This is a genomic window from Butyricicoccus sp. AM27-36 (assembly GCF_003480945.1).
GTDB lineage: Bacteria > Bacillota > Clostridia > Oscillospirales > Butyricicoccaceae > Agathobaculum > Agathobaculum butyriciproducens.
Genome location: NZ_QUJR01000010.1, coordinates 64,544 through 120,827 on the forward strand (window position 1 = coordinate 64,544; position 56,284 = coordinate 120,827).

Annotated in this window: 59 protein-coding genes and 3 tRNA genes (2 of these 62 cut by a window edge); 42 read left to right on the plus strand and 20 right to left on the minus strand. The window is 55.4% G+C overall.

The features are described from left to right. The 23 genes from murI to DW724_RS12985 form a co-directional block, all read left to right on the plus strand. Positions 1-77: the final stretch of a glutamate racemase gene (gene murI, locus DW724_RS12875; RefSeq protein WP_117752043.1), read on the plus strand. 721 nt of this gene lie to the left of the window's left edge; the window shows 77 of its 798 coding nt (coding positions 722-798); its start codon lies off the left edge, out of view; it ends in the stop codon at positions 75-77. A 30-nt stretch (positions 78-107) separates the two neighbouring features. Next, positions 108-551 (plus strand): DUF1934 domain-containing protein, encoded by a 444-nt coding sequence (locus tag DW724_RS12880; RefSeq protein WP_118361062.1) that lies wholly within the window; start codon positions 108-110, stop codon positions 549-551. Positions 552-591: 40 nt separating this feature from the next. Beyond that, entirely contained in the window at positions 592-2,289 is a 1,698-nt protein-coding gene (gene argS / locus DW724_RS12885) for an arginine--tRNA ligase (RefSeq protein WP_118761749.1), read from the plus strand. Between the two features lie 292 nt (positions 2,290-2,581). Continuing rightward, a complete protein-coding gene (locus DW724_RS12890; RefSeq protein ID WP_158580343.1) occupies positions 2,582-4,066 on the plus strand; it encodes a S41 family peptidase in 1,485 nt (494 codons plus the stop codon). Between the two features lie 54 nt (positions 4,067-4,120). Next, positions 4,121-5,152: a hypothetical protein gene (locus tag DW724_RS12895; protein WP_118361056.1), complete on the plus strand. Its 1,032-nt coding sequence runs from the start codon at positions 4,121-4,123 to the stop codon at positions 5,150-5,152. A 304-nt stretch (positions 5,153-5,456) separates the two neighbouring features. Continuing rightward, a complete protein-coding gene (gene prmA / locus DW724_RS12900; protein ID WP_118480925.1) occupies positions 5,457-6,419 on the plus strand; it encodes a 50S ribosomal protein L11 methyltransferase in 963 nt (320 codons plus the stop codon). Positions 6,420-6,497: 78 nt separating this feature from the next. Beyond that, positions 6,498-7,223 carry a 16S rRNA (uracil(1498)-N(3))-methyltransferase gene (locus DW724_RS12905; protein ID WP_118648203.1) on the plus strand — a complete coding sequence of 242 codons (726 nt, stop codon included), beginning with the start codon at positions 6,498-6,500 and terminating at the stop codon, positions 7,221-7,223. Positions 7,224-7,248: 25 nt separating this feature from the next. After that, complete coding sequence (locus DW724_RS12910) at positions 7,249-8,031, plus strand: hypothetical protein (protein ID WP_118761751.1); 783 nt, start codon at positions 7,249-7,251, stop codon at positions 8,029-8,031. A 92-nt stretch (positions 8,032-8,123) separates the two neighbouring features. Next, positions 8,124-8,900 (plus strand): transglutaminase domain-containing protein, encoded by a 777-nt coding sequence (locus DW724_RS12915; protein ID WP_118761752.1) that lies wholly within the window; start codon positions 8,124-8,126, stop codon positions 8,898-8,900. Between the two features lie 121 nt (positions 8,901-9,021). After that, a tRNA-Met gene (locus DW724_RS12920) sits at positions 9,022-9,098 on the plus strand. A 9-nt stretch (positions 9,099-9,107) separates the two neighbouring features. Beyond that, positions 9,108-9,182: transfer RNA gene (locus tag DW724_RS12925), tRNA-Glu, on the plus strand. 3 nt (positions 9,183-9,185) lie between these two features. Next, a tRNA-Val gene (locus DW724_RS12930) sits at positions 9,186-9,261 on the plus strand. 1,114 nt (positions 9,262-10,375) lie between these two features. After that, a complete protein-coding gene (yfmF, locus tag DW724_RS12935; protein ID WP_118761753.1) occupies positions 10,376-11,659 on the plus strand; it encodes an EF-P 5-aminopentanol modification-associated protein YfmF in 1,284 nt (427 codons plus the stop codon). Then, positions 11,656-12,918, plus strand: coding sequence for an EF-P 5-aminopentanol modification-associated protein YfmH (yfmH, locus tag DW724_RS12940; RefSeq protein ID WP_118761754.1), 1,263 nt, complete (start codon positions 11,656-11,658; stop codon positions 12,916-12,918). Before yfmF ends, yfmH begins: the two co-directional genes overlap by 4 nt. Positions 12,919-12,938: 20 nt before the next feature. After that, the gene (lgt, locus tag DW724_RS12945) at positions 12,939-13,772 is read left to right on the plus strand and encodes a prolipoprotein diacylglyceryl transferase (RefSeq protein ID WP_118761755.1); all 834 of its coding nucleotides are present in this window, start codon (positions 12,939-12,941) and stop codon (positions 13,770-13,772) included. Between the two features lie 27 nt (positions 13,773-13,799). Next, on the plus strand, positions 13,800-14,654 hold the full coding sequence (gene folD, locus DW724_RS12950) for a bifunctional methylenetetrahydrofolate dehydrogenase/methenyltetrahydrofolate cyclohydrolase FolD (protein WP_118761756.1): 855 nt from the start codon (positions 13,800-13,802) through the stop codon (positions 14,652-14,654). Between the two features lie 444 nt (positions 14,655-15,098). After that, positions 15,099-15,776, plus strand: coding sequence for a ribose-5-phosphate isomerase RpiA (rpiA, locus tag DW724_RS12955; protein WP_110436003.1), 678 nt, complete (start codon positions 15,099-15,101; stop codon positions 15,774-15,776). Positions 15,777-15,804: 28 nt separating this feature from the next. Further along, positions 15,805-16,701, plus strand: coding sequence for a hypothetical protein (locus DW724_RS12960; RefSeq protein ID WP_118761757.1), 897 nt, complete (start codon positions 15,805-15,807; stop codon positions 16,699-16,701). A 161-nt stretch (positions 16,702-16,862) separates the two neighbouring features. Next, positions 16,863-17,174: a 50S ribosomal protein L21 gene (gene rplU, locus DW724_RS12965; protein ID WP_117489775.1), complete on the plus strand. Its 312-nt coding sequence runs from the start codon at positions 16,863-16,865 to the stop codon at positions 17,172-17,174. Positions 17,175-17,178: 4 nt separating this feature from the next. Continuing rightward, positions 17,179-17,514, plus strand: coding sequence for a ribosomal-processing cysteine protease Prp (locus tag DW724_RS12970; protein ID WP_118761758.1), 336 nt, complete (start codon positions 17,179-17,181; stop codon positions 17,512-17,514). After that, on the plus strand, positions 17,501-17,779 hold the full coding sequence (rpmA, locus tag DW724_RS12975; protein WP_110436006.1) for a 50S ribosomal protein L27: 279 nt from the start codon (positions 17,501-17,503) through the stop codon (positions 17,777-17,779). The genes DW724_RS12970 and rpmA overlap by 14 nt, the downstream gene beginning before the upstream one ends. A 367-nt stretch (positions 17,780-18,146) precedes the next feature. Then, entirely contained in the window at positions 18,147-19,421 is a 1,275-nt protein-coding gene (obgE, locus tag DW724_RS12980) for a GTPase ObgE (protein ID WP_118761759.1), read from the plus strand. A gap of 181 nt (positions 19,422-19,602) precedes the next feature. Beyond that, on the plus strand, positions 19,603-20,508 hold the full coding sequence (locus DW724_RS12985; RefSeq protein ID WP_118761760.1) for a DMT family transporter: 906 nt from the start codon (positions 19,603-19,605) through the stop codon (positions 20,506-20,508). Between the two features lie 180 nt (positions 20,509-20,688). Here the strand turns inward: DW724_RS12985 and DW724_RS12990 are convergent, their stop codons facing one another. The 5 genes from DW724_RS12990 to DW724_RS16105 form a co-directional block, all read right to left on the minus strand. Continuing rightward, on the minus strand, positions 20,689-21,348 hold the full coding sequence (locus tag DW724_RS12990; RefSeq protein WP_118761761.1) for a DUF1847 domain-containing protein: 660 nt from the start codon (positions 21,346-21,348) through the stop codon (positions 20,689-20,691). Between the two features lie 27 nt (positions 21,349-21,375). Continuing rightward, on the minus strand, positions 21,376-22,557 hold the full coding sequence (locus tag DW724_RS12995; RefSeq protein ID WP_118761762.1) for an ABC transporter substrate-binding protein: 1,182 nt from the start codon (positions 22,555-22,557) through the stop codon (positions 21,376-21,378). A 71-nt stretch (positions 22,558-22,628) separates the two neighbouring features. Continuing rightward, a complete protein-coding gene (locus DW724_RS13000; protein WP_118761763.1) occupies positions 22,629-23,408 on the minus strand; it encodes an ABC transporter ATP-binding protein in 780 nt (259 codons plus the stop codon). Continuing rightward, positions 23,402-23,977 carry an ABC transporter permease gene (locus DW724_RS16100; RefSeq protein ID WP_243105754.1) on the minus strand — a complete coding sequence of 192 codons (576 nt, stop codon included), beginning with the start codon at positions 23,975-23,977 and terminating at the stop codon, positions 23,402-23,404. The genes DW724_RS13000 and DW724_RS16100 overlap by 7 nt, the downstream gene beginning before the upstream one ends. Next, entirely contained in the window at positions 23,935-24,339 is a 405-nt protein-coding gene (locus tag DW724_RS16105) for a hypothetical protein (RefSeq protein ID WP_243105755.1), read from the minus strand. The genes DW724_RS16100 and DW724_RS16105 overlap by 43 nt, the downstream gene beginning before the upstream one ends. A gap of 394 nt (positions 24,340-24,733) precedes the next feature. On the opposite strand from DW724_RS16105, the gene DW724_RS13010 reads away from it, so the two are divergent. From DW724_RS13010 to codB, 3 genes are all read left to right on the plus strand, one after another. Then, positions 24,734-25,741 (plus strand): ATPase P, encoded by a 1,008-nt coding sequence (locus DW724_RS13010; RefSeq protein ID WP_118761764.1) that lies wholly within the window; start codon positions 24,734-24,736, stop codon positions 25,739-25,741. Positions 25,742-25,961: 220 nt separating this feature from the next. Next, on the plus strand, positions 25,962-27,059 hold the full coding sequence (locus DW724_RS13015; RefSeq protein WP_227109084.1) for a hypothetical protein: 1,098 nt from the start codon (positions 25,962-25,964) through the stop codon (positions 27,057-27,059). 189 nt (positions 27,060-27,248) lie between these two features. Next, the gene (gene codB / locus DW724_RS13020; protein ID WP_118761765.1) at positions 27,249-28,484 is read left to right on the plus strand and encodes a cytosine permease; all 1,236 of its coding nucleotides are present in this window, start codon (positions 27,249-27,251) and stop codon (positions 28,482-28,484) included. Positions 28,485-28,736: 252 nt separating this feature from the next. On the opposite strand, the gene DW724_RS13025 is transcribed toward codB, so the two are convergent. The 8 genes from DW724_RS13025 to DW724_RS13060 all read right to left on the minus strand — a co-directional run bounded on the left by DW724_RS13025 (position 28,737) and on the right by DW724_RS13060 (position 36,206). Then, positions 28,737-28,937, minus strand: coding sequence for a hypothetical protein (locus tag DW724_RS13025; protein ID WP_118761766.1), 201 nt, complete (start codon positions 28,935-28,937; stop codon positions 28,737-28,739). A 15-nt stretch (positions 28,938-28,952) separates the two neighbouring features. Continuing rightward, the gene (locus DW724_RS13030; protein ID WP_118361021.1) at positions 28,953-29,471 is read right to left on the minus strand and encodes a nucleoside recognition domain-containing protein; all 519 of its coding nucleotides are present in this window, start codon (positions 29,469-29,471) and stop codon (positions 28,953-28,955) included. Positions 29,472-29,484: 13 nt separating this feature from the next. Continuing rightward, positions 29,485-30,129 carry a nucleoside recognition domain-containing protein gene (locus tag DW724_RS13035; protein WP_118480957.1) on the minus strand — a complete coding sequence of 215 codons (645 nt, stop codon included), beginning with the start codon at positions 30,127-30,129 and terminating at the stop codon, positions 29,485-29,487. A gap of 35 nt (positions 30,130-30,164) precedes the next feature. Next, positions 30,165-31,352, minus strand: a complete 1,188-nt coding sequence (locus DW724_RS13040; RefSeq protein WP_118761767.1) for a M20/M25/M40 family metallo-hydrolase — start codon at positions 31,350-31,352, stop codon at positions 30,165-30,167. Between the two features lie 46 nt (positions 31,353-31,398). Next, the gene (locus DW724_RS13045; RefSeq protein WP_118761768.1) at positions 31,399-32,565 is read right to left on the minus strand and encodes a hypothetical protein; all 1,167 of its coding nucleotides are present in this window, start codon (positions 32,563-32,565) and stop codon (positions 31,399-31,401) included. 284 nt (positions 32,566-32,849) lie between these two features. Beyond that, entirely contained in the window at positions 32,850-33,764 is a 915-nt protein-coding gene (locus DW724_RS13050; protein ID WP_118761769.1) for a LysR family transcriptional regulator, read from the minus strand. A gap of 209 nt (positions 33,765-33,973) precedes the next feature. Next, complete coding sequence (locus DW724_RS13055) at positions 33,974-35,140, minus strand: hypothetical protein (RefSeq protein WP_118761770.1); 1,167 nt, start codon at positions 35,138-35,140, stop codon at positions 33,974-33,976. 1 nt (position 35,141) lies between these two features. Continuing rightward, on the minus strand, positions 35,142-36,206 hold the full coding sequence (locus DW724_RS13060; RefSeq protein ID WP_158580345.1) for a helicase-related protein: 1,065 nt from the start codon (positions 36,204-36,206) through the stop codon (positions 35,142-35,144). A gap of 755 nt (positions 36,207-36,961) precedes the next feature. On the opposite strand from DW724_RS13060, the gene DW724_RS16320 reads away from it, so the two are divergent. The 6 genes from DW724_RS16320 to DW724_RS13090 all read left to right on the plus strand — a co-directional run bounded on the left by DW724_RS16320 (position 36,962) and on the right by DW724_RS13090 (position 41,269). After that, positions 36,962-37,114 carry a hypothetical protein gene (locus tag DW724_RS16320; RefSeq protein WP_158580347.1) on the plus strand — a complete coding sequence of 51 codons (153 nt, stop codon included), beginning with the start codon at positions 36,962-36,964 and terminating at the stop codon, positions 37,112-37,114. Between the two features lie 667 nt (positions 37,115-37,781). Further along, the gene (locus DW724_RS13065) at positions 37,782-38,552 is read left to right on the plus strand and encodes a TraX family protein (RefSeq protein WP_118761772.1); all 771 of its coding nucleotides are present in this window, start codon (positions 37,782-37,784) and stop codon (positions 38,550-38,552) included. Between the two features lie 220 nt (positions 38,553-38,772). Then, on the plus strand, positions 38,773-39,609 hold the full coding sequence (locus DW724_RS13070; protein ID WP_158580349.1) for a DegV family protein: 837 nt from the start codon (positions 38,773-38,775) through the stop codon (positions 39,607-39,609). 26 nt (positions 39,610-39,635) lie between these two features. Further along, positions 39,636-40,388 carry a hypothetical protein gene (locus DW724_RS15475; RefSeq protein WP_158580351.1) on the plus strand — a complete coding sequence of 251 codons (753 nt, stop codon included), beginning with the start codon at positions 39,636-39,638 and terminating at the stop codon, positions 40,386-40,388. A gap of 142 nt (positions 40,389-40,530) precedes the next feature. Then, the gene (locus DW724_RS13085) at positions 40,531-41,073 is read left to right on the plus strand and encodes a stage V sporulation T C-terminal domain-containing protein (protein WP_118761776.1); all 543 of its coding nucleotides are present in this window, start codon (positions 40,531-40,533) and stop codon (positions 41,071-41,073) included. A 16-nt stretch (positions 41,074-41,089) separates the two neighbouring features. Further along, on the plus strand, positions 41,090-41,269 hold the full coding sequence (locus tag DW724_RS13090; RefSeq protein WP_118761777.1) for a hypothetical protein: 180 nt from the start codon (positions 41,090-41,092) through the stop codon (positions 41,267-41,269). A 265-nt stretch (positions 41,270-41,534) separates the two neighbouring features. Here the strand turns inward: DW724_RS13090 and DW724_RS13095 are convergent, their stop codons facing one another. Next, positions 41,535-42,158 carry a peptidase C39 gene (locus DW724_RS13095; RefSeq protein ID WP_118761778.1) on the minus strand — a complete coding sequence of 208 codons (624 nt, stop codon included), beginning with the start codon at positions 42,156-42,158 and terminating at the stop codon, positions 41,535-41,537. A 158-nt stretch (positions 42,159-42,316) separates the two neighbouring features. On the opposite strand from DW724_RS13095, the gene DW724_RS13100 reads away from it, so the two are divergent. The 5 genes from DW724_RS13100 to DW724_RS16450 all read left to right on the plus strand — a co-directional run bounded on the left by DW724_RS13100 (position 42,317) and on the right by DW724_RS16450 (position 45,494). After that, entirely contained in the window at positions 42,317-42,973 is a 657-nt protein-coding gene (locus tag DW724_RS13100; RefSeq protein WP_202183532.1) for an ABC transporter ATP-binding protein, read from the plus strand. 84 nt (positions 42,974-43,057) lie between these two features. Further along, positions 43,058-43,546: a deoxycytidylate deaminase gene (locus DW724_RS13105; protein ID WP_110436051.1), complete on the plus strand. Its 489-nt coding sequence runs from the start codon at positions 43,058-43,060 to the stop codon at positions 43,544-43,546. 23 nt (positions 43,547-43,569) lie between these two features. Then, positions 43,570-44,208, plus strand: coding sequence for an aminoacyl-tRNA hydrolase (gene pth, locus DW724_RS13110; RefSeq protein WP_118761780.1), 639 nt, complete (start codon positions 43,570-43,572; stop codon positions 44,206-44,208). A gap of 13 nt (positions 44,209-44,221) precedes the next feature. Then, positions 44,222-44,638, plus strand: a complete 417-nt coding sequence (locus DW724_RS13115) for a flavodoxin (RefSeq protein ID WP_118761781.1) — start codon at positions 44,222-44,224, stop codon at positions 44,636-44,638. Positions 44,639-44,654: 16 nt separating this feature from the next. Beyond that, positions 44,655-45,494: a GIY-YIG nuclease family protein gene (locus DW724_RS16450; protein WP_158580353.1), complete on the plus strand. Its 840-nt coding sequence runs from the start codon at positions 44,655-44,657 to the stop codon at positions 45,492-45,494. A 98-nt stretch (positions 45,495-45,592) separates the two neighbouring features. On the opposite strand, the gene DW724_RS13125 is transcribed toward DW724_RS16450, so the two are convergent. The 4 genes from DW724_RS13125 to DW724_RS13140 form a co-directional block, all read right to left on the minus strand. Further along, entirely contained in the window at positions 45,593-45,814 is a 222-nt protein-coding gene (locus tag DW724_RS13125; RefSeq protein ID WP_118286113.1) for a hypothetical protein, read from the minus strand. A 1-nt stretch (position 45,815) separates the two neighbouring features. Beyond that, positions 45,816-46,052 carry a preprotein translocase subunit SecG gene (secG, locus tag DW724_RS13130; protein ID WP_110436055.1) on the minus strand — a complete coding sequence of 79 codons (237 nt, stop codon included), beginning with the start codon at positions 46,050-46,052 and terminating at the stop codon, positions 45,816-45,818. A 137-nt stretch (positions 46,053-46,189) separates the two neighbouring features. Beyond that, entirely contained in the window at positions 46,190-46,699 is a 510-nt protein-coding gene (locus DW724_RS13135; protein ID WP_118761782.1) for a hypothetical protein, read from the minus strand. Between the two features lie 15 nt (positions 46,700-46,714). Next, complete coding sequence (locus DW724_RS13140) at positions 46,715-47,635, minus strand: nucleotidyltransferase family protein (RefSeq protein ID WP_118761783.1); 921 nt, start codon at positions 47,633-47,635, stop codon at positions 46,715-46,717. Between the two features lie 283 nt (positions 47,636-47,918). On the opposite strand from DW724_RS13140, the gene pyk reads away from it, so the two are divergent. The 3 genes from pyk (at position 47,919) to DW724_RS13155 (ending at position 51,924) form a co-directional block, all read left to right on the plus strand. Beyond that, complete coding sequence (gene pyk, locus DW724_RS13145) at positions 47,919-49,370, plus strand: pyruvate kinase (RefSeq protein ID WP_118480980.1); 1,452 nt, start codon at positions 47,919-47,921, stop codon at positions 49,368-49,370. A gap of 4 nt (positions 49,371-49,374) precedes the next feature. Then, the gene (locus tag DW724_RS13150) at positions 49,375-50,553 is read left to right on the plus strand and encodes an LCP family protein (protein ID WP_118761784.1); all 1,179 of its coding nucleotides are present in this window, start codon (positions 49,375-49,377) and stop codon (positions 50,551-50,553) included. Positions 50,554-50,676: 123 nt separating this feature from the next. Further along, entirely contained in the window at positions 50,677-51,924 is a 1,248-nt protein-coding gene (locus DW724_RS13155; RefSeq protein WP_118761785.1) for a M16 family metallopeptidase, read from the plus strand. 1 nt (position 51,925) lies between these two features. On the opposite strand, the gene DW724_RS13160 is transcribed toward DW724_RS13155, so the two are convergent. After that, entirely contained in the window at positions 51,926-52,321 is a 396-nt protein-coding gene (locus DW724_RS13160) for a CBS domain-containing protein (RefSeq protein WP_118761786.1), read from the minus strand. Positions 52,322-52,630: 309 nt separating this feature from the next. Between DW724_RS13160 and DW724_RS13165 the strand changes: the two genes are divergently transcribed. Together DW724_RS13165 and DW724_RS13170 are read left to right on the plus strand one after the other, a co-directional pair. Next, positions 52,631-53,638: an ABC transporter substrate-binding protein gene (locus DW724_RS13165; RefSeq protein ID WP_118761787.1), complete on the plus strand. Its 1,008-nt coding sequence runs from the start codon at positions 52,631-52,633 to the stop codon at positions 53,636-53,638. Between the two features lie 470 nt (positions 53,639-54,108). Beyond that, the gene (locus tag DW724_RS13170) at positions 54,109-54,630 is read left to right on the plus strand and encodes a CarD family transcriptional regulator (protein ID WP_118761788.1); all 522 of its coding nucleotides are present in this window, start codon (positions 54,109-54,111) and stop codon (positions 54,628-54,630) included. A gap of 74 nt (positions 54,631-54,704) precedes the next feature. Here DW724_RS13170 and ppk1 read toward each other — a convergent pair whose 3' ends face one another. Continuing rightward, positions 54,705-56,284 carry the 3' portion of a polyphosphate kinase 1 gene (gene ppk1 / locus DW724_RS13175; RefSeq protein ID WP_118761789.1) on the minus strand. It continues 550 nt past the right edge of the window, so the window shows 1,580 of its 2,130 coding nt (coding positions 551-2,130); its start codon lies beyond the right edge, outside the window; the stop codon is at positions 54,705-54,707.

Here is a 56,284-nt window from a genome sequence, read left to right on the forward strand (position 1 = left end):
TTGACCAGCTCGCCGAGCTGTTTCTGCAGGAAAAAGTCGATGTCGGTGCGGAGCTTGTGGATATTTCCCGTTATTAAAGCTGTTTTACGGCTAAGGAGCATAGAAATATGAAGAAGGACGTTTGGCTGACGATTTCCTCCCAGCAGCAGTTTGCGGGCTGTGACGAGGAGAACATCGACCTGCAAACCGCTGCCACGCTGTACGAGCGCGGCGGAAAATATTACATCGCATACGAGGAAAGTGAACTGACCGGACTCGAAGGCACCAAGACCACCGTCAAACTGGACGGCAAAACGGTTGCCCTCATCCGCACGGGTACGTTTCCCTCGCATATGCTGTTCGCCGAGGACGAGCGCCATGTTGGTCTGTATCAGACGCCGGTCGGCAGCGAAATGGCTATCGCCACCCACACCTCGCGGGTGCACAACACCATCGGCGAGAACGGCGGACACCTTATCATCGACTACACGGTCGAGGTGGACAACTCTCTCATGGGAGAACACCACTTTGAGATGACGGTATCGACCAAACCGAACATTCAGGTCGTTTAACAAAGTAAAAATAAGAGATTTTAGATATAGGAGTGTACACATGAACGCATATGAGATCGCACGCGCCGAAGCAACCCGCGTTGTAGAAGCGGCGTACCGCAAGGCTGTAGCCGCAGGCGAGCTGCCTGAGGGCACCATTCCTCCGGTTGCAGTAGAGACCCCGAAGGATTCCTCCAACGGCGACTGGGCATCCACCTTTGCCATGCAGTGTGCAAAGCCGCTGCACATGGCGCCGCGCAAGATCGCGGAGAGCATCGTGGCAAACCTCGACCTCGAGGGCAGCTGCTTTGACACCGTGACCATTGCAGGCCCGGGCTTTATGAATTTCACGCTGAATCAGGGCTGGTACGAGCAGGCTGTCCGCGGCGTATTCGCTATGGGCGAGAATTACGGCCGTACCGAGAGCAAAAAGCCGGAAAAGGTCATGGTAGAGTTCGTTTCCGCCAACCCGACCGGCCCGATGCACATGGGCAACGCGCGCGGCGGTGTTCTGGGCGACTGCCTGTCCTCGGTTCTGGACTGGTCCGGCAACGACGTTACCCGTGAGTTCTATATCAACGATGCAGGCAATCAGGTAGACAAGTTCGCGCACTCTGTTGAGGGCCGCTATATCCAGGAGATCAAGGGCGAGGACGCCATCGAGTTTGACGCTTCCTGGTATCAGGGCGACGACATTAAGGCGCTGGCGCATGATCTGGTAGAGCAGTACGGCGACAGCCTGCTCGAAAAGACCCCGGAGGAGCGCTTCGCCGTTATCGAGGGTTACGGTCTGCCGACCAACATTGCCCGCATGGAGCGCGACCTCAAGCGTTACAAGATCAACTACGACGTATGGTTCCGCGAGTCCACTCTGCACGAGAGCGGCTACGTCAAGGAGACCATCGACATGCTGACCGCCAAGGGCGCAACCTACGAGACCGAGGACGGCGCACTGTGGCTCCGTTCGACCGACTTCGGCTGCGACAAGGACGACGTTCTGCGCCGAGCAAACGGTTTTTATACCTACTTTGCGGCGGATATTGCCTACCATCGCAACAAGTTTGAAAAGCGCGGATTCGACCGTGTTATCAACATCTGGGGTGCTGACCATCACGGTCATGTAAAGCGTCTGCAGTGCGCTCTGGATGCACTCGGACTGGACGGCTCGCACCGTCTGGAGATCGTGCTCATGCAGCTTGTCCGCATGATGCAGGGCGGCGAGGTTGTCCGCATGTCCAAGCGTACCGGCAAGAGCCTGACGCTGACCGACCTGCTCGACGAGATTCCGGTAGATGCAGCGCGTTTCTTCTTCAATTCCCGCGCGGCGGAGACCCAGATGGAGTTCGACCTTGACCTTGCTATCAAGCAGGATTCCGACAACCCGCTGTACTATGTGCAGTACGCGCACGCGCGTATCTGCTCCGTGCTCAGGAACGCACAGGAGAGCGGCATTGCGCTGCCGGATACCGGCAAGACCGACCTGTCCGTGCTGACCGGCGCAGATGAGCGTCAGCTCATCAAGCAGGTTGCTCTGCTGCCCGAGGAGATCGTGCAGTCCGCTGTCAGCCGCGATCCGTCGCGCCTCAACAAATACGCCGTTGCACTGGCGCAGCAGTTCCATCATTTCTACAATGCCTGCCGCATCAAGGATGCCGAGCCGGCTGTCCGTGATGCGCGTCTGACCCTGTGCCTGGCAGCAAAGCAGACCATTGAGAACGTGCTGAAACTCATCGGCGTAGACGCACCGGAATCCATGTGACAACGTATAGGGGACTTCAAAAGTCCCCTATATACGAAGTATGGTTCCGGAGAAACCATACTTCGATACCCGAATGACGCGCTCCAAGAGCGCTGGGTCGGGGTAACAAAACCCACGCACATGTCGCGGGTTTTGTTGCGGCGCATGCGCCGCTGATTGCAAGCCGCCGTGTAACGGCGGCCGTCTGCGGACGGGACCAATGGCTCGGTTTTTCGGTAAAAAACCTGCCATGCGGTTACGTTTTGCAAGCAAAACGGATTTTTTTGCCGCGCTGAGCGCGGAGGAGACCCACATGAAAAAATTAGCGAAAAGAATAGCGGCACTGGCGATGACGGCGGCGATGATGACCGCCTCCGCCGGTGCGATCACGCAGGACGGACAGAGCGAAACGTGGTTTGACGGCGTTTGGGCGCTCATTGATGCTTTCGGCCTCAAGGCAGAGCATGATCCGTACGTTCTGCAGAACTATATCAATAAATATCTGGAAAAGCATCCGGATGAGATGTATGACGTGCTCAACGACATTCTCTCGCTGCTCGATACGCATTCCATGTATCTGTCGAGCGAGGAGTATTCGCAGGGATTTTCGACGCTTGAGGGCTTTGTTGGCATCGGCGTCGGCCTGCAGGAGACAGAAAACGGCGTACAGATCGCTGAGGTCATGCGCTATTCAGCGGCGGAGGAAGCCGGTCTGCAGATTGGCGATCTCATCGTGAAAATCAACGGTGAGGACGCAACCAAGCTGAAAAATGCCGATGTAGCATCTAAGCTGCGCGGCGAGGAAGGTACGTCGGTCAAGCTGACCGTGCGCCGCTACGGACGGGACATTACCGTTACCTGTGAGCGCCGTCAGGTCAACCGCGTGTATGTTTCCAACAAGACGATGGCGGACGGTGTGGAGTACATCAAGGTCAGCGCCATCGGCTCGCAGAACGACTGGTCGGCGTTTTTGGAGGTTTGGGACAGCCTGCCGTCCAAGAACACCCGTGCGGTCATTCTCGACCTGCGCGGCAACGGCGGCGGCCTGATCGACGCGGCGCTCAAAATGGCCAATGTTATGACACCGGTCAAGGATGCAGAGCTTGCCGGCGTGCGCTACCGCGATGATATGGGCGGTCTGGAGCAGACCTATTCGGCCGGCAATGCGCTGCCGCTTAACAAGATTGTCGTTCTGGTGGACGGCGGCACGGCTTCCGCGGCGGAGCTGCTGGCAGGCAGCCTGCAGGATACCGGCTCGGCGACGCTCATCGGCAGCAAGACCTACGGCAAGGGACAGGGGCAGTTCCACATTGATCTGGTAAACGGCGACAAGCTGGTCATCACCACGCTGGAGCTCGAGCTGCCCAAGCAGGGCTGCTGGGAAGGTGTCGGCCTGACGCCGGATATCCAGTTGGAAAACCGCAAGGTTACGGTCAATACCAAGGATCTCAAACCGCTCGATACGAGCACAACCCTCCGTTTTGGCGACCGCTCGGACGCGGTTTACGCCATGACCGAGCGCCTGTCGCTGCTGGGACTGCTCACCGAAGCAACCGGCAGGTATGACGGCGACGTAGCGGACGCAGTAGCGTCCTTCCGGGCGGCTTACGATCTGCCTGCGGCGCTGTATGCGTCTCCGGAGATGCTGAGCGCACTGGACGAAGCGGTTACTGCGCTGAACGGCCAGACCTATCTGGTGGACGATCAGTTGCAGAGCGCACTTGAAATGTGCAGGCTGGCGGCGGCAAAACCGCAGCAGTATACCGTTAAGAGTGACGGCAGCTGGACGAAAAAGTAAACTTTATCAACTGAAATATGAATATTTTTCATCTTCTTAGGAGGAAGAACAACCTTGGATATTCCTTTATGTCAATCCGAGCATAAACCGCAGCTTTTGCTGAACGATCCGGCGGCAATTCCGCTGTATCATACTGCGCCTGAGCGGTTTGCAGGCGCGCTTGCACCGAATGCCGAATTGTGTGATGCATGGTCTGAAGAACTGGCGCCGCTGCCGGTCGGCCTGGCGCTCGAGTGCCCGCCCGAACCCGATGCGGAGCACTGCGAACGCCCGATCACCATGCACTATATTGAGCAGTGCAAGGATGCCTTTCGTCCGCTGCTGCACGACGATGCGGCGTTCTATTATCTGCATGGCGCGCCGACGTTTCCGGCACTGCGTGCCGCTGTGCTGGCTCTGGGCGATCTGTGCGGCCGAACGGTAATTGCGGAGCTGCAGGTGGAGGACGATGAAGGCAATCTGCCGGACGGCACGGATGTGCGGGCGGCTATCGGTGTGCTGCAGCGCATTGGCGTTACGACTGTGCTGATCAGCGCACACGATCCCGAATCGCTGACGCAGGCGCTCGAAATCGCGGCGCCGTATGCGCGGCTGTCGCTCGGCGTGTGCATGCACGCGGACTGGCTGTCTCAAACCACACTGTACAACACCGAGGTCATTGTGCCCGACAGTACGGAAGCATTTGTCGCAGCGCTGCGCGGCAATCAGGTGGCGTGCAAAACGCTGCCGCGCGATCACGATGATTTTATCTGTGCGCCGGACGGCAAGCACGCGCATTTTATCGCTCCGACCATCGACATTTCGGATGAGATCGAGTGCGGTCCGCATCTGGATGAGGATCTCATCGAAGCCGAGGATGATTCGGGTGCGTTCAAGCTGCTGCTCGAAACCGAAGAGGATGTTGTCACACTGGAGGAATCCCGCTATATGATCTCGCGTCCGCTGTGCCTGTGCGCGGAATCTGCCGACCTGCTGGAGCAGGGTCTGCGGGTTTTTCCGGGACTTGCACTGTATGACGGCACATGGGAGCAGGAAGACGCGGTCATTTCGTACTTTGAGACGAAATACGGCATGATCCGCTTATAGGGGACTTCAAAAGTCCCCTATATACGAAAGACGGTTCCGGAGAAACCGCCTTTCGATACCCGAATGACGTGCCCCAGGGGCACTGGGGCGGGGAAACAAAACCCACGCACATGTCGCGGGTTTTGTTGCGGCGCAATGCGCCGCGGATTGAATGCTGCCGCAGAGCGGCAGTCGCCTGCGGGCGGGACCAAAGACTCGGTTTTCTGGACGAAAACCGGTCTTGTAGTTGCAATTATGCAAGCAAATTGTTATTGAATACCGCGCGGAGCGCGGTTATCTGGATAGGAAAGGCAGGGTGGAACCTATGGACTGGAGAGAAGTTACGATCTACACGACGACCGAGGGCATCGGTCCGGTCGAGGCACTGCTCGAGGACAACGGCGTAGAAGGCTATGTGCTCGAGGATGCGGCGGATTTTGAAGAATTTCTCAAGGACACCGAAATATACTGGGACTATGTAGACGAGGATCTCGTGCGCGAGAAGCGCGCGCAGGAAACCTGTCTCAAAATCTATCTGCCGGACAGCGACGAGGGTGCAAAGCAGTACGCGGATATCCGTGCCGCGCTGGAAAACCTCAAGGCGCGCGATGAGGAGCACGCATGGGGCCGACTGTGTACCGAAACCGCGCTGACCCGTCAGGAGGACTGGGAGTGGGGATGGAAGCAGTATTTCAAACCGTTCCCGGTGGGACGCGGCTTTATGATCAAACCCTCGTGGGAGACGGTTGAGGACCCGCAGGGCCGCCGTATTCTTGAAATCGACCCGGCGTCGTCCTTCGGCACTGGCAGCCACGACACGACCCAGCTGTGCATGATGGCGCTCGAGGATGCGGTAAAGCCGGGTGACAAGCTGCTCGATATGGGCACTGGCTCGGGGATTCTGGCCATTGCGGCGGCTATGCTCGGTGCGGATGTGCAGACTATCGTCGATATCGACGAGAACTGCCTGAAAACTGCACACGAAAATGCGGAAAAGAACCATGTTGAGATCGGCAGGGGTCTGTGCGGCGACGCGCTGCGCGACCCGAAGCTCGCCGAGGACATCGGCGGCGGCTACGACGTGATCGTGGCGAACATCGTGGCTGATGTCATCATCGGCATGTCGCCCATGTTTGCGGATAAGCTGGTCAAGGGCGGTACGCTGATCTGCTCCGGCATCCTCAACGAGCGTGCCGAGGAGGTGCGCGCGGCGCTGGAAAAGAGCGGATTTACGATTCTTTCGCACGAGAAGAGCGATGACTGGAGCGCTTTTGCTGCGAAAAAGTGATTTATTTCAGGATTCACGGAATGTTCACTTGCCAAACGGCTGTTTTTTTGCTAAAATAGGAAAGGTTATTTGATTATTATGCCTCGATTTTTTGTCGATCAGCAGCCGCAGGACGGCGTGCTGACCCTTACCGGAGAAAACGCGCATCATGCGGGACGTGTTCTGCGTCTGCGTGTCGGCGAAGGTGTTACCCTGTGTGACGGTGCCGGAATGGATTTTGACTGCACGGTGGAAGCCGTGGAGAAGGAAGCCGTGACCTGCCGGGTCGTAAGCTGCCACGCGGCGGATACCGAACCGAAGCAGTCTATCACGCTGTTTATGGCGCTGCCCAAGGGCGACAAAATGGAATTTATCGTGCAGAAGGCGGTAGAGCTCGGCGTCAGCCGTATCGTGCCGTATCTGTCCAAGAATTGCGTTTCCCGACCGGATAAGACCGAAAAGAAGGTGGAACGCTGGCGTAAGATTGCTGCCGAGGCAGCAAAGCAGTGCGGCAGAGGACGTCTGCCGGAGGTGGCAGCCGTTGTACCGGTCGCTCAGGCAATCGCGCAGGCGGCGGAAAGCGAAACGGCACTGTTTTTCTACGAAAACGAGAAGCGGACCGGTCTGCACGATGCGCTTGCAGGCGGTGTCAGGGACACGGTTTCGCTGATGGTCGGGCCGGAGGGCGGCTTCGATCCGGCTGAAGCAAAGGCAGCCGTGGACGCGGGACTGCAGAGCGTTTCGCTCGGCACACGCATCCTGCGGTGTGAGACTGCGCCGATTGCGGCGCTTGCGGCCGTGCTCTATGCCGGCGGCAACATGTGAGAAGAAATAAAGGGAGTGTTAAACATTGGCAAAAAACAATGTGGGTAAAAAGCCAATTTCTCAGGAAGAGTATACCACCAACAAAGTGCTCGCGGTATTCAGTGTGTGCCTGCTCGGCGTACTGGTACTGATGATCCTCGAGCGTCTGCTGGGCTACAGCAACACCTGGAAGACCGGCGTGCTGGTAACGCGGGTGCTGCTCGGCGTGGGCATTGTCGGCGCAGCAGCCGGCATTATCATGCTGGGACAGGAGCATGCAGGCAAGCGCAGCAGCGTGCGCCGCATCGTGTGCGGACGCAATATGCTGATTGCAAGCGTCGTTGCCATCGTATTCCTGACCGCGATCAACTACTACGGCACCATGCCGATCAAGGCGATGTATGTTGTTCTGCCGGTTCTGGCAGTGTATTATCTGGTGTATCATTCTTATGCGCCGGAATTTTTCCTGATTGCAGTAGATACCGGTGTGGGTGTTGCGGCGATGCTGGTGATTCACCGTGCACTGGTTTCGGCTAACCATACGTGGATGTCCACCGTGGCGGTAGCAGGTATCGCGGTGCTGGCGCTGATCCAGATCGGTGTTACGGCTTCTCTGCGCCGCAAGAAGGGCAAGTTCACCTTCCGCGGCAGCAAGATCGACACCCGGTTCAGCAAGAACGCGTACCTGATGCTCACCATTACGCCGATCGTGATGGTAGCGCTGACGGCGGTCGTTGTACTTGCGGCAAGTCATGTCATGATCGCACTGGGTGCGGCAGCGGCATATCTGTTCATCACTGCGGTATATTACACCGTGAAGCTGATGTGATAATTGCATTTTTGTCGAAGCGCGGCGCGTTTTGACGGTTAGACAGCGGGCGGCGCAGCCGCCCGCTTTGTCATACCCGAAGGAGGGGACGTATGAGACGATTTTTCGGCTTTCTGCTGACCATGACTCTGCTTGGCGGCGGTGCATTCTGGCTGCCGTATCTGCAGGCGAAGCCGGTGGATAATGTCTATCAGGCGGCAGATCTGCTCCGGCAGGACGCGGAGAACGGCGGAAACGGCGTTGCCTTCCGCGAGGACAACGTGGACGCGGACGAGGTGTACCGGGCACTGGAGGCGCAGTATCCCTATGCATTCGCGCTGCACGCGGTAACACGGCCGAACAAGACCATTGAGCTGAACACTGAGGTTTCTCGGCAGGCGCGGCAGGAGCAGGCGTGGGAGTACGCCAGGGTTCTGGCGGCAGGCTCGGTATCGCAGACCATGACCGCAGAGGAGAAGCTGCGTGCGCTGCACGATACCCTCATCCGTCAGTGTGAGTACGATGTGGATACGGCAGAGGAGGACGTTCCGGACGGCTCGGCACCCGCTTTCGCGGCAGACGGCGCGCTGCTCGATCATAAGGCTGTGTGCGCCGGTTACGGCCGCGCGTATGAGATGCTGTGCAAGGCGGCAGGCATTCAGGTCATCTATGTCGCATCTGAGGAAATGAACCACGGCTGGAATGCTGTGCGGCTGGGCGGCACAACATATTACATCGACTGCACGTTTGACGACCCGATTCCGGACAGAGGCGAATATGTATCCGATCAGTATTTTATGCTCACCGGAGAAGAACTGGCGCAGACGCATACCTGGAATGAGGCGTTCTACGAGCAGCTTCTGGACAGTCTGGAACAGGGCGGGAAATAGCGGAAAAATCGGTTTCAAAACTTTTTCAAAAAAATTTGAAAAAAGGTGTTGACATTTACTCGATTATGGACTATACTAAACAAGTCGTCAGCGAGCGGGCGATAACAACGGAAAAGGATATGGCGGTATAGCTTAGTTGGCTAGAGCGTCCGGTTCATACCCGGAAGGTCATTGGTTCAAGTCCAATTACCGCTACCATTTTCCCTTGGCCCGTTGGTCAAGCGGTCAAGACACCGCCCTTTCACGGCGGTAACGGGGGTTCGATTCCCCCACGGGTCACCACTTGGAAGTTTAGCTCAGCTGGGAGAGCATCTGCCTTACAAGCAGAGGGTCAGCGGTTCGAGCCCGTTAACTTCCACCACGAAAACCACTCACGAAAGTGAGTGGTTTTTCTTTTTGTTTTTTAGGAGCACCGACTTTCCGGGGCGCGCGAGTTGCGTCGGCAATATGCCCTTTCCGGGCGGCAGTTTTTTTCAGCAACGGCTGAGCGGGGTACTCGAACTGCGTAAGCGTGTTCGTCCCTTTCCAGGCGGGAGGTTTTTCGCTGAGATTCAGCGAGGAGTTGCGCTCTGCGGAGCGCGGAGATTCGCCGCGCCCCGCGGCGGGGCAAGAGGGTAGACACCAAGGTTTCTACCCTCTTAACTCCCACTTCCTTTTGGGAGAGTCTGGCGCAGATTGCCGACATGTGACCGCTTCGAAAAGGGGAACGGCAGTCGGGTTACTCTTGCGTTTGTTTCGCAAAATATTCGCAGTTCACAGACAGCGTACTGCTACACATACGGTTTACTCTACGCAAGCGCGACATACCCGTGTCGCGCAAATCCTTGGCACGTTGTAACGCACGGCATCTGCGAATTTAGATGTCTGGTATAATTTATTCTCGTAGGTGCCGTGCGGTATAACGTGTTAAAGAGTCGCGCAACACGGGTATGTCGCGCCTGCGGAAATTTAACCGCCTGTGTAGCAGTAATGTATCTGACCCTGCGAACAGATTGCGAAAAACACGGAAGTAAAAATCCTCTGCCGTTCTCCGTTTCGGAGCGGTCACATGTCGGCAATCTGCGCCAGACTAACAAACAAGGGAAAGGCAGGAGTTCAAAGAGGAAGGGAAACCGTAGGTGTCCCTTCCTTTTTGCCCACCGCCGTGGGCACGGCGCTGTCCCAGCCGCGGGCGCGGCACGTTCCCGCCGTCCGCAGACGGCGAATCCCCCGCTGAGGTTCAGCGGAAAACTCTCAGTCCGGAAAGGGACGAACACGCTTGCGCAGTTCGAGTACCCCGCTCAGCCGGTGCTGAGAAATGCCGCCCGGATAGGGCGAACCGCCTGCGCGGTTCGTGCATCCTAGCGGGTCGGTGCCGGAATAGCCTGCGTTGCGGTTAAACCACCGCAACTTCACATAAACTACGTTTGCGTTACTCCCGCATATACGGTATAATATAACCCGTTAGACAAACTTTTCCGGAATCGAGGGAAATTATGCAACAAGTGACCCGAAAAACGCTGGGTGCGGGAATCAATCTCACCTGCGTGACCACACCGAAGTTTAAGCGGGCAGTGCTGCGCACGATGCTGGTGCTGCCGCTCGGCGGCGAGGATGCCGCGCTGCGCGCGTGTCTGCCGCAGGTTTTGCGCCGCGGCACGGCCAGGCTGAACGACATGCAGGCGTTCGGCACCGCGCTTGACGAGTTGTACGGTGCGCGTATCGAAGCCGCAGTACGCAAGGAGGGCGAGAACCTGTGCATTGGCTTTCTGTCCGACTGTATTGATGAGGCTTATGCACCGGGAGCCGACGGTCTGACCGCCGGTGTGATCGGTCTGCTGTGTGATCTGCTGTATGACCCGTATCTGCAGGACGGCCTGTTCTGTACCGCCTATGCAGAGGGGGAACGCGGCAATCTGATCGACCGCATTGCCGCGCTCAAAAACGATCCGCGTTCGTGGGCGCCGCGCCGGCTGAACGAGATCATGTGCGAAAACGAGGACTACGGCAAGTCCGCGCTCGGTACGATCGAGCAGGCGGAGCGCATTACGCCGGAAACGTTGTACGCGGCCTATCGCCGTGCGCTGAGTGAGGCGCAGGTGGAGCTGTTCTACTGCGGTACGATGATGCCGGATGAGGTGGAAGCGCACTTCATGGCAACGCCGCTGGCCCAGCCACGCGAGGGCACGCTGTATCAGCCGCACACGGTCGTGCAGGCGCGGCCTGTCGGTGATGTTCGTGAGGTCGTTGAGGATGCCGAGGTAACCCAGGGCAAGCTGTCGCTCGGCTTCCGTACCGGCGGTGCATCACTGACCGGCGGAGAACCGGCGGCGTACTGGATGTTCCAGACCATCTACGGCGGCTCGACAAGCGCGAAGCTGTTTCTCAACGTACGCGAGAAAAAGTCGCTGTGCTACTACGCAAGTGCGCAGTTTGTCGCCTCCAAGGGACTGATGATCGTGGGCTCCGGCATCGAGAACAGAAATTTCGAGGTCGCACGTGATGAAATCCTGCACCAGCTGGATTTGTGCCGCAAGGGCGAAATTACGGACGCAGAACTCGAAAGCGCACGCAAAACGCTGGTCAACGGCTGGCGCACCATGCTCGACGACCCGCTTACACTCGAGCGCTACTGGATGGGACAGGCGGCTGCAGGCACGCTCGTATCGCCCGAGGTGCGTATCGAGCAGGTGGCCGACATCACGCGCGAGCAGGTCATTGCCGCGGCACAGAGCACAGCGCTTGACACGGTATTCTTTATGAAGGGAGCGGCAAAATGACAAAGAATTATTCCGCTCTGCACGAGAGTATGCAGACCCGCACGCTGGCAAATGGTCTGCGCATCTGCTATCTGCCCAAGAAGGGTTTCAGCAAGACCTTCGCCATCTTGGCGACCGATTTCGGTTCGGTGGACGCATCGTTCACCTTTGAGGGCAAGCGGTATGACACACCGGCGGGCGTTGCGCACTTCCTTGAGCATAAGATGTTCGAGGATGAGGACGGCAATGCACTGCAGAAATTCGCCCGTACCGGTGCAAGTCCGAACGCCTTCACAAGCCACACCATGACGGCCTATCACTTTTCCTGCACCGACCGGTTTGAGGAGAATCTGAAGATTCTGCTTAAATTCGTGTTCACGCCGTACTTCACGGATGAAAACGTGGAGAAGGAACGCGGCATTATCAATCAGGAGATCCGTATGGTAGAGGACACACCCAATTGGGAGGTGTTCGTCGGCGCGTATGAGGGCCTGTACCGCAATCATCCGGTGCGTGTGTCCATTCCGGGCAGCGAGGAGAGCATTTCGCATATTACACCGGAGCTGCTGTACACCTGTCACCGTGCGTTTTACAGTCCGAAGAACATGGCGCTCGTGGTGTGCGGCACAGCGGACTTTGAGCAGGTATGCCGCATGGCAGAGGAGATTTCACCGCAGGACGCACCGGAGATCGGTCAGCGTCATTACGGCGAGCGCCGCGCGGAAGTCCATCAGCCGGTTGTGACGCGCAAAATGCAGGTGTCGCTGCCGCAGTGTATGGTCGGCTTTAAGGATGAGCCGGTTCCGGCCGGAGAAAGCCGTCTGCGCCGCAGTCTGATCGGTGATCTGGCGGTGCGTATTCTGTGCGGCGATACCTCTCCGCTGTATGCAAAGCTGTACGAAAAGCGGCTGCTCGGACGCGATTTTGATGTGGATTACTCGCTTATTCCGGATGGCGCATGCGCGATCCTCGGCGGCGAGAGCCGAGATCCTGCGGCCGTGCGCGAAGCACTCGAGCGGGAGACTGCACGGCTGGCGCAGGAGGGCATCGAGCCGAGGCTGTTCCGCCGCATGAAGAACGCGCTGTACGGCATGCGTTTGCGTATGCTGGATGTGCCCGATCTGTATGCACGGCAGGAGATCGCTTCTGTTTTTGCGGGCGAGCATTATCTGGATTTTGCCGGGCTGTTTGACACCATTCATGCGGAGGATGTGCAGGAAATGTTCCGCCGCTGGGCACAGCCGAACCGCTCGACCATGTCGGTGGTAGAGCCGAAGTAACGATAGAAAGAAGAAAGATCATGGAACACGCAATTTCATTTCCGGCGCTCGGCCTGAACCTTGACATCAACCGTGTCGCCGTCAATCTGTTCGGCAAGGATATTTACTGGTATGGCATTATTATCTGCCTGGGCTTTGTGCTGGCGGCGCTGTATGTCAATCGGCGGACGAAGGAGTTCGGCGTTACGTCGGACAATCTGATGGACTGCCTGATCATCTGTGTGCCGGTCGGCATCATCTGCGCCCGTATTTACTATGTGGCATTTGAATGGGGCTATTACAGCCAGCATCCGAATGAGATCATCGCCATCTGGAAGGGCGGCATCGCAATTTACGGTGCGGTCATCGGTGTTGTGATTGCACTGGCGGTGTACAGCAGAATGAAGAAACTGTCGTTTGCCAGCCTGTGCGATCTGGCGGCGTTCGGTCTGCTGATTGGTCAGTGCATCGGAAGATGGGGCAACTTTGTCAACGGTGAGGCACATGGCGGTGCAACCTCTCTGCCGTGGGGCATGAGCATTGACGGCGCCTCTCCGGTGCATCCGACCTTCCTGTATGAGTCGCTGTGGAATCTGGTGGGCTTTATTGCACTGCATTTCTACTCGAAGAAGCGCAAGTTTAAGGGCGAAATGGCGCTGCTGTATGTAGCGTGGTACGGTCTGGGCCGTGCGTGGATTGAGGGCCTGCGGACGGACAGCCTGTATCTCGGCCCGGTGCGCGTATCGCAGCTGCTGGCCGGTATAAGCTGCATTGCGGCGATTGCTGTGCTGGTACGGCAGTATAACCGCATCAAGGTCGAGAAGGCATTCTACGCGCCGGAGCAGGACAAGGCGGACGAGAAAAAAGGCGAATAACATTTCACGATAAAGGAGAACGACAATATGAGTGCAGTAAGAATGGACGGCAAGGCACTGTCCGCGAAGGTGCGCGGCAGTATTCTGGCAGAGACCGAAGAACTGAAAAAGCAGGGTGTAACGCCGGGTCTGGCGGTTATTATCGTCGGCAACGATCCGGCGAGCGAGATTTACGTCCGCAATAAGGAGCGCGCGTGTGAGCAGTGCGGTTTTTACAGCGAGAAGTATGCGCTGCCCGAGGAGACCACACAGGAGGAGCTGCTTGGTCTGATCGCGCAGCTCAACGAGAGCCCGGCAATTTCGGGCATCCTGTGCCAGATGCCGGTGCCGAAGCATATTTCCGAGCAGGCGGTCATCGACGCCATTGACCCGAAGAAGGACGTGGACGCGTTCCATCCGGTCAATGTCGGCAAGATCATGGTTGGCAATTTTGATTTCGTGCCGTGCACGCCCGCGGGTGTCATGGAGCTGCTCGACGAGTACAAGATCGACCCGAAGGGCAAGGAGTGCGTCGTAGTCGGCCGCTCGAATATCGTTGGCAAGCCGATGAGCATGCTGCTGCTGCACCGTCATGGTACGGTTACCATCTGCCACAGCCGCACGCAGGATCTTGCAGAGGTGTGCCGCCGTGCGGATATTCTGGTAGCCGCTGTCGGCAAGGCAGGCTTTATTACGTCGGATATGGTCAAGGAGGGCGCAGTGGTGATTGACGTTGGCATCAACCGCAACGCCGAGGGCAAGGTCTGCGGCGATGTGGCGCCGGAGGTTATGGAAAAGGCCTCTTACATGACGCCGGTTCCGGGCGGTGCCGGTCCGATGACCATCACCATGCTGATGAAGAATACGCTCAAGGCGGCAAAGCTGCAGAACGGCATCCGGTAAATAAAAAACGTCCGTATCCGGGTTGACAATCCGGGTGCGGGCGGGTATACTAAAGATAACGAAAGGTGCTGCCGGTAGACGGTCAGCCCCTAAAGAAAACGGAAGAAATAACCGCAATCATTGGGAGTGAGAGGCGGTTATTTCTTCTTTGGTCCTAAAATACGCTCAATAAGTACAAGTATCACTACAAGAATTACGAGATATTCCATAAAACCACCCCCTTTACAGGGGCAAGACTTAACCGCCTACCGCAGGCGCGGCAGCACCTTTCTTAACGACAAGTATAACAGAAATCGACTGCTTTTGCAATCCCACCAAATTTCGGCGGGATTGTTTTTATTTTGTAAATTAGAAAAGATTGACCTTTGTCCGGATTCATTCTATAATAAAGCTAATGAGTTAACCGCAACATACGGTTTATCACGTCAGGGGAGGACGAATATAATGGATATGAAGAAGCTTGCCGGCGATAAGGCGGCAGAGTATGTAAAGGACGGCATGGTTGTTGGTCTGGGCACTGGTTCCACTGCGTACCACATGGTAAATGCAGTAGGCGAGATGGTAAAGAACGGCCTGAAGATTCAGGCGATCCCGACCTCCAAGGCTACCGAGGCGCAGGCGCGTGAGCTGGGTATCCCGCTGCTGACCATCGACGAGCTGGATCATGTTGATCTGGCAATCGACGGCGTAGATGAGATCGACCCGCAGTTCAACGCCATCAAGGGCGGCGGCGGCGCGCTGTACCGCGAGAAGGTCGTTGCATCCATGGCGAAGGAAGTTATCTGGATCATGGACGAGTCCAAGTTGGTAGACAAGATCGGCGCTTTCCATCTGCCGGTTGAGATCGCACAGTACGGCTCCAAGCAGGCGATGGAGCGCATGGCAGCTTACGGCTGGAATCCGGTTCTGCGTGTACGCGACGGCAAGACCTTCGTTACCGATAACGGCAACTTCATCGCGGATCTGCACCTCGGCGCAGGCTTTGACATTCAGGACGTTTACTCCAAGCTGACCGGCATGCTCGGCGTGCTGGAGCATGGTCTGTTCCTCAACATGTGCAAGCGCATGATCGTCGGCCACTCCAACGGTGAGGTTCAGGTCATCGAAAATCCGTCCAAGTAAGCGCAGCTGAAAGGCAGGAGAATTAATGATGGATCAGAACGATCAGAACGACCGCTTCGACAGATTCGACCGCTTTGAGCCGGACTTCAGCCGGTTCGAAAGTGCCTCGGACCACAGTGAGCGCTCGAGCAGCCTCGACCGCAGTGAGCGTCCCGCACGCACAGGCAGACGTCAGCCGGCACGTCCGGTGCGTTCCGGCATGCGTATGGGCAAAGGCAAGCCGATGCGCAGAGCATCGGTCAAGCTGAATTACCGCATGGTGCTCTGCATTGCCGTGCTGGTACTGCTTTTGCTGACGATCATCTTCGGCGGACTGTTCAAGTCCCGCGGCAGTAAAATTGCGGACCTGAACTCGCAGATCGAAACACTGAATAAGGATAAGGACAATCTGTCCGCACAGATTGGTGCGCTGACGCAGGAGAATCAGACCCTGCAGAGCAGCATCACCGCAACGCTTCCTGCGGCTAAGACCGCAGAGACCAACAGCATCGTGGACCTGATCCCGATGCTGAACGACGGCGTTTATGTAGTACAGAGCACCGGCTCGCAGCTTCGCTACATCAGCGTTCCGAAGGGCTATCTGCAGGACAAGCTGGGCGAGTACCGCGATGACGCTTCCGGCTATGCTGCCTCCACCGGCGATGCACCGATCTGCCAGTACTATGTGCTGTTCACCGACCGCGTGATCGGTCTTGCAGAGGGCGACACCGGCTTTGTCAGCACCGACCGCAGCGCAACCGGCTCGACGAGCACGATTCCGTCCGGCTTCTATGACTTTGTTGCTTCGTTCTTCAATAACAGCAGCAATACCACGGCTTCCGGCAGAAGCTCGGATAACAGCTCTGACAGTTCGGGCGACAGCAGTGCGTCCGACAATTCGTCTGACAGCAGCGCTTCCTCCGCATCTGCGGATGCAAACGCATAATCTGCGGAAAAATTAAAAAAATCAGAGGCATGGACTTGACAGTTCGTGCCTCTTGTGATATGCTATTAAAAGCCGCATTGTGCATAGGCTTTTGTAAGTGTGTATCAAACGATGCACCGCCGTGCCAAGCGTGACTCTACAACGAAAGAGAGGGAAAACACATGTATGCCATTCTGAAAACTGGCGGCAAGCAGTACAAGGTATCCGAGGGCGACGTAATCTACGTTGAGAAGCTCGGCGTAGAGGACGGTGCTACCGTATCCTTTGACGAGGTTCTGGTAGTAGGCGAGGGTGATTCCATCACCGTAGGCGCTCCGTACGTTTCCGGCGCGGTTGTAACCGGCACGGTTGAGAAGACCGGCAAGGGCAAGAAGATCAACATCTTCAAGATGAAGCCGAAGAAGGGTTATCGCCGTCGTCAGGGTCATCGTCAGCCGTACACCAAGGTGACCATCGCGTCCATCAAGGCGTAAGACCGTGACCAAAGTCACTTTTTCGCTGCAGGAGGATAAAATCCTCGCGGTGGATATTCTCGGCCACGCAGGCTATGCGGAGGAAGGGGAAGACATCGTTTGCGCAGCGATCTCCAGTGCGGTTATGCTGACGCATGCGTTGCTGTATGATGTACAGCATATTCCGGTCGATACTCTCATCGAGGATGACGGAGCGCATATCCGCTTTACGCTGCCGAAAGGCAATGTAGAACGCGGACAGGATGCACTTTGTGCTCTGAAGCTGCATTTTTCCGAACTGGAACAAAACTATTCTGATTTCTTGAACGTAATGGAGGTGCAAGCAGATGCTGAAGATTAGCTTACAGTTTTTCGCTCATAAAAAGGGCGTTGGTTCGACCAAGAACGGTCGTGATTCCGAGTCCAAGCGACTGGGTGTAAAGCGTGCAGACGGTCAGACCGTACCGGCAGGCAACATCCTGGTTCGCCAGCGCGGCACCAAGATCCACCCGGGTGTGAATGTTGGCCGCGGTAAGGACGACACCCTGTTCGCAAAGGTTGAGGGCGTTGTTCGCTTCGAGCGTCTGGGTAAGGACCGCAAGCAGGTTTCCGTTTACCCGCAGTAATTATAGCGTTGCGTATAGGGGGCTTCAAAAGCCCCCTATATTCAAATTCCGGTTCCTTGCGAAACCGAAATTTGATACCCCAACGGCGCCGCACAATGCGGCTGGGTCGGGGTAACAAAACATCCGGCAAAGCTGGACGTTTTGTTGCGGCACGGAGTGCCGCGATTGGATGATTGCGCCGGAGGCGCAATTCGCCTGCGGGCGGGCCGATGACTCGGATTTCTGAATGAAATCCTGTCATGTGGTTGCAGTTTGCAAGCAAACTGGTATTTTATTGTCCCAGACGTTGTCTGGGATTTTATTGGTTATAGAGGGGAAAATAGTGCCGAAGACACTGTTTTCATCATGTGTAGAAAGGAGGACTACCATGTTTATTGATATTGCAAAAATCAAGATTGTATCCGGCAAGGGCGGTGACGGCAAGGTTGGTTTTCACCGCGAAAAGTATGTGGCGGCCGGCGGTCCGGACGGCGGCGACGGCGGCCGCGGCGGCTCGGTCATCTTCAAGGTGGACGACAATCTGTCCACGCTGCTCGATTTCCGTTACAAGAAAAAGTATGTTGCGGCTCCCGGTGAGCCGGGCGGCGGCAAGCGCTGCAAGGGCAAGGACGGTGCGGACCTGATCATTCGCGTACCGCGCGGCACGATCATCCGCGACCAGAAAACCGGTCAGGTAATGAAGGATATGTCCGACAGCGAGTCGTTTGTAGCAGCCAAGGGCGGCAACGGCGGCTGGGGCAACACGCATTTTGCAACGCCGACGCGTCAGGCGCCGCGTTTTGCCAAGCCGGGTCTGCCGGGTGTCGAGCGCGACATTATCCTCGAGCTCAAGCTGCTGGCCGATGTTGGTCTGGTCGGCTTCCCGAATGTCGGCAAGTCCACGCTGCTGAGCATGGTTTCTGCGGCGCGTCCGAAGATTGCAAACTACCACTTCACGACTCTGGTGCCGAACCTCGGCGTGGTTTCGGTCGGTGAGGAGCAGAACTTCGTCATGGCCGACATTCCGGGCATTATCGAGGGCGCAAGCGAGGGTGCAGGTCTGGGCCACGACTTCCTGCGGCACATTGACCGCTGTCGTCTGCTGCTGCATCTGGTTGACGCGGCAGGCAGCGAGGGCCGCGACCCGATCGACGACATTGAGAAGATCAACGCAGAGCTTGCCGGCTACAGCGAATTTCTGGCAGCGCGTCCGCAGATCATTGTTGCCAACAAGACCGACCTGCTGGGCGATAACCGTGAGCCGGTCGAGAAGATCCGCAAGTACGCAGAGGAGCGCGGCTTCCTGTTTGCGGAGCTGTCCGCGGCGACCAATCAGGGCGTCAAGGAGCTGATGAACCTGACGTGGCATGAGCTGCAGCAGCTGCCGCCGGTATTCATCTACGAGCCGGAGTTCGTCGAGGTCGAGGAGAAGGCCGCAACCGAGAACGACTGGACCATCGAGCGCGACGGCGACGCATACGTTGTCACCGGTGCATGGGTGGACAAGATTATGGGCTCGGTCAACATCGACGACTATGAATCCCGCCAGTATATGGATCGTATGCTCCAGTCTGCAGGCATTTACGCCAAGCTGGAGGAAATGGGCATCGAGGAGGGCGCTCCGGTCGTGATCGGAGAGTTCGAGTTCGAGTACGTTTACTAAACTGGGTGAAAGAGGACCTTTGGGTCCTCTTTTTTTCATATCGTGCGGTTGATTCAGAGTGAAGAGAACGTGCGGGAGTAGCATAATGCAATATCACTAAAAATTCATATCATCCTATGTTCAATCTGCCAAAGTAGTGCTATAATAAAAGCATAATGCACAAAAGGGGAGTTGACAAACTGTGCAACAACAAAAGAACGATAAAACAACCTGCCTGTTGCTTGCGCTGACCACGATTTTATGGGGCAGCCTGTACACGGCAAGCAAGGTACTGCTCGATGTGATTCAGCCGTTCACGCTGCTGTGCCTGCGCTACATCATCGCGGCCATCGCCATGACCATCCTGCAGCGCCTGCGTAAACCCGACCCGAACGGCAAGCCGCGCAGGATCAAGGGCGGCGACTGGAAATACGTTATCATGTTCGGTCTGGGCGGCTATGTGCTGTCCATCGGTCTGCAGCAGTACGGCACCAAGCTGGCGGGAGCATCGCTGGCATCGCTCATCAACTGCATGAACCCGATCGCCATCTGCTTCTTTGCGGTGCTGCTGCTGCATGAGCGCATGACGATGAAGAAGGTCGTCTGCATTGTCAGCGCGGTTGCCGGTGCGGTCTGCATCGTCGGCGGAGACGCCGGCGGCGGTCATATCCTCGGCATAGCGCTTTCACTCGGTTCGGTGCTGACGTGGAGTGCGTTGAGCGTGTTCATGCGCTCATTCTCGCAGAAGTATGATGCGCTGACCGTCACGACTTACGGTATTTACGTTGCCGCTATCGGCACGCTGCCGCTGATGCTCCGCGAGATCATCACCCACCCGGAGATGGACTTCCTGCACGCGAAGTACATCCTTGTGCTGCTTTATGTGGCGATTTTCTGCACGACCATTCCGCATTCGCTGTGGAATTACTGTCTCTCCCGTGCAGAGGCGAGCACCTGTTCTCTGTTTTACCCGATTCAGCCGCTCACCTCGATGGTGCTCGGTGTCCTTCTGCTGAACGAGCACATGACGGTCGGCTTTATTGCCGGTGCGGTGCTTATCGTGTTCGGTGTGCTGTATTCAACGCTCGGCAAAGAGAAAAACAGATGAGACGCCTCGGCTATGCCCGATGTTACGGTTAAGCTGAAAAATCCTCCTGTCTTCAGAAAGAAGGCAGGAGGATTTTTGCAATCATTCAAAACGGCGAAAGAGAGATGATGATGAAGCTCAAAGGGTAAAAACGCAGGGATGCAGTTCGGACGGTGTCGGATTGCAGCCGGTTTGCTGAATTTACAATCCCAAATCCTTAAACCGCGAATACATGGACTGTGCGCCGTACAGTGCCGCCACCGGATTGTGCTGCAGTACCCGGTCCTTGACGATCATAACCGTTGTCGGAACCTTACTGTGGCGCAGAAACAGGGTATCATGTCCGACACACAGACCGATCACGATGTTAAAATCGCAGCCATGTGCGGCAAGCGTCTTGGCCTGCATGATCGGGTTGCACATGGACTCGTGTCCGCAGCCGCCGTTGAGCTTTTTCTCGTTCGGCACGCCAATCTCGGTCTTGTCTTGTGCACCGACCTTGCAGCCGACCGTGAAATATTCGATGCCCTTTGCCTTGAGAATACGGGCGAAGATAGAGGCCTCCCGCATCAGACCAACGCAGGACGCGATGCCGATCTTTTTGTAGCCCATGCGCTTGATGAACTCGATGGTTTCCTCAACACGGGTCAGGCGGCCGTAAAACTCGCCTTCAATGCACGCGGAGGTGCGTGCAATCAGACCCTGTTCCGGGTCGTTGCGGTAGATTTCAAGTGTTTCCTCGAGCAGTGCCTTATCTACGTTCGTCGTCAGGCAGAACGGCGGGTACTGCTCCTCGCTGGCCGAACGGCAGCCGAGTCTGCTGCAGTCCGAGCAGCTGTGTGTGCATTTCAGTTCCGACATAATCCTTTCCTCCTTGTAAGCCCGATGTTATGCCTTGGTGTTCTGTGCCGGCTTGGTCGCAGCACCGCCACCGCAGCAGTCCCCCTCCTCGGCTGCTGCTGCCGGCTGGAAGCTGGCAGAGGCGCCCTTTGCGGATTCGGTGGCGGTATCGGTGGAAGTGTCGCTCTCCGGTGCATCCGGAACATCATCGAAGAAGATATATGCATTGTCTGCGAACTTGGTCGCGTCGGTGCCTTCCTTGAGGATACCGATTTCGGTCAGCTGCTCTGCACCCAGCTTGAGTGCGTCGTAGCCGCCCTGAACGGAGGGCTTGTAGTTGTAGGTTTCGAGGATGGCAGCGAGCAGGTCTGCATCGCCGGCGGTGTACTTCTTATCAACGATGATCTTCGCGGTTTTCTCCGGATGCTCCTCTACCCACTGTGCGCCCTTCTGTACGGCACGGGTAAATGCTGCAGCAGCTTCCGGATTTTCCTCAGCCAGCTTGCTTGTTACGAAAGCATCACAGCAGTATTCGTCCTTGTAGGTGGGATCGGTAGCGGTGTCGATGAGTGCGGTCAGGCCATACTGCTCCTGAGCAACAGCGGCCTGCGGGTCACCGAGCACGATGGCGTCAACAGCCTTGTTCTGCAGCGCCTGTGCAAGGTCGTTGCGGGAGAATACGGTGAACGTTACTTCGCTGCTGCCATCGGAAATGTCGATGCCCTCAGCATTGAGAGAACGCTTGGTGATGAGCGTACCTGCATCTGCCAGACCCGGAACGCCAATGTTCTTGCCCTTGAGGTCAGCGACCGCCTTAATGTCGGAATCGCCCGGGACGAGCAGCTTCTGGCAGCCGGTGTGTACGCCGGTGGTGAACTTGATGGGCAGGCCGTTCTCGATGGGCTGAAGCATTTTGCCGAGCAGCTCCATGCCGACATCGACTTGATCTGCGCCGATGGCTTCGCCAACGTGAGCCGCATCGACCGTTACCTGCTCGAGTTCAATGTTTTCATCCGCGAAGTAACCGTTCTCGATCGCCATGTAGATCGGCGCGCCGCAGAGATTGCCGTGGTAGGCAAAACGCAGGTGGGTTGCGCCGGAATCGGCGGAATCTGCTGCCGCAGAAGCGTCCGAATTGCTGCTCGAGCCGCCGCAGGCGGTAAGCGAGAGTGTCAGTGCAGCTGCGAGAAGTCCGCTTGCCGCTCGAAATAAAATACCGTTCTTTTTCATGGTTTTCTGTCCTTTCAAGGAAAATATATAATAAAAGTAATAATAATGAACGCATGTTCTTTAATGCGATTTTAAATATAGTAGTTAGGCTCTTTGATTGTGCCGCCGTAATGGAGCTGACGAAGGATCTCCGCACGGTAGTGAAGAAAATCCTCCGAGCTGCGTGCTCTTGGGCGGGCCAACTTGATATCCAACGTGCCGGTGATGCGTCCCGGTCGGGGTGTCATAACGACCACCTTATCCGAAAGATACACGGCCTCATCCACATCATGCGTTACCATGATGGCGGTCATGCCGGTTTCCTTCCAGATGCGCAGGATCTCGTCCTGCATGTTCATGCGGGTGAAGGCATCGAGTGCACCGAGCGGCTCATCGAGCAGGAGCACCTTGGGCTTGCCAACGAGTGCTCTTGCGAGAGAGGCGCGCTGGCACATACCGCCGGAAAGCTGGTGCGGATACGAATGCTCGAAGCCCCTGAGGCCAACCATCTCGATAAATTCGTCTACGCGGTCCTTTTCCTGCTTGTAGATGCCGCGGGCGCGCAGGCCGAACGCGATGTTATCGTAAATCGACAGCCATGGGAACAGCGTGTGCTCCTGGAACATGAAGCCGCGGTCTGCACCGGGGGCGTTGATATGTGTGCTGTCTAGCGTCAGGCTGCCGTCGTCCATCGGAATCAGACCGGAGATAAGGCGCAGGAGCGTACTCTTGCCGCAGCCGGACGGTCCGATGAGCGACACGAACGAACCGGCGGGAATATCGAGCGAAACATTGTCGAGAGCGGTAATACGCTCTCCTGTGGGATTGACAAAATGCTTGGATACACCCGAAATCGAAATACTTCCTACCATTTGATAACTCCTTTCTGCCATGCGAGCACGCGGTCGCGGAATTTGAACAGCAGCGTGATGAGAATGAAGAAGGTGACTGCAATGATGATCAGTCCGGCATATACGTTGGCATATGCCATCATTTCCTTCTGCCAGTTGATGTACCAGCCGATGCCGTACTTGGCGCCGAGCATTTCGGCGGTGACCAGCGTGATGAACGACGAGCAGGTGCCGTTGAACAGGCCGAGGAACATATGCGGCATAGCCGCCGGAATGCCGACCTTGGCAATGCGGTAGAAGCTGCCCGCGCCAAGCGTCGAGGAGACCTCAAAGTACGAGTTGGGGATGGAAGCGATGCCGCTGCTGGTGAGCACGGTAGTCGGGAACCACACAGCCAGCGCAATCAGAAAGGCACTGGCGGAAACCGCAGTCGGGAATGCGATGAGCACGAGCGGGATCCACGCGGTGGATGGGATCGGGCCGAGCACGCGGACGAGCGGCTGTACCCAGTAGGCGAAGGTCTTGTTGAAGCCGATACCAATGCCGGTCAGCATGCCGACGATTGCACCGCCGAGCCAGCCGAAGAACACGAGTATGCAAGGCAGGTCGCGAGGAACGCACTGTCCTCGACGAGAACGTCGAACACGCGGTCGAGCGAGGGAAAGTACAGCACCGGCAGAATCGCAAACTTGGCGGTCAGCAGGTTGAGGATGTTCAGCACCAGAACCGCTCCTGCATAGAACAGTGCGCTGTACGACAGCTTATCGCGCACCTTGGTGTTGCCGAGCGATATCAGCAGGGCAATCACATACACGGCCAGTCCGATGAGCAGCGCCCATGTAAAATAGGGATGTTCTGCGGCAGGATGCTGCGCGGAATCCGGCAGCAGAATATCGCAGGCGAGCGCCAGCAGAATGGAGAGAACTGGCAGTGATTTGACAAAATGCTTCACAAGGGAGAACTCCTTTCGATAAAAAAGGCAGAAGACGTATGCCTTCCGCCAGGATGGTATATGCGCGTTATTCGCACATTCGCCAGGTCACAAGGGAACGCATACACGAGCAGCGGTGCATACACATACAGCAGCGATTCATACAGTACATTCGGCTCATGACAGGTTCTCCTTTCAATTCATATAAATCCTATCGGGTTTCGGTAGTTGGAAGTATAGACTTGAATAACATATTGTCAATAGGAATACTATGATTTTGGATAGTGTGCCAAAATCGGTTTGTCTGAAAGAGAGAATTTGTCGGTTTTCATAAAGAACCGATGCAGCAGGATTTCTTATGGGATCGGGTGGCTGAATCTATGCTTTTGTGTTACAATATTTACAGGTGATGAATATGATTTTTAAACCGCGTCCGCTCAGCAGAACCATGCTCGATGACGCTTCGCTCGTCCGCGATAAGCAGCACTGCCGCCGGATCGGTCCGTGCGGTGTTGGCCGCCGGGCATTATATTTGAACAGTTATTTTATTGACCGGCATTATTATGTGCCGTTTTCCGCCATTACGCGGGCATTTAAGTTTATAGAAGAAGGCACCGGCGGTGTCCGAGGTGTGCTTGCAGGCAGAGCCTGTCTGCTTGTGGAGTACGATAATGGTCTGCAGCAAGTGTGCTGTTTCAAGTACGAGGATCAGATCGACGAGCTGCTGCGCGTGCTGCACAAGATGCATCCGGAGATTCCGTGCGTCAGCGAGGAAGAGGAGGCAGAACTCGAGGTCGAGTGCGAGCGCCGGAGGGCGGAAGAACGCCGACGACCGCCGCTCAGCATCCGCGCCGAGCGGGAGATTGAGGAGCTGGAGAATGCGATCGCGTATCTCGAGCGCAAGCCTGAGCTGTACAAGCGGCTCAGTCGTGCAGCTAAACGGCGGCGCAACTACCAGAGCAGGAGTGCAGGATATCGGTGGGCGGCTGCAGCGATCATGGTGCTCGGGACGGCGGCGCTGATTTACGGCGTAGTGTCGCTCGTGTGCCGCGGGTTCTCCGGCGGATACCTGCTGCTGTGCTTGCTGGCGGCAGCTTTCCTGTTTGGCGGATGGCGCCTGCTGCCGACGGCACGCAACAACAATGCGGCTGTTCTGCGCGGGGATAAGCAGGCGCGGGCACAGATGCAGAACTATATTGATCGGTTTCCGGCATTTCCGCTGCCCGCACGGTACGCGCACCCGATCGTGCTGCGCCGCATGCAGCAGGCCATTGCGGAAGGACATGCGCTGAACGTCATGGAGGCGCTCGAGGTCGTCAAGGCCGACCTGCAGACCATGAATGCGGATATGCAGGTCTCGCAGGAGGAATACGCCGAGATTTCTACGATCAAGCCGCTGTTTCTGAATGCGGATTATAAGTAAGAAATCCGGCCTGAGGCTTGCAAAGCTGTTGACAACAGTATGGTTTCTCCCGTATAATAAATTCAGTAAAATGAAGTCGAAAAAGAGGGGATGGACGGATATGCTGTGTAAAAACAGAACATGCGGCGTTCCGTTGAATCCAATAGGAAAACGATGAAAACCAAGGACCTTCTGCCAGCAAGAATGGCAGTCGGTCCCTTTTTTTAGGGAGGAAACTGATATGATCGAAAATTGGAATGACGTCCATATCGTACCGGAATTCAGCGATCAGGGTGTGGACTGCTACCGTCTGGCGGGCGGCAGCTTTGTCAATGAATACTACATCGTCTCGGAGGCAGAGACCCGCAAGCTGATGAACCATCCGGAGGTTGTCGGCTACGAGGTGTATGCGTCGCTCGTGACGGCTACCTCGCAGATGATGTACTACCTCAAGGAGCAGAAAAAGATCACTTCGGCGAACATTCTGTCCATTCTGCGCGGCGCACTCAACTACCCGCTCGAGGAAAGCTGCTACAAGGAGCATATCCGCGTGCATGACATCAGTTTTATGTCCAGTGAGCGCGTGTTTGGCGAGAATGATGAGATGTCACTCGATATCAAATACTGCAAGCTGACCATGGTGCCCAACAGCACGCTGATGATCGGCGATATCATCGCCTCGGGCGAGACGCTTGTGCAGTGCCTGCGCTATGTCACCGACTATTACCGCAAGCAAGGCGCCAAGCTGCGCAACATTCTGCTGTTTACCATCGGCGGTACCCAGGGCATTGAGATTCTCGAAAAGCTGACTAAAGAAATCCGCACCTACTGGCCGGACTTTGAGGGCTTCATCACCGTGTACTACGAGGGCGTTTTCAGCTGCTACGAGGAAGGCGACAAGGGCGTTTCCGGCATAAACCGTGCGCTCATCGACTTTTACTGGAAGGGCGGCATTGTGGCGCCGGAGTTCCGCCGTCAGACGCTTTCCATGCAGAATCCGCTGTTTGAGAAGTGCACGATCTACGATGGCGGTGCACGCCGTTACGAAATCCACGAGCACATTGAAGAGGTGCTGGAATTCTGGAACGGCATTCTCGCACGTGCCGACAAGATCGACAAGCAGGCGCTGCTGGAGGAAAAACTGGGTCATGCGCTGCCGATTTCCTATGAGGACTGGCTGAAGGACTGCCACTATGAAAAGCTGGACGCAAAGCTGACGCGCTGGCTGTATCAGCAGGAGCGCGGCTTTGTCGAGAGCCTGAAGGACGTAACGCTGGAGGAGATCGCGCATCAGCGCATTGACGAGTTCACCACGACGCTCAAAAAGTACATTCTTTAATAAATAAGGCAACACCACACAATGAAAGCTGCGGCGCTTTGCGGAAATTTTATACCCTGCTGTCGTTACGATTTCACGGTAATACAGCAAGTATTACCGCAAAGCCGCGCCTAATCAGGATGCAAAATTTGCTCGCAAATCGCTCTTGTTCAATTATGCGGTATTGCCACAAAAAGGGGATAAGAATCTATGAAAAATGACAACACATCGGTCGATATCGACTTTGCGGAAGCGGCTGTGCCGCATTATGCGCGCCGCGGCATCGTAACTATGTTCATGATCATGCTGGGTTTCACCTTCTTCTCGGCCAGCATGTGGGTCGGCAAGGAGCTGGCGGACGGACTGGATTTCAGCGGCTTTATCATCTCCATGATCATCGGCGGCCTGATCCTGAGCCTGTACACCGGTCTGCTCGGTTATGTCGGCGCGGAAACCGGCATGAGCCTTGACCTGCTGGCACGCAAAGCCTTCGGTGTAAAAGGCTCGTACCTGCCGAGCGCGATGATCTCGTTTACGCAGATCGGCTGGTTCGGCGTCGGTATCGCCATGTTTGCCATTCCGGTTGCAAATGAGCTGCTCGGCGGCAGCACAGCGGCTGAATGGGTGCTCGTTATCATTGCGGGTGTGTGCATGACGGCCTCGGCGTATTTCGGCATCAAATCGCTGACGCTCATCAGCTATATTGCGGTTCCGCTGGTTGCAATCCTGGGTACGGTTGCCATGGTGATGGCGGTTAAACAGGGCAACGGTACGCTGATTGATCAGTTTGCCAAGTCCAGCGGTACGCTGACCGTTGTCGGCGGCGCCGGTCTGGTTATCGGCTCGTTTGTCTCCGGCGGCACGGCAACGCCGAATTTCTCCCGCTTTGCCCGGAACGGCAAGGTTGGTGCGATCACGACCGTTATCGCGTTCTTTATCGGCAACTCGCTGATGTTTTTCTTCGGCGGTATTTCGTCGGTCTACGTCGGCGGCAATGACATTTTTGAGGTTATGATCAACCTCGGCCTGTTCTATCTGGCGATTCTGGTCCTCGGTCTCAACATCTGGACCACGAACGATAATGCACTGTACTCGGCGGGTCTGGGTCTGGCGAACATTTTCGGCCAGAGAAAGAAGCCGATGGTGCTGGTTTCCGGTATTATCGGCACCGTGCTTGCGGTCTGGCTGTACTGGAATTTCACCGGCTGGCTGAATATCCTCAACTGTACGCTGCCGCCGGTCGGCATCATTCTGGTGATGAGCTTCTTCATGGACCGTGAAAAGTACAAGGACGTTGAAGTGACCGAAAACGTCAACTGGTTTGCAGTTTTCGGCGTTGTGCTGGGCGCTGTGGTGGCAAATCTGGTCCCGTGGGGGATCGCATCCATCAACGGCATGATCGTTGCCGCTGTGTGCTATCTGGTCGGCAGCAAGGCGAAAAAGTAAGCAGAATCAAAAAAATCCTCGGTTTAACCCAAGGTCAGCCGAACTTGCTGACCTTGCGGTTTGATCGGGGATTTTTTATTTTTGCAAATGCCTCGTTCAGCATGGTCTCAGTACCGGACGGTCTGAAATCGTGTAGCTGACCAGATCGCTGCTGTGCAAAATGGGGGAGAAACAGAAAAGGCCTGACAGCGCAGGCCTTTTCCAAAAGAGGGGTGAATTCGGGCGGTTGGGGTATCAGGAACGCCCGAAGGATCAGTTCTGATTTTTCTCGTCGTGCCGCTTGACCACGCGGATGCCGATCGTCAGCAGCACGGCGGAAATGATGGCTGTGGTGAGGACAAAGCCGACCTGCAAGGTAAACAGAAACCGATCGGCCAGCATGACCGTGCAGATCAGCACGCTGCCGAGCGCTTCGAGCTGAAGGCCGCGCCGACGCGATAACTTAGAAAGCATATGCTCGGCCTCCTTTTACTGAACGCCCATTGCCGCCAGAATGACGCGCATGATGACAAGGCTGATAGCCGCGTCAAGCAGGCAGACGGCGATGAGCAGCGGATGCCACTTCTTGTTCGTGTCGGTTACGAGCACGATGCGCGCATAGTGTCCGATGAGCGTGCCCATCAGGATACATGCCGGGAGCATCATGGAGGCCTGACCGAGCGTCAGAGCGCCTGCCTCATACATGGAAGCGGCGGTCGCACAGCCGGAGGCCTTGGCGAAGAACGCCGAGATCAGAACCGCGAAAGCCTCGCCCGGCAGACCGAACAGTCCCATGACCGGCGACATGACCGTGCCGAGAATGTCCATCAGACCGGTCTCCTTCAGAATGTACACCAGTACATAGCCGAGGATCATCGCAGGGGTGATATTTTCAATGCCGACCTTGAAGCCCTTTGCGCAGCCCTTGAGGAAGGTATCTACGATTGAAGGTTTCTTTGCCTTTGCGGGTGCGGCCGCAGCCGCTGTATTGGTTGCCTGATTGCTCATTTCCGTTACCTCCTTATGCCTTGCCGCGCTTTGCACGCAGAATCAGGCGGACGATGTTTGCGCCGATCAGCTTGCAGACGAACATGATGACGATGCACGGACCGAGTGCCACCGGGCAGATCGCCACGAGCGGTGCGCCGCCGGTGATGGTGTTGTTGATGCACGCCGAGCCTGCGTACTGATACGCTACGAAAATCGTGCGCTCGTCGTCCGTAATCTCGCCGTCCTCGTACAGCTCACGGGTCATGACGGCCGCAACGTCCGAACCGGTAAAGCTCGAGATGAATGCGATGCCGCACTTGCCCGGGATGCCGAGCAGCGGACGGAGCAGGGGACGAAACAGGATATCCGACGCCTTGAATGCGCCGAGCTGCTCGAATACACCGAGCAGGCCGCAGAAGAACATGACCGCCGGAATCAGATTGAAGCCTGCCATGAAGCCGTCTTTCGCGCCGGTGCCGCCCTTGCCGATGAGGTTCGCGCCTGTGTCGCCGATCTGTCCGAACGAGCCTGCCAGATTAGTAAAGTCAAGCACCTTGATCGGTCCTTCCGCCGTGCGGAACGCACCGGAGAGCACGAGAATGAGGACGATCAGTGCCAGCCATGCGCCGATACCGATCTTTTCCTTGTTTTCTGCCTGTTTCTCTTTGTTTGCCATGAGTTTATACCTCCTTATCCCTTTTGCGCCGCCGCTTATTCGGCAGCCTTTGCAAAATCGTCGTTCAGCGTATACGCTGCGCACGCCGCAAGCACGCTGCGCTGAAACAGCGATTCTACTTCCGCATATTCGTTCGGGGTGTGATTGCCCTCGCCGCGCACGCCCATGCCGCATACCGTCGGCACGCCGCACGCTACCGTGATGCCGGAGTCCGACAGACCGCCGACCTGGAAGCAGTCGATCTCACCGAAGCCGCAGTCCTGCGCGGTGCGCTGCAAATGACGGAACAGCGCCATCACGCCATCGGTTGTGTCCATGCACTGCATGACGCGGCTCAGATCGAGCTCCGCCGTAGTATCCGGCACTGAATTATGCTCGGTCGCGCGGTGCAGAATTTCAAAAATCTCATCGCGCACCTCTGCATTCGGGAAACGGATGCCGATGCGCACCTCGCACGAGTCGGGGATGGTGTTCTCACCGATGCCGCCGTCCACCATGCCGCAGTTCATCAGCCTGCCGCGCATGATGTCGTTTTGCGACTCGATCTCGACGATCTTGTGCGCTGCCTCGAGCACCGCCGAGCGGCCCTTCTCCGGCGCAATGCCCGAGTGGGATGCTCTGCCGTGAATCTTGATGCTGACCGGGCCGCCGCCCTTGCGGCCGACCACGAAGCGGTTGTCCATGTAGCCGGTCTCGAAGTTGAACGCCGCGAGCGCGCCTGCCGCCTCTTCTGCGAAGATCTCCTTCGCGTCCGAACGCATATGCAGGTTTTCCTCGTCGCTTGCGAAGATGAACTTGATCGGGCGTTCCTTCCAGTCCACGCTGTCAAGCGCCTTGACCGTGTACAGTGCCATGACCAGACCGGCCTTCATATCCAGCACGCCGGGGCCGTGCGCCATGCCGTTCTCGTCTACGCGGAACGGATTTTCCTTCGCCGCGCCCTCCTTGAACACGGTGTCCATGTGGCCGATGAGCAGAAGCGGCGCTTTAGAGCTGCCGGGGTTCCATTCGCCGATGAGCATGTCACCGGAGTTCTGAATGGCGCGGACACGGGTGTGGATGCCGGCGTTCTCCATCTCGCGGCGCAGGATGCTGCAAACCGCGTTCACGCCGTCGATTTGCGTCGTGCCGCTCTCCGTGTTCACCAGCTCGCGCCAAAGATTCAGCATCGGCTGTCGGTTCTCGTCGATGTACTGGCGGATCTGCGTGTAAATTTGCTCCATTTTCGTATACCTCCTCTATTGAAAGCCCGTTGTGCCGGGGCTCAGTTCACAGCATCTTCACCGCCGCGCCTGCAATGAGTACGGACACGATGGTAACGGTGACGAAGCCTGCCGTCAGCATTTTCGGCAGCAGGAAATTCAAAATCGCTTTCTTTTCCTTCTCGTTTCGTCCGAACGCCTCGGAGACCTCCTGCGGAATGAGCATGGTGGTCGGGAAGCCGAACGTGCAGCTGATGCCGTAGGCCGCCGCAAGGCTGACCGGTATGTGCAGCAGCTTAGCGCACAGCAGCGCGGCCGCCATGGTTCCGAAAACGCCGCAGGCCGCTGCGGTCAGCAGCGCAGGCAGAACGGACAGCACCTGATTCGGCGTGGTCTGCGCCAGATTGGAAAAGATCAGAATGGTGACGAAAAACGTGATCAGGCTGGAGGCCTGCGTTTTTCCGAGGATGTTTTTATCGAGGAAACCCAGTGCGAAGAACACCGCGCCCATGATAAGGCACATGACGAAGTAGTGAACCGCACCGCCGGTCAGCTTGGACGCATAGTATGCGATGACCGCAACGACTGCCAGCTTGGCGAAATACATCGAAGGACGCTCGCAGCATTTCGGCAGATGCAGCGGACCGTGATGCGTCGCGTCGTTTTCCTCCTGTAAAGTGCTGTACTGCTCCACGAGCACCGCGTCATCGCGGATGAGCTTTGCGGTGCGCCGCAGCAGAAGGGACGCGATCGGTACGCCGATGAACTTCTGCGTCACGTAAAGCACGATGCAGAACGTCGCCGCCGTCGTGAGGTTCATCTCCTTGAGCGTGCTCGTCATGATGAGCGTTGCCGCGCTGCCGCCTGCGAAGATCGGTGCACCGGCGATCGCCATCTCGCTGCCAATGAACGGTCGTCCAATCAGTACGATTGCTGCAACTGCGCCGCACACGCCGCACAGCGCGGTGACGACTACCTTCCACTGCCGACGCAGCTCCGCGAAGTCGATCGTCGTGCCGAGCGACACGATGAGCAGACCGGCAATGATGTTGCCGAACCCGGTGATCTGCGCATCGTCGATCAGTGTGCGCGGCAGGATGCCGCTCCAGAAGCCTGCAAGCAGCAGGATTGCAATGCTGAGCACCGTGGAGAATATTGCTTTGGTCTTCTGCGCAATCAGATCGCTGACTGCGTAGATGCAGAATAGAATCGCAAGTGCGCTGATCGGTGTCATAAGCCTCATTCCTTTCTGTGGCTATACCGTATCATAAATTTGTTATGCCTGTCCAAATCATAAAAGTTATAGTGACGTTATAACCGAAACGGAATAGTATTCCTGTACAGTTTCACGCCCGCTTTTCATGAAAAACAGACAAAAGAATAGGCGCTGTGACTAAATCACAGCGCCCTTGCTTTGACACTATTCAGTATATCATTCTGCAGTTTTTTGTCCATTCTGCTTTTGTTATAACCCAGTCATAACAAAACGGAATATCCCGTTATAACCCTCGAAACGTCTTATTTCGCTTTTTTCGGGTAAAGCTCCTCCAGCATCTTCACAAATGCCTGTGCTTCTGTGCTCAGCATTTCTCGGCTGCGCTGAATCCAGCCTACATTGATCTGTACTTGACAGTTTCGGATTGGAATGGTGCGGATGCCGTACTCCGCGAAGTCCGGCGCGCTCAGTCCCGGACCGAGGCGAACCACATCGGTCGAGCGCAGCAGCGACAGGATGGCCGCGCTGTCGTTGACGTAAACAACACGCTTGAACTGCTCGAGACGCACGCCGTCGATCTCCAGATAAAAGCTCAGATTGGAGAAATAATCGTCCGGAAGGCGGACGAACGGATGGGGCAGGAGCTGCTCCATCGTCACCTCAGACGCATGATACAGCGGATGGTTCGGACCGAGGTTTGCGTACCAGGTGTCCGTGCCCAGCGCGTGGAATTGAATGTTTTTGAACTTCAGCATGTGCTTGAGCTCCTTCACCTGCACGTTGTTGCTCATCACAAAGCCAATCTCTGCTTCGCCGTGCTCCACGCTCTCGATCACCTGCTGCAGACGGTTTTCCACCAGCTTGAGCGCCACGCGGTTATCGTGGTAATCGTTGTAGAACTTCGCCATCAGACGCCCCATTGTGATGATTGGATAGGAGGCAATAGACAGCACCGGTGCGTGTTCTTTCTCCGATAAGCCCTGAATGAGCTCCATCTGGTTAATGATCGTGCGCGCGTACTGGTAGAGCTTTTTTCCCTCGTCAGTCAGCACGACACCCTTGTTCGTGCGGTTGAAAATACGCACCTTGAGCTCGTTTTCCAGATTGCTGATGGCCTTGCTCAGGTTCGGCTGCGTGACGAACAGCTTCTCCGCGGCCTTGTTGATGCTGCCCTGCTCCGCAATGGCGACAAAGTAGGTAAGCTGCTGAATTTGCATAACTCTTTTCCTCTTTTGCTTGTAGTATCTTCAGTATAGCATATTCGGGCGGAAAATGTCAGATGATCTTGAGGAGGGAATACCGCGGAAATGGACGAAAACCATTTGAATATTCTCGGCGTGCGCGATAGTGGCAGCTATGTGTTATAAAAGGTTAGGCAGCAGTCTTGCTCCCGGCGCCGCGCGCACACACTTCCTGCGAGACTACATCATGGGCCGTATTTGACACCTTTATGTTTGCACGTAGGCATGATGAAAAGTAATCGAAACTGCTTGCGAGGGAGGCGATTTTGCACGCATATAGGTGTGATATTGACTGTAATGAACCTCGTGCATTCCATACCATACAGAAATATATTTCGGCATTTACGCAAATAGCATAAAAATATAACTAAATTCGGTAGCAGCATATACATCTCACGAGGGGAAACGTAAAATGAACAGTACGGAGCGGAAGAGAATTTGCTATTTTTCTGCTCCTTGTAAATGAAGTTATGCAGCTTGCAGAACTTAACTTTCTGGAAGCCATAGCTGCCGCATTGGTCTTGTTCCGGTGGAATTTTGTACTTTTCGGAATAGCGTTGTAATTCTTTATATGAGTGAATGGTTTTCTCCGACTCATTTATCACGGTTTTCAGGATTTCCTTGTTGCTGCCATTAACCTGCTCAGACAGGCCGCGCTTGAACTTCGCTCCCGAGCGGGACACCTCGAACCGAAGCATCGGCGCGTCATACTGTTCCAGCAAGTCCTCCTCCATCAGCTGAAATGTCTTGTCATAGACCGTCAATGTGGTCGTCTTGCAGCAAATACGCCACGAATGCACGTTCTTTTCCTTGTGATTGGGGAATTCTTTGCCGAATGTACACAGCTTGTACTGCTTCATGTACGGACTGCGGCGAATGACACGCAACGCCTCGTCAACCCAGTCCTGCGAGTTGGGGAAGTAGTCCAGACAGCAGTCAATGCGCGAAAGTGTCAGCTGCTCAAAATTGCAGTTCAGACCGATTTTATGCAGCAGCTTGGTCATTTCCTTGTCGAGCGAGTTGAGCTGTTTTTCTTCCGCGTGGAATACCTCCTTGGGTGAATATTTTCCGTGCAGCAAAGTGTGCGGATTGAGTCGGAAACGGATAGAACAGGTGATATTTTTGCTTGTTTTGTTCTTGCTGCGCTTCTGCTTGTACAGATAAAGTATAACACCATGACCGCAGTACGAGGTACAGATATACTTCTCGATGCCTTTGTCAGAATGATATGTCGCGTCCGGGTAGAGTTTGCCGAAATTCAGGCTTTTCAGGTGCTGAAACACCTTGTTAAAGCTCTTTTTGGACAGCCTGTGGAATAATTCAATCGTATGGATACCATAACGAAAATCCATTTCACACACCGCCTTTCGCAAAACAGCCGATGACTGCGTCGTGCAGATCGTCCGCTGATTCACAGATTGCATACAGTTCATTGACGGCTTCCGCTGCACGGTCGTCCGTGTCAGAGATAATATCAAGGTTCATCTGAAAGTCGGCGTCATTCCAGAGCAGCAGTGCCTTTGCGCGTTTTCCGTCGCGCCCGGCCCGGCCTGCCATCTGGTAGAATGACGCGACGCTGAACGGCAGTTGAGAGACAATAATCAGGCGGATATCCGAAATATTCACGCCCATGCCAAAGGCGGAAGTTGCAATCATGATATGTGCCTCACCGGAACGAAAGCGCGCTTCCTGTTCGGCTCGGTCGGAGAGTCTGCTGTGGCAGAGAGCAATCTCGGAAGCCGAAATATCGCAATCCCCAATCAGAAAGTCACGCATATCTTCCACATCGCAGACGCGGGTGCAGTAGATAACGATTTTCCCTTTGCTATCGTATTTCTGAATCGCTTTTCTGACTTTCGCATAACGAGCGGCATCATTTTTCACAAAAGATTTCTTGAGGGACAGATTAGAACGTTTGAGCTTGCCGATATGTATAACCGGATTTTTCATATGCAGACTTTTCACGATATATGAAATATCATCCGGCATAACAGTTGCGCTGAAAGCAGCAACGACAACCGTGTGTACGCTATTATTCTGAATTGCCTTCCAGAGACGAGGATCACTCAGCCGCTCCGGCGCAACAAAGAGTGCCTGGAGTTTACGATGCGTCAGCCGTTCGATAACGGTGGTATTCTCCCGGTTTCCGCTGTACAGACAGCCCGCTCGGATTTTACTGTCCTCGCAACGCTGCACCAGATCGCGCATGAGCGCAACCGTCGGGAGAATACCAATCAGCAGACCATTTGGGTGCAGGGTAATCATTGAGAGAAAGCAGATCGACTTGCCCTCGGAGGTTCGTGCTAAACCAAGTACATCTCTACCATCGGATAAGTCTGTGATTACCTTCTTCTGAAACGGCTTGAGTCTCGAGATACCAAAGGTATTACATATCATCTTTTCCTGTTTGTTCGTCATAATCTTCACTCCAAAACATAGAATTTTCATTCAAAACTGAAATTTTGAAATTTCGTCTGAACTGCCTTTATTCCATTGTTGAGATTGAAGTAGAATTATAATTTCACAGGAAAAACATGATGTATAATAATAGCGAAAGACATTGTACTATGTATTTTTTTCATTCCATCCTCTTACCCAGCTTCAGCATGCTGATACCGAACTGCTCCGACGCTGTCAATGCCATCTGCAACGGCGCTTGCAATTTTTGTTAAAACTATTTGTCTAACTTTTTGGGCACTTCAACGTGCAGTACGGTGTCCGAACGAAGTCGAATACATCGCCTTCTGCAACGCGGGCAGAAGCACAGTGCAACCGCGACCGCGATCACGATGTTTGGAAGCGAGGTCATCAGCTTAGATAGGTTTGTCGGTTCTCGGTTTGCACCGATTTTTTGATTATTACGCACATTTCTTTTATTATAAATTATGCGTCATTAACTACTCATTTTACCTATCGTACAAAATATATTTAGGTTTTTACATATAATATACAAGAAATTCTCGCCATCCTTGTTAATTCGTGCCATGATAACAGATGTGGTCTGTACCTTGCAAAAGATGTAAATTTCGAGGCACGATCTCTGTGAAGCAGGCAGGCTGCACGCTAAACAATCCTATCCGCTTGCAGCAGGCCGGAAAACGCAGCTTGATCAGGTGCATTTTATTGGGGCGGCTGTAAATTGGAAGCGAAACCAGAGAAGGAGAGAATGTTTCGTGAAAACCAATCCAACCATGCAGGCAGAGGCGGTTCTGCCTACACGACCTGTTTCTAAAAACGGAAAAATCAATATTCTGACACGCCTGGCTTACGGCGGCGGTGACGTAGCGTGCAACGTTGTCTACGGCATGATCGGTGACGTCGTCTAGTTTGGCCAGTGGAAGCACCATATCCGTCAGGAGAGCTTCATCTTCGCAGTCGGTTCGGTCGGCACCAAACTGGGCACCGGCATCGCACAGGCCAGCATTGCAGGCATTATGAGTCTGTGCGGCTATATTTCCTCGACCGGCAGCACTGTTGTGCAGTCGCAGTCCGCAATCAGCTCGACAAAAAGTATCCCGCTATCATGAAAGAACTTGCAGAGCGCGAAGCGCGCGGCGAGCTGTAACTTTCTGATCTTCATATGCCCTCAACCGTTCCCGGCATGGCTGCAATGCTGTGCCGGGAATCTGTATTTCCGGCTTTTCCCGCCCTGCCCGCACCGGTCGGCAGGGCGTTTTTCGCCTGTGCGCCGTGTCCGCCTCGCGGATATTCACAAAAAGTTTATCGCTGCGGCATTGCGGCTGTCCGCTCTTCTGTATATAATAAATGCAGAGCACATTCCTGTGTCACCCCTCGCGATTACCGAACGATTTAGGGCAATACCGTATAATTAGATAAGAGCGATTTGCGAGCAAATTTTGTGCTCTGATAAGGCGCGGTTTTGCAGCAATACTTTCGTATTGCAAGAAATCGCAACGCAATCAGGGTGAAAAATTTCGGCAAAGCGCCGCAGCTTTAATTGTGCGGTGTTGCCTTAGATAAAGGAGTACCCGTATGTCAACCAACAACCTGTCCTCTCCCGCCTCCGGCCGTTTTTCCCTCAGCGCCGCGGTACTTCACATTCTCGCCATGGTGCTGATGCTGATGGATCATCTCTGGGCGACCCTCCTGCCCGCGCAGGACTGGCTGACGTGTGCCGGACGGCTGGCCTTTCCCATCTTCGCATTCATGGCGGTGGAAGGATATTTTCACACCCACAGCTTCCGGAAATACGCTCTGCGGCTTGCGCTGTTTGCCGTGCTCTCCGAAGTGCCGTTCGACCTGATGTACGGCGGAACCTGGTTTTATCCGGTGCACCAGAACGTGATCTGGACGCTGCTGCTCGGTCTTCTGGGCATTCATCTGATGGAAACCGTGCGCAAAAAGCAGAAAACATGGCTGTATCTGCTCACCGCCCTGCTTGTTGTGCTGATCGGCACAGTGCTGGGCACTCTGAGCATGGTGGACTACTACGGCACCGGCGTGCTGACGATATTTATCTTCTACTTCTTCCGCGGACGGAAGTGGTGGTGTCTGGCAGGGCAGCTTCTCGCCCTCTACTGGGTCAATGTGCAGCTGCTGGGCGGTCTGCTGTATCCCGTCCATATATTCGGCATGGAATTTGAGATCTGTCAGCAGGGGCTTGCACTTCTGGCGCTCATCCCCATCTGGCTGTACCGCGGACGGCAGGGTTATCACAGCAAGCCGTTCCAGTATGCCTGCTATGCCTTTTATCCCGTACATATGCTGATCCTTGTGCTGATCCTGCAATATCTGACCCGCTGACGGCCATACCGGCATCTGCAAACATCTGTAAAACTTTTTATTTATCAAATGCGCGTTCTGTTATATAATGAATACAACATTATGCATTTTCTGTTTTATGAAGGAAAGTGTGCAGGACAGGCCGGCTGCCGTGTGCGGTGCAGATCGACCGACTGCAAGAGAGAGCGCTTTCCCCACGATAACACTGAAAATTTTCGGTAAGAGAGAAAGGAAAAACCATATGAACTGGAACATTATTACGGATTCAAGCTGTGATCTGCTCCCTTCCACCAGTCCGGACGGAAGGATCCGGCTGGCCAGTGTGCCGTTTACCATCCGCATCGGGGAGCGGGATTTTGTTGATGACGAGCATCTGGATACGATGGAAATGCTCTACGCCATGGAGCAGGAACACTCGGCCGGCCACACCTCCTGCCCCACGCCGGACGCATGGCTGGCACAGTTTGAACAGGCGGACTGCGCGATCGCGATCACCATTTCCTCGCAGCTGTCCGGCAGTATGAACAGCGCTCTTGCGGCAAGAGATATGGCGCTGGAGAAAAATCCGGATAAAAAGATCGTCATTCTGGACTCCTTATCCACCGGACCGGAGGTTCTGCTCTGCGTAAAGGAGATCGAGCGCCTGATTCGTCAGGGCCTTTCCTTTGACGATATTGCGGCGCACGCCAGAGGTTTTCTGCAGAAAACCAAAATCCTCTTTGCGCTCTCCTCGTTTGACAACCTGATCAAGAACGGACGCATCCACCGTCTGACGGGTATGCTCGCCAAGGCTCTCGGCATCTGGGGCATCGGCAGCGGCAGCGATGAGGGAAAGATCGCCTTTGAAAGCAAGGCGCGCGGTGCAAAAAAGGTCGTGCAGACGCTGGTCAGCACCATGAAGGAGCACGGATTCATCGGCGGAAATGTCGCGATCAGCCATTGTGATAATCTCGCACTGGCTCAGACGCTGAAAAACAGCATTCTGGATATCTGGGAAAATACCAGCATCGAGATTCTGCCGACCCGCGGGCTCTGCAGCTACTACGCCGAGCGCGGCGGATTGATCGTCAGCTACTGATTTCAACAAACAAAGGGCGAAACCGCATGGTTTCGCCCTTTTTCTGTTCGATTGATTGTTTTCCGCTCACAGCATCTGCATATCCACCGCACTGCACGCCGCAAGGAACTTCGGAGGCAGCTCAGCGAGCAGATCCTGCAGCAGCGCATCCAGATTCTCTCACGGCCCACCATGGCCAGCCATGCCTTGAGCGACTCGATCTTCTTGGACGGCACGGATTTGATAATGTGCAAAAACCCAGTTTCTTTCTATCATGCTTTTGCATATTCTCATCGTCAGCACATCATTTTCCATCATTATGTATTAACTCCATCCATTTCTTTTCGTTTATTGTATCCGTTCTTGCATTGATTTCCAGTATTCAAATCGGTAGAAAACAGTACGAACTCAGCAAATGGCAGGCAGAGGCGCAGAACAAGGTGGAGCTGTATTTGCTGACGCAGCCGATTACGCTGAAAAGTGCCGACGGTATACAGCCAGATCAAAGTGCGCCTGCAATTTATATCCGAAATGTGGGCGGCAATGTGATTTATCTGGAACGGTATCTCTTTAACGGCAGAGAGTACCCATTGGGAAAAGAGGTTTTGCAGCCGATGTCTGTATGCGAGGGCTATCGCTATATTTATTTGCCGACAGATGGAACGACTCATGTTTCGCTGCAAATATATTTCGAGGACTGCAGAAAAAACAGTGGACGACAAAGGGGGTTGCGGATTGGGAAGACGGTATTTGGAAGATTACATATCAGCCGTGCGTCCGCTGTGCAGAGCAGCTGCTAACGCGAAAGAAACAGATCTGCAAACCATAATTTTCATGAATAGGAACACATTGTGCATACGGTTTTTCTACATGAATTGCACGGTTTCAGTAAATACTACCACTATCGCAGCAGAAATACCGAAAATGGGAGGCGGAATTGCTATGAAAGCAACCGGAATCGTGCGCCGGATCGACGATCTCGGCCGCGTTGTTATTCCGAAGGAGATCAGAAGAACGCTTAGGATTCGAGAGGGCGACCCGTTAGAAATCTATACCGACCGCGACGGCGAAGTGATTTTCAAGAAATACTCCCCGATGGGAGAGATGGGCGCGGTATCCGCCGAGCTGGCGGAGGCTATGGCGCGTACAGCGGGCATGAGCTGTGCCATCTGCGACAGGGATGCGGTGATTGCGGCAGCGGGCGGTGCGAAAAAGGATATTCTGGAGCGGAGTATTTCATCCGAGCTGGAGCAGCTGATGGAACGCCGCGAATGTTACGAACGCGGTGTGGACGAGCAGCCGGAGGTGCTTATCTCCTCTCAGGACGGCTGCGCGGTGGTTGCGGCGGCGCCAATCATCACAGACGGCGATGTCAGCGGCTGTGTCGCGTTTGTCAGCGAAAAAGAGGACGAAAAGGCGGATGAGGTGCTGCTCAAGCTGTGTCAGTCGGCGGCGCAGTTTTTGTCCAAACGCATTGCAGTGTGAAAGGAGCGTTCTCTATATGCACAGGCACGATCACAAAGAGCGTGAGCCAAAGGCCTTCCCGCAGTACGACGATGCGGCGCATATTGACTCGGCAGCAGTGGCCGAGCTGCCGCCGTGGGAGCAGACACGCGAGCCGAAAGGCGATCCCAAAGCAACGGCCTACACGGAGAAATACTGCGAGGAGCAGCAGAGATGAAAACGGCGGAGGCTGTCATGAAACTACAGCTTCGCCGACAAGCGGGAACGGGTCGTGGGCCGTTCCAAAGTTGTCCGAAAGTTCCCATACGGTAACTTTCTCTCTATAGAAGTCAAAAAAGTCAGGTACACACCCTGACTTTTTTGGCATTTGCAAGCAAATGCTATTTAACGCGCGCTGTCGCGCGGATTATTTGAAATGGCAGGGATATAACTTTTTATAGACTGAAACGGCGGAACGATACAAATCGTTCCGCTGTTTGGCGTTAAATCATGTATTCAATGGTATTCTCTGCCGTCAGGCGCGTCTGGTCATTAAACAGGAGAATGGCTTCGCGGGTGTCGATCTCGCCAAGCGCGTAAACCTCGTGGGTCTCACGCTCGAAGCAGGGGCAAGGAACGAGCCGGTTGTATTCGCACGGGTGGTCGTACACCATCTGCACGCCGTCCGTATCGAGCGGCTGATCAAGATAATACGGGTCGAACACGCGCACCATGTCGTTTTCATCAATGCCGGTGAGCGTCACATAGTGCTCTCCGTCGAAATGCAGGCGCACCACGGCAGCGCCGCCGCAGCGGAGTGCATCGCGCAGACGGCTGTTCTGCCCGAAATTCACCGCCGGACCGGACAGATACTGCGTGGAGATGTGCAGGCGGCCGATCTTGCCAAAGCCGCTCAGCCAGTTGCTGAGGAACATCATCGCCGCACAGGAGGTGCCGCTTTTGCCGCTTACGCCGTCCAAGCCGTAGCAGTCCAGACAGTACAGCATGATGTTGCGGACAGCCTCCGGCGGGATATCCTCGCGCTCAAACAGGAATGCGAGCGCGTTGAGCATGGAGGTTGGACCGCAGTCATATTCGGAAAGCTGGTAGCGCAGCGGATTTTTCATGGGGGAGCCTTCTTTCGTGTGATGTATTCCTATCGGATTACTATATAATAGTAAGGTCAATGCCGATCAATGTCAATACAAATTTGCGGAAAGCGCATATTCATGGTATGATAAGTATGCTTCCCGCCAAAGATAGGGTAGGAAGGAGTGAATCGGCATTGCTAAAACTGATTCATGCGAGTAAAATATATGCTAAGAACGGCATTTGTGCGCTCAATGCGGTCGATCTGACCGTGCAGGACGGTGACTACATTTCGGTGACCGGCGCATCCGGCTCGGGTAAAAGCACACTCATGCACATTCTGGGTCTGCTGGACAGCCTGTCCGATGGCGAATACCTGCTCGATGGAGCAGCAGTCGCGCATTTGCCGGCAAAACAGCGGGCGCGTCTGCGCAGTGAGAAGATCGGCTTTGTGTTTCAGCAGTTCCGGCTGCTGACGGGCATGACAGCACTGGAAAATGTTGCGCTGCCGCTGGCGCTGCAGGGCGTTCCGCGGCATGAGCGGAGCGAACGCGCACTGGCGGTTCTGGAGCGGGTTGGCCTGTCTGATCGGGCGAACCACCGGCCGCACCAGCTTTCCGGTGGACAGCAGCAGCGGGTGGCGATCGCACGGGCGGTCGTGACAGAACCGTGCGTGATTCTGGCGGATGAGCCGACCGCAGGACTGGATCCTGCCGCGGCAGACAGTGTGCTGGAGCTGTTTGACCGATTGCACCGGTCGGGGCATACGCTGGTGCTCATCACACACGATGAGCGGGCAGCGCAGTGCGCCGCAAGGCGGATGTATCTTGAAAATGGGTGCATTTTCGGGTGAGATTATCCGACACCGGATAATCAGTGCATGAAAATAACGCAATCAAACCTAACAGGTTTTCCTATATAGAAGGAGGAAACAAAAATGGACCGTCGGGACAAAACAAACTACTACCTCGACATGGCGCAGGTTGCGCTTGAGCGCGGAACCTGTCTGCGCCGCAACTTCGGCGCGGTCATCGTTAAGAACGACGTCATCGTATCCACCGGCTACAACGGTGCGCCGAGAGGGCGTGCCAACTGCATCGACATCGGCACCTGCATTCGTCAGAAGATGGGCATTCCGCGCGGCGAAAGATACGAATTCTGCCGCTCGGTGCATGCGGAGATGAACGCCATTATTGCCGCTCCGCGTGACCAGATGATCGGCGCGACGCTGTACCTGGTCGGCCGCGATATGTCCACCGGAAAGATCATGTCGGACGCAAACTCCTGCACGATGTGCAAGCGCCTCATCATCAACGCGGGCATTGAGAAGGTGGTTATCCGCCGTGATGTGGATACATACGACACTGTGAACGTGCACGACTGGGTGGAGAATGACGACACGCTCGGCAGCAGCATGGCATACTAAACAGACATCGGAGAGAGAAAAATATGTCAATATTCGATATTTTCAAGAAGTTGGATGAAGAAAAAGCCGCAAAGGCATCCCAGCCGATCGAGTGGATCGTGGTCGGACTGGGCAACCCGGGTACGAAGTACGACAATACCCGTCACAATGCGGGCTTCCGTGCGCTTGAGGGTTACTGCGCCCGCAGCGGACAGAAGATCGACCGCATGAAGTTCAAGGCACTGGCAGGCGAGGGAATACTCGGCGGCAAGCGCGTGCTGTTCCTCAAGCCGCAGACCTTTATGAACCTGTCCGGCGAGGCGGTTCGTGATGCGGCTTCGTTCTACAAAATCCCGCCGGAGCACGTTATCGTGCTGTCGGACGATGTGTCGCTCGATGTGGGCACGCTGCGCGTGCGCGCAAAAGGCTCGGCAGGCGGACAGAACGGCCTGAAAAACATTATCTACCATCTGAACAGCGAGGACTTCCCGCGCGTGAAGATCGGCGTCGGCAAAAAGCCGCGTCCGGATTACGATCTGGCGGCGTGGGTGCTTGGCAAGTTCCCGGCAGAGGATCAGAAGGCTATCGACAAGGCGTGCGAGGACGCGGTGAACGCGGCTGCCTGCATTATCGCGGAGGACTGTGCCGCTGCCGCGCAGAAATTCAACGGAAAACGCATCTAAGGAGTTGGTTTTGATGAAAACCGCAGTAGCATATTACTCGCTCGGCGGCACAACACGGTCATACGCCCGCGCGGAAGCCAAGGCGCGGAACGCCGATTTGATTGAGCTTACGCCGAAAACGCCGTACAACCGGTTCACCGCGTTTGTGCGCGGCTGTCCGGAGGCCGTCAAGCAGAAGGCGGTCGCGCTGGACGGTATGCCGCTGTTTGTCGGCTATGACAGAGTGGTGCTGATGGCGCCGGTCTGGGCGGGCTATCCCGCGCCGGTATTCAACAGCGCGGTCGAGCTGCTGCCGCCCGGTACGGAGGTCGAAGTAATACTGGTTTCCGGCAGCGGAAACAGTGAAAAGAGCAGGGCGAAGGTGCGTCTGCAGATCAAAAAACGCGGCTGTACGCTCACGGCGCAGCGTGACATCCGGGCCAGCCGATGAGCGGAAAGGATATGCGATGAAAGGATATACCTATGTGCTCCGCTGTGCGGATGATACGCTGTACTGCGGCTGGACGAACGACCTGACGGCTCGACTGGCGGCGCACAACAGCGGAAAAGGTGCGAAATACACGCGCGGACGCGGCCCGGTGACGCTGGTGTACAGCGAAATGTTCGACACGCAGAGCGAGGCCATGCAGCGCGAAGCGGCAATTAAAAAGCTCACGCGGCCGCAGAAGCAGGCGCTGATTGACAGTCAGAACAGCGGAGAACTGCTCACTGTTTACGATGCAGACGGACGCGCCTGCGGAGAACGCCCGCGGGCCGTCGTGCATGCACAGGGGCTGTTCCACCATGTGTGCCACCTGTGGGTGGTCGGTGTGCGGGACGGCGTGCGCGGCCTGTGGCTGCAGCAGCGGCAGTTTGACCGGCCTTTATTTCCGGGCGGCTTTGATCTGACCTCGACCGGACATATCGACCCGGGCGAAACGCCGCAGACCGCTGTTCTGCGCGAAGCGCGGGAGGAGAGCGGACTGCAGCTGGCAGCAGCCGACTTGATCGACGGCGGCAGTTATCGTCAGCGCTACTCGCGCGGCGAAGTCGGCTTCGATGATGAGCTGGCGTATACATTTCTGGCGCGTATCGACGGCATTCCGCCGTTCCGGCCCGGACCGGAGGTCGCGGAGATGCTGTTCGTGCCGCTGGCGGACTTTGCCGCCGCACAGGAGCAGGGCGCATCACTCACCGGTCTGACACCGGACGGACGCACGATGGAGATGTCGAACGAATCCCTTTGCTGTCTGCACACTGAGGAGTGGCAGGGCGCGAAACCGCGTATCGAAGCACTTTTTTCATAAAAAAGAACAGCCGCCTTCCACTTGGCAATGGAAGACGGCTGCCCGATTTACTTGACATTTTTCAAAACAAAAAGCTGTCCGAAAGGACAGCTTTTGCTTTACTTGCTGAGTGCGCCGATGATGATATTGACGATCAGGCTGACCGCGGCTGCGATCGCGTAGATCGTGCTTTGCTGACGGCACGCCTTTGCCTTGGGATCATCCTGCTTGTCCTCCTGCTCACTGCGTCCGCAGATCATGCCGTAGCGGATCTGCTGCAGGACTGTCAGCGCGGCGAACGCGGCAAACAGCAGCAGGAGCAGTCGCTGAACCGTCTGCATCTTAGTGGATGAGGTTCAGGACGATTGCAATGATGACGAAAACAACGCCGACAATCGAGGTCAGACGAGCAAAGATACGGTCGGATGCGCTTGCCTTGCCGGAGCCGTAGAAGGTGTCTGCGGAGCCGGATACAGCGCCCAGACCCTGCTGTGCACCATGCTGGAGCAGAACAACAACGATCAGGAACAGGCTTGCAACGATCATGATGACCGAGAGAGCGATTTGTGCGGTAGTCATAGGTAATTTCCTCCACTGCTTTTCATTTTTCTTATCGCGCATAACGAGACTATGCGCGCAATATGCGTACATGATACTATATCATATTAAATGTACTTTTTCAAGAGGTTTTCCGTATTTTCGTCCGGAAATTTGTCTCAGACAAGCGGCTGGAGAATGTTTTTCAGCGAATCGCCCATGCGGTTGGTGTGCACCTTGTGCGTATCAAGGTCCACGACCGCCAGACGGATGGATGACCAGCCGTGCTTGCCGCTCTGGTATTTGCGCTCATCAGACAGCTTTTTCAGCTTTTTGAGCACGGCTTTGTCAGTCTCGCCGGCGGCAAGAATGACCGAAATCAGCGAAAAATCGTGGTTTTCGTCCGGCTTTACCAGCTCAGCGCTGACCTGCTGCGCGTACCTCCACCAGTCGTCAAGCGTCTGCTCATCGAGCGAGGGCACGGCGAACAGCAGACGGTATTCGTGTGCGTGGCTCGTGCCGCCGGTGGGCATCAGACCGAGGATTTTGCGGGTCGTGCGGGAGTTGAAAACGCTCAGCAGCGCCGTCATTCGGCCGGAAACCTGCACGTTCTGCTGGGAACGGAAATGCGGATCCTGCCCGTTCAGCAGCTTGTCGCGCAAGGCAACAAATTCAGTAGAAAAATCCATAAACAACCTCGCTTTTTACAGATCAGCGGGGTAATCGCCGTTTTTCGTCATAGCTGCAACGGCAGCGCAGATGGTCGGCTTGTCCTCGCGGTAGGTGACGCCGTACCAGCGGGAATCTGTGGTGAGTACCTTTGCGGTCGCCTTTCCGTCCTTGATGAGTGCGTCCACCGCGAACGGCAGATAATACTCTGCCTTCATCGGATTGTCCGGCAGCTTGCCTGCGAAAAACTCACGAAGGCCGTCATCAAGCGAGGGCAGGAAGGAAGGGGTGAATCCCCAGAGGTTGAGCGACACCGGCGTGCCGGGCGCAATCTCACCGGCGGGTGCATCGCCGTCCGCATCGTAGCGGATGACGCCGTCCGCATCGCGGTGAATGGCGGTGCGCTCGATGATGTGTGCGAGCAGGCCGTTTTCGTCTGCGGTGCATACGCCGCGGGAGACCGTGCCGTTTTCGGTGAGCGTGTTCTCGACCTGATAGCCGACCATGCAGTAGCGGAATTTGTCGTCATCCTGCGCGGAAGCGAGGTAATCATACATTTTGCGGAATGCATCTGCGCCGTAGAAGTCATCCGCGTTGATAACGGCGATCGGGCAGCCGGCGGTCAGCTCCTTTGCACACCACACGGCATGCGCGGTGCCGAGCGGCTTCTCACGGTCCTCTGGTGCGGTCAGACCGTCCGGCAGATTGTCGAGCGTTTGATAAGCGTAGTCCACGTGCATGAAGCGGCGCGCCTTTTTGCCGATGGCGTCCTCAAACGCCTCGTGCAGCTCGGGACGGATGATGAATACCACGCGGTCAAAGCCTGCACGGTGTGCATCGTAGATGGAATAATCGAGCAGAATCTGTCCGTTCGGACCGATCGGGTCGATCTGCTTGAGTCCGCCGTAGCGCGAGCCCATACCTGCCGCCATGATCACCAAAACCGGATTTGCCATAGTCTATATCCTCCTAAAGAACCTTATCTATTTATACAAATAAAGCATTTCATTCATGTTTTTCATACTCTCAAACGGGAATACTCCTTTATTATACAAGAGCGTATCATAAAACACAAGATGTTTGCGGTGCAGGTCTGCTTTTTTGTCGAAAAGCATGAAAATCCGAATGGGGTTCGGGTGATGATTGCAAAGTGACGGGAAAACTGCTAAAATAAAAAACGTATACGTATAGAGAATTTTATTATTAAAACCATATTGTTATAGAGAGGAATATGTTTCGATGCGCAAAACGAAGATTATCTGCACGCTTGGTCCCGCAACTGATGCTGTACTGCCCGAGATGATCAAGGCAGGCATGAATGTTGCCCGTATGAACTTCAGCCACGGCTCTCATGAGGAGCACAAGGCTCGCATGGACGCCGTTAAGGCAGCCCGCAAGGAACTTGGCATGCCGGTCGGCATCATGCTGGATACCAAGGGTCCGGAGATCCGTACCAAGACCTATAAGGACGGCAAGATCGAGATCGTTGAGGGTCAGGAGTTCACGCTGACCACCCGCGATATCGAGGGTGACAACACCATCGTTTCCATCACTTACGAAGGTCTGCCGAATGACGTTCAGCCGGGCACCCGCATCCTGATCGACGACGGTCTGGTTGCATTCGAGGTCGAGGAGATCAAGAATGGCACCGACATTGTGTGCAAGGCGCTCAACGGCGGTCCGCTCTCCAACCGCAAGTCCATCAACGTACCGGGTATCAAGCTGAACATGAAGTTCGTTTCCGATAAGGACCGTGAGGATATTGAGTTCGGTCTGTCTCAGGACATCGACTTTATTGCTGCTTCCTTCACCCGTTCCGCACAGGACGTCCGCGACATCAAGGAGATCCTCAAGGCAAACGGCAAGGAAGATGTTGAGATCATCTGCAAGATCGAGAACATGGAAGGCGTAAACAACGTACAGGAGATTCTCGACGAGGCAAACGGCATCATGGTAGCCCGCGGCGACCTTGGCGTTGAGGTTCCGTTTGAGGAGCTGCCGGAGATCCAGAAGTCCATCATCAAGACCTGCATTTCCCGCGGCAAGCGCGTTGTAACCGCTACCCAGATGCTCGAGTCCATGGCCAAGAACCCGCGTCCGACCCGTGCAGAGGTTTCCGACGTTGCAAACGCTGTTTACGACGGCACCTCCGCTATCATGCTGTCCGGTGAGACCTCTGTCGGCAAGTATCCGGTAGAGACCGTTCGCACCATGAGCCGCATCGCAGAGAATGCAGAGAAGACCATCCACTACGATCGCCGCCGTGTAACCCGTCTTGAGTTCCAGAACATGGACGTAGACGGCGACACGAAGACGCTGGCAATCTCGCACGCAACCTGCTCTACCTCCGCTGATCTGGGCGTTAAGGGCATTGTAGCGTTTACCGAGTCCGGTTCTACCGCTCGCGCTGTATCCACCTACCGTCCGGGCGCGCCGATCATCGCCGCTACCCCGAGTGAAAAGACCTTTAACCGCCTGACCATGTCTTGGGGCGTAAAGCCGATTCTGGTTGAAAAGCGCCCGCAGTCCGGCACTGAACTGTACCATCTGTCCGAGAAGGCAGCGGTAACTGCGCTCGATCTGCGCGTTGGCGACGTTATCACCATCACCGCAGGTATGCCGGTAGGCGAGGTTTACTACACCAATACCCTGCGTGTACACGAACTGACCGAGAAGTCTTTCGAGGACTAATACTATGTCTTTCAAACGCTTGCAGCGTGCATTGTTCCGCACGATGGCCGCTGTTGTGGCGCTGGCGATCCTGTTCTGCATCGGATTGTACGGCTACCGCACGATGTTCGGCTATACCTATGACTCCTCGCTGTCCGATGAAGATCTGGCGGCGAGCGTCACAGCGGACGAAAATATTACGAATATTGCATTGTTCGGTCTGGATACCCGCGAGGGCGACAAGCAGAGTCATTCGGACTGCATGATGATCGTTACCGTGGACAACACGCGCGGCAAGATCAAGCTCATCAGCCTGATGCGCGATTCTCTGGTAGATATCAACGGCTACGGTGAGGACAAGCTGAATGCGGCGTATTTCCGCGGCGGTCCGAGTCTTGCCATCCGCACCATCAACGAGAATTTCGGCACGGATATCAAGGATTATGTTGCCGTGGACTTCGAGCAGCTGGTGCAGATCGTAGACGCGATCGGCGGCGTAGACATCGACGTGCAGAACGATAACGAGCTGAAGGAGCTTAACCGTGTCATCAAGGACTACGGCGCAGAGCGGGGCAAGGAGTTCTCCGGCGTGGAGAAGACCGGCCTGCAGACGCTGGACGGCGTGCAGGCGCTGTGCTACGGCCGTATCCGCAAGGGCGACACCGGCGATGACTGGGCGCGCGTGGAGCGTCAGAGCGTTGTGCTGAACGCCATCTTCACCAAGCTGCAGAGTGCAAGCGCCACCAAGCTGATCGGCAGCATGCGCAAGCTGGTTCCGTATGTCACGACCTCGCTTTCGCCGACTGATATGGCGTCGCTGATCGTCGGCGCGGTCAAGAACGGCATTCCGACACTTGAGCACACCCGCGTTCCGGTGGATGGCGAGTGGAGTTATTCCGGTAATTCCGGCGAGTATATCACCTACGATCTGGACGTTGCAGCCGACCATATCCATGCATACATCTATGATGACGCGGATATCAGCAGCGGCACGACCGACGATGATACAGGCACGGACAGCAAGTCCGATACGGATACGACCGATTCGTCCAAGAGCACGGATACCAAGTCGAATACCACTGCGGTGGACCCGGAATCCCTTGTGGAGGAAGGCGGCTGGTACGATTCCGACACCGGTGACTATTATGATTGCGATGGTGACCGATACAGTCTGGACGAAAACGGGAATAAGGTGTATTATTAAACTTGTGATCGTTAGAGAACGAAGCAGGGGACATGACGACGATCATGTCCCCTGTTCTTATATGGCGATAACTGCTATAAGAAATAGAGAGAAAGAGTACAAACAGAAAGCAGGTAAAAACCTATGTATGTAAAACGAATTCTCCCGAACGGTGTGCGCTTGATTACCGAACGGATCGACAACATGCGCACGGTGTCGGTCGGCATCTGGGTCGGCAACGGCAGCCGATACGAACCCGCAGAGCTCGGCGGCGTATCGCATTTCATCGAGCACATGATATTCAAGGGCACAGAAAAACGCTCTGCCCGCCATATTGCAATCGCGATCGACGCATTAGGCGGGCAGGCGAATGCATTCACAGATAAGGAATGCACCTGCTACTATATGAAGGTTCTGGACAGCCGGCTGAAAAACGGGGTGGCTCTGCTGGCGGATATGTTCCTGCATTCCCGCTTTGCACAGGAGGATCTGGAGCTGGAGCGCGGTGTCGTTCTCGAGGAGATCGACATGTACGAGGATTCTCCGGAGGATGTCGCCATCGATAAGCTGTTCGAGCGCTGCTACGACGGTTCGGCACTCGGCCGCCCAATCCTCGGCACGGCGGAAACGCTCGAGCCGATGACCTCGGAAACACTGCACAAGTATATGCGCGAATATTACCGCCCGCAGGATACGGTTGTTGCGGTTTCCGGCCACTTTACCGATGATGATCTCGACTTTATCGAGGAGCTGTTCTCTGAGATGGAGGGCGAGGGCAAAAACGTTATCACACCGGCAGCCTACCAGCCGAGCCTGTTCCTGAGGGATAAGGAGATCGAGCAGAACCACCTGTGCCTGTCCTTTCCGGGCGTATCGCTTGTCAGCGAGGACCGCTTTACAATGAACCTGCTTAGCTCCATCCTTGGCGGCGGCATGTCGTCCCGCCTGTTCCAGAGCGTGCGCGAGCAGAACGGCCTGTGCTACTCCATCTACACGTTCACCACGCCGCATCTGGATACCGGCCTGCTGTCCATCTACACCGGTCTGGGACAGGAAACCGAGCGAAAGGCGCTCGATCTCATCCTGCGTGAACTCGATGAATTCTGCCAGAACGGCCCGGCGCCGGATGAACTGTCGCGCTGCCGTGAGCAGGTCAAGACAACGCTGCTCATGGGTCTGGAGAACACCGGCAACCGCATGATGACCATTGGCCGCAGCGAGCTGCTGCGCGGCGAGGTATCCAAGATCGAGGAAGTGCTCGATTCCTACGACCGCGTGACCGCAGATGATATTCTGAACCTTGCCCGCCGTGTGTTCGACCGCTCGAAGGCTTCTCTGGCCGTTGTCGGACAGCCGGACAGCGAGGATACATACCGCGAACTGCTTCGTTGAATCAGCTCTGCACTTGCTTGCAGAGGTAGGTGATCACATCCCGACGGGTGACAATACCGCAGAAGATACCGCGTCCGTCCACTACAGGTACAAAATTCTGCGCTGTGACCAGATCGACCATATCCTCCATGCGTGCATCAATGCTTACCGAGCGGTGGTGTATCCGCAGCTCAACCTGACCGACGGTCAGCTGTCCGAGGGTTTCCTTCGGGTAATGCAGCACCAGCCGCAGGAAATCACCTTCGGTGATCGTTCCGGCGTATTTGCCCTTGGCATCTACCACAGGAATCGCTGTGAAGCCGCTGTGGAGCATGTCGTCAATGGCCTTCTGCACCGGGCAGCTTTCGGTTAAGTAGGAAACCTCTACCTTGGGTTTCAGGAAGAACGAAATATTCATAGTATCGCTCCTTAAAAATTGTAATATAAATCGTAGCAGAGCAGCACCGTGAAGCGGATTCACCGGTGCTGCTTTTGTTACCTCTATTGTACGATAGACGGGAGCGAGGGTCAACTGGAATTTGACAATCCTTACAGATTGTTAACAAATTGCAAAGTTGATATTGTAAAAAATGACGGATAGATAATTCTTATCGTAAGAAAATTGAACGGTATACTTGACTTGCACTCTTTTAACTGCTAAAATGATGAAGCAACAGAAGTACAAAAGTTCTGTGAAAAGTAAAATTTGAACAAAGAAGGGTTTTCCATGAAGAAGAGATTACTCGCAGCGCTGATGGCCGGCGCCATGGCACTCACGATGACTGCCTGCGGCGGCAGCAGCTCTGGCAGCGATGACAGCAATGCAGCCTCCGGTGATTCCGGTGCAGGCAGCTACAAGGTAGGCATCGTTCAGCTGGTTCAGCACGAGGCACTGGATGCGGCTACGCAGGGTTTTCAGGATAAGCTGAAGGAGTTGGTTGAGGCTGACGGCGGTTCGGTTGAATTTGATCCGCAGAATGCTTCCGGCGAGTCCGCGAACTGCACCACGATTGTAAACGGCTTTGTTTCCGAAGGCGTTGACCTGATCATGGCGAACGCTACCGCAGCACTGCAGGCAGCACAGGCCGGCACCTCTGATATTCCGATCCTCGGCACTTCGGTAACCGACTACGGCACCGCACTCGGCGTATCCGACTGGACCGGCAAGACCGGCACCAACATCTCCGGCACCACCGACCTTGCACCGCTCGACGGTCAGGCCGATATGCTCAAGGAGCTGTTCCCGGATGCCAAGAACGTTGGCCTGCTGTACTGCTCCGCTGAGCCGAACTCCAAGTACCAGATCGACACCATCAAGCCGCTGCTTGAGAAGCTGGGTTACACCTGCACCGAGTATGCGTTCACCGACTCCAACGACGTTGCTTCCGTAACGCAGAAGGCTGCTGCGGCAAGTGATGTTATGTATATCCCGACCGATAACACCGCTGCTTCCTGCACCGAGGCAATTGCAAACGTTGTTATCCCGGCAAAGGTTCCGGTTATCGCAGGCGAGCAGGGCATCTGCAACGGCTGCGGCGTAGCTACCCTGTCGATCGACTACTACGAACTGGGTCAGGCTACCGGTGAGATGGCTTACGAGATCCTCGCCAACGGCGCAAACCCGGGTGATATGGAAGTACAGCCTGCACCGAACTTCACGAAGATGTACAACAAGACTAACTGCGAGAAGCTGGGCATCACCGTTCCGGATGATTACACGGCAATCGAAGGCTAAAAGCTGAAACCCAGAGCACCGTACTTTATGTACGGTGCTTCGGTTTGTCAATAAAGTCCGTTTTAGCGCTGCTGCCGCTGCCGCGCGGCAGCGCGCATGAAATAGCAGTTGCGGCGCAAATGCATGAAAACCGGGGGCGTGTACCTCGGTTTTCATACTTTCAGAGGGAGAAAGTTTCCGCATGGGAACTTTCGGACGTCCGTGTTTTGCAAAGTCAAAACACAGATTGTCGGAAAAACGAGGTTTTTCGACAGTCTCAGCACCGTACTTTATGTACGGTGCTTTTTCATCTGCAGGAGAAATTTTGCGCACGGACGTGCGGTTTTACAGCGAAAATATACGTCAAATTGCCGAAAAATGAGGAAAAGAGCAAATAAAACTTACAATTTGCAGAAAAATGTGCTATAATTATATCAGAAAAAGTGGATGACGGAAACAGAATGAAACGCGATGTGTGAGGAGGCATCTTGATGTATCAGGCAGGAGAGTTCATTGTGTACGGAACCAACAGTGTGTGCCGGGTAGAGTCAATCGGCAAGCCGCCGTTCGAGACCGAGGAGGATAAGCTGTACTATACGCTGGTACCGGTAACGGGTACGGAGACCATCTATATTCCGACGGATTCGCCGGTGTTTACCCGTCCGGTGATCTCCCGCGAAAAAGCAGAGGAACTCATCAACTCTATTCCTGACATCGAAGAGGATCACTTTGTTTGTCACAGCGTCCGCATGGCGAATGAGCATTATCAGGCGGCGCTGCAGAGCCACGACTGCGAGGAGCTTGTGCAGCTGATCAAGACGGTTTACGCCAAGTCGCGCCGGCACGGACGCCGTGTCAGTCAGGTCGATCAGCGCTACCGCAAGCGTGCCGAGGAACTGCTTAACAGCGAGCTTTCGGTTGCACTCGGTATTCCGCTCAAGGAGGTTCCGGCGTATATCAATCAGAGGATTGGCAAGCTGGGGAAAAAGACGGCAAAGAAAGCTGCAGAATAAATAGAAAAAGAGAGGCTTTGAAGCCTCTCTTTTTCAGTCTGTCGGGAAAACGAAACTTTCGACAGACCATTTGTTTAGGAACAGGAGAACCATTTTCGGATCTTCTCGAGGAAACCCGGATGTGGCGCAGGCTGTGCGGCCTGCTTGCGGGCGTTCTCAATGGCCTGCTGCATAAGCAGATCCTGTGCGCAGATGGGGTCCTGAACGGCAGGCTTTTTGCAGTAGGTGCCATCCGGCTGCAGAACACGCGCCTTGACAGTATCGTGCTGCATGGCATAGAGAATATCATGCAGGCGGGTACGGACGGCAGGATCGTCAATCGGACAGGCAATTTCAACGCGGCGTTCGGTGTTGCGCGTCATCAGATCGGCGGAGGAGATATACATTTTTTCCTTGTCACCGCGGCCGAACACATAAATGCGGGAATGCTCAAGAAAACGTCCGACAATGCTCGTCACTGTGATGTTCTCGGTGTAGTTCGGCACACCGGGCAGCAGGCAGCAGATGCCGCGCACGATCATCTCGACTGTGACGCCTGCGCAGGACGCCTCCCGCAGCTTGGCGATTACATCAATATCGGTCAGCGAATTGAACTTGAGCAGGATGTAGCCGTCCTTGCCTTTGGCAATCTGCTCGTCCATCAGCGCCAGAATGTTGTTTTTCAGGCTGGTCGGCGCGACGAACAGGCGGCTGTAGTGTCCGGACAGGTTGCCGAGCGCCATGTTGTTGAAGAACGCGCCTGCGTCCTGACCGATGCGTTCATCCGCCGTGATGAGCGACACGTCCGTGTACTGCTTGGCGGTTTTCTCGTTGTAGTTGCCGGTGCCGACCTGCGTAATATGGCGGACGGCTCCACGTTCTCTGCGGGTGATCAGGCAGATCTTGGAGTGCACCTTGTAATCCTCAAAGCCGTAAATGATCTTGCAGCCGGCTTCTTCCATGCGCTCGGACCAGTCGATGTTGTTCTGCTCGTCAAAGCGCGCGCGCAGCTCGATGAGTGCGGTAACGTCCTTGCCGTTTTCGGCGGCAGCACACAGGTATTCGACCAGCTTTGCCTTGCTTGCCAGCCGGTAAATCGTGATGCGGATCGCCAGTACAGCCGGGTCGTTTGCCGCCTCACGAATCATCTGCAGGAACGGCTCCATGCTCTCATACGGATAGGACAGCAGAATATCCCGCTGCAGAGCGGCCTTGAGCAGACTCTGACCGGCAGACAGCATGGTCGGCTGCTGCGGCGTGAAAGGCGCGTCGCTGAGAAACGCACGCTTTTTTTCCGGCAGGTGTTCGCCGAGCGAGAACGCATACCCGAGCTTGAGCGGTGCTGTGCGCGACAGGAAAATCTGTGCATCGCTGACCTCAAAGCGGCTGCGGAAGTGCTCTTTGAAATGGTCGCTGATGGGACGGTTGATCTCCACGCGCACGACAGCCATGCGGCGGCGCTGCCGCAGCAGCTTTTCCATCTTTTTGCGAAAATCTCCGCCTTCTACGCCGAAGGTCTCGTCATCCACCTGAATATCCGCATTGCGGGTAACGCAGAGCACGGTCTTTTCAAGTACATCGTACATTTCAAACACATGGTCAGCGTAGGAGAGCAGAATATCCTCGGTGAGAATATAGCGCGACGGTGTCTCCGGCAGGAACACAACCGGAGGCA

Excerpts from the sequence above, each read along its gene's own strand:
- pth (WP_118761780.1), top strand. The coding sequence starts at position 43,570 with ATGTCAATATTCGATATTTTCAAGAAGTTGGATGAAGAAAAAGCCGCA.
- pyk (WP_118480980.1), top strand. The coding sequence starts at position 47,919 with ATGCGCAAAACGAAGATTATCTGCACGCTTGGTCCCGCAACTGATGCT.
- DW724_RS12880 (WP_118361062.1), top strand. The coding sequence starts at position 108 with ATGAAGAAGGACGTTTGGCTGACGATTTCCTCCCAGCAGCAGTTTGCG.
- DW724_RS13090 (WP_118761777.1), top strand. The coding sequence starts at position 41,090 with ATGCACAGGCACGATCACAAAGAGCGTGAGCCAAAGGCCTTCCCGCAG.
- DW724_RS13165 (WP_118761787.1), top strand. The coding sequence starts at position 52,631 with ATGAAGAAGAGATTACTCGCAGCGCTGATGGCCGGCGCCATGGCACTC.
- DW724_RS13050 (WP_118761769.1), bottom strand. The coding sequence starts at position 33,764 with ATGCAAATTCAGCAGCTTACCTACTTTGTCGCCATTGCGGAGCAGGGC.
- DW724_RS13015 (WP_227109084.1), top strand. The coding sequence starts at position 25,962 with ATGATCGAAAATTGGAATGACGTCCATATCGTACCGGAATTCAGCGAT.
- DW724_RS13095 (WP_118761778.1), bottom strand. The coding sequence starts at position 42,158 with ATGAAAAATCCGCTGCGCTACCAGCTTTCCGAATATGACTGCGGTCCA.
- DW724_RS13055 (WP_118761770.1), bottom strand. The coding sequence starts at position 35,140 with ATGGATTTTCGTTATGGTATCCATACGATTGAATTATTCCACAGGCTG.
- lgt (WP_118761755.1), top strand. The coding sequence starts at position 12,939 with ATGGAACACGCAATTTCATTTCCGGCGCTCGGCCTGAACCTTGACATC.
- rpmA (WP_110436006.1), top strand. The coding sequence starts at position 17,501 with ATGCTGAAGATTAGCTTACAGTTTTTCGCTCATAAAAAGGGCGTTGGT.
- DW724_RS13105 (WP_110436051.1), top strand. The coding sequence starts at position 43,058 with ATGGACCGTCGGGACAAAACAAACTACTACCTCGACATGGCGCAGGTT.
- DW724_RS13140 (WP_118761783.1), bottom strand. The coding sequence starts at position 47,635 with ATGGCAAATCCGGTTTTGGTGATCATGGCGGCAGGTATGGGCTCGCGC.
- codB (WP_118761765.1), top strand. The coding sequence starts at position 27,249 with ATGAAAAATGACAACACATCGGTCGATATCGACTTTGCGGAAGCGGCT.
- DW724_RS13135 (WP_118761782.1), bottom strand. The coding sequence starts at position 46,699 with ATGGATTTTTCTACTGAATTTGTTGCCTTGCGCGACAAGCTGCTGAAC.
- DW724_RS13025 (WP_118761766.1), bottom strand. The coding sequence starts at position 28,937 with ATGCTTTCTAAGTTATCGCGTCGGCGCGGCCTTCAGCTCGAAGCGCTC.
- DW724_RS13155 (WP_118761785.1), top strand. The coding sequence starts at position 50,677 with ATGTATGTAAAACGAATTCTCCCGAACGGTGTGCGCTTGATTACCGAA.
- secG (WP_110436055.1), bottom strand. The coding sequence starts at position 46,052 with ATGACTACCGCACAAATCGCTCTCTCGGTCATCATGATCGTTGCAAGC.
- DW724_RS13000 (WP_118761763.1), bottom strand. The coding sequence starts at position 23,408 with ATGGTAGGAAGTATTTCGATTTCGGGTGTATCCAAGCATTTTGTCAAT.
- DW724_RS12905 (WP_118648203.1), top strand. The coding sequence starts at position 6,498 with ATGCCTCGATTTTTTGTCGATCAGCAGCCGCAGGACGGCGTGCTGACC.
- yfmH (WP_118761754.1), top strand. The coding sequence starts at position 11,656 with ATGACAAAGAATTATTCCGCTCTGCACGAGAGTATGCAGACCCGCACG.
- DW724_RS12990 (WP_118761761.1), bottom strand. The coding sequence starts at position 21,348 with ATGTCGGAACTGAAATGCACACACAGCTGCTCGGACTGCAGCAGACTC.
- folD (WP_118761756.1), top strand. The coding sequence starts at position 13,800 with ATGAGTGCAGTAAGAATGGACGGCAAGGCACTGTCCGCGAAGGTGCGC.
- DW724_RS13070 (WP_158580349.1), top strand. The coding sequence starts at position 38,773 with ATGAACTGGAACATTATTACGGATTCAAGCTGTGATCTGCTCCCTTCC.
- DW724_RS12915 (WP_118761752.1), top strand. The coding sequence starts at position 8,124 with ATGAGACGATTTTTCGGCTTTCTGCTGACCATGACTCTGCTTGGCGGC.
- rplU (WP_117489775.1), top strand. The coding sequence starts at position 16,863 with ATGTATGCCATTCTGAAAACTGGCGGCAAGCAGTACAAGGTATCCGAG.
- DW724_RS13010 (WP_118761764.1), top strand. The coding sequence starts at position 24,734 with ATGATTTTTAAACCGCGTCCGCTCAGCAGAACCATGCTCGATGACGCT.
- DW724_RS13115 (WP_118761781.1), top strand. The coding sequence starts at position 44,222 with ATGAAAACCGCAGTAGCATATTACTCGCTCGGCGGCACAACACGGTCA.
- rpiA (WP_110436003.1), top strand. The coding sequence starts at position 15,099 with ATGGATATGAAGAAGCTTGCCGGCGATAAGGCGGCAGAGTATGTAAAG.
- prmA (WP_118480925.1), top strand. The coding sequence starts at position 5,457 with ATGGACTGGAGAGAAGTTACGATCTACACGACGACCGAGGGCATCGGT.
- DW724_RS13035 (WP_118480957.1), bottom strand. The coding sequence starts at position 30,129 with ATGGCAAACAAAGAGAAACAGGCAGAAAACAAGGAAAAGATCGGTATC.
- DW724_RS13045 (WP_118761768.1), bottom strand. The coding sequence starts at position 32,565 with ATGACACCGATCAGCGCACTTGCGATTCTATTCTGCATCTACGCAGTC.
- DW724_RS13170 (WP_118761788.1), top strand. The coding sequence starts at position 54,109 with ATGTATCAGGCAGGAGAGTTCATTGTGTACGGAACCAACAGTGTGTGC.
- argS (WP_118761749.1), top strand. The coding sequence starts at position 592 with ATGAACGCATATGAGATCGCACGCGCCGAAGCAACCCGCGTTGTAGAA.
- DW724_RS13040 (WP_118761767.1), bottom strand. The coding sequence starts at position 31,352 with ATGGAGCAAATTTACACGCAGATCCGCCAGTACATCGACGAGAACCGA.
- DW724_RS13085 (WP_118761776.1), top strand. The coding sequence starts at position 40,531 with ATGAAAGCAACCGGAATCGTGCGCCGGATCGACGATCTCGGCCGCGTT.
- obgE (WP_118761759.1), top strand. The coding sequence starts at position 18,147 with ATGTTTATTGATATTGCAAAAATCAAGATTGTATCCGGCAAGGGCGGT.
- yfmF (WP_118761753.1), top strand. The coding sequence starts at position 10,376 with ATGCAACAAGTGACCCGAAAAACGCTGGGTGCGGGAATCAATCTCACC.
- DW724_RS12995 (WP_118761762.1), bottom strand. The coding sequence starts at position 22,557 with ATGAAAAAGAACGGTATTTTATTTCGAGCGGCAAGCGGACTTCTCGCA.
- DW724_RS12890 (WP_158580343.1), top strand. The coding sequence starts at position 2,582 with ATGAAAAAATTAGCGAAAAGAATAGCGGCACTGGCGATGACGGCGGCG.
- DW724_RS13150 (WP_118761784.1), top strand. The coding sequence starts at position 49,375 with ATGTCTTTCAAACGCTTGCAGCGTGCATTGTTCCGCACGATGGCCGCT.
- DW724_RS13065 (WP_118761772.1), top strand. The coding sequence starts at position 37,782 with ATGTCAACCAACAACCTGTCCTCTCCCGCCTCCGGCCGTTTTTCCCTC.
- DW724_RS16450 (WP_158580353.1), top strand. The coding sequence starts at position 44,655 with ATGAAAGGATATACCTATGTGCTCCGCTGTGCGGATGATACGCTGTAC.
- DW724_RS13030 (WP_118361021.1), bottom strand. The coding sequence starts at position 29,471 with ATGAGCAATCAGGCAACCAATACAGCGGCTGCGGCCGCACCCGCAAAG.
- DW724_RS12960 (WP_118761757.1), top strand. The coding sequence starts at position 15,805 with ATGGATCAGAACGATCAGAACGACCGCTTCGACAGATTCGACCGCTTT.
- DW724_RS15475 (WP_158580351.1), top strand. The coding sequence starts at position 39,636 with ATGGTTTCGCCCTTTTTCTGTTCGATTGATTGTTTTCCGCTCACAGCA.
- DW724_RS13060 (WP_158580345.1), bottom strand. The coding sequence starts at position 36,206 with ATGACGAACAAACAGGAAAAGATGATATGTAATACCTTTGGTATCTCG.
- DW724_RS13125 (WP_118286113.1), bottom strand. The coding sequence starts at position 45,814 with ATGCAGACGGTTCAGCGACTGCTCCTGCTGCTGTTTGCCGCGTTCGCC.
- DW724_RS13160 (WP_118761786.1), bottom strand. The coding sequence starts at position 52,321 with ATGAATATTTCGTTCTTCCTGAAACCCAAGGTAGAGGTTTCCTACTTA.